Annotated in this window: 48 protein-coding genes (2 of these 48 cut by a window edge); 26 read left to right on the forward strand and 22 right to left on the reverse strand. The window is 65.6% G+C overall.

The annotated features are described in order from the left end of the window. A protein-coding gene (locus ACKI1H_RS29395; protein WP_440467159.1) for an EAL domain-containing protein crosses the window boundary here: on the reverse strand, positions 1-394 show its beginning. Its footprint begins 1154 nt before the window's first position; only the first 394 of its 1548 coding nucleotides appear in the window; it begins with the start codon at positions 392-394; its stop codon lies off the left edge, out of view. A gap of 161 nt (positions 395-555) precedes the next feature. Here ACKI1H_RS29395 and ACKI1H_RS29400 point away from each other — a divergent pair, with 161 nt between their 5' ends. Further along, positions 556-1071 carry an RDD family protein gene (locus ACKI1H_RS29400; RefSeq protein WP_138526372.1) on the forward strand — a complete coding sequence of 172 codons (516 nt, stop codon included), beginning with the start codon at positions 556-558 and terminating at the stop codon, positions 1069-1071. A gap of 69 nt (positions 1072-1140) precedes the next feature. Here ACKI1H_RS29400 and lptG read toward each other — a convergent pair whose 3' ends face one another. Next, complete coding sequence (lptG, locus tag ACKI1H_RS29405; RefSeq protein WP_138526373.1) at positions 1141-2208, reverse strand: LPS export ABC transporter permease LptG; 1068 nt, start codon at positions 2206-2208, stop codon at positions 1141-1143. After that, positions 2201-3325 (reverse strand): LPS export ABC transporter permease LptF, encoded by a 1125-nt coding sequence (gene lptF / locus ACKI1H_RS29410; RefSeq protein ID WP_138526374.1) that lies wholly within the window; start codon positions 3323-3325, stop codon positions 2201-2203. Before lptF ends, lptG begins: the two co-directional genes overlap by 8 nt. A gap of 190 nt (positions 3326-3515) precedes the next feature. On the opposite strand from lptF, the gene ACKI1H_RS29415 reads away from it, so the two are divergent. The 4 genes from ACKI1H_RS29415 to ACKI1H_RS29430 all read left to right on the forward strand — a co-directional run bounded on the left by ACKI1H_RS29415 (position 3516) and on the right by ACKI1H_RS29430 (position 8912). After that, entirely contained in the window at positions 3516-5006 is a 1491-nt protein-coding gene (locus ACKI1H_RS29415; protein WP_440467160.1) for a leucyl aminopeptidase, read from the forward strand. A 34-nt stretch (positions 5007-5040) separates the two neighbouring features. Further along, entirely contained in the window at positions 5041-5469 is a 429-nt protein-coding gene (locus ACKI1H_RS29420) for a DNA polymerase III subunit chi (protein ID WP_024762886.1), read from the forward strand. 21 nt (positions 5470-5490) lie between these two features. Further along, positions 5491-5862 carry a DNA polymerase III subunit chi gene (locus ACKI1H_RS29425; RefSeq protein ID WP_440467161.1) on the forward strand — a complete coding sequence of 124 codons (372 nt, stop codon included), beginning with the start codon at positions 5491-5493 and terminating at the stop codon, positions 5860-5862. A gap of 200 nt (positions 5863-6062) precedes the next feature. Further along, positions 6063-8912 (forward strand): valine--tRNA ligase, encoded by a 2850-nt coding sequence (locus ACKI1H_RS29430; protein ID WP_138526377.1) that lies wholly within the window; start codon positions 6063-6065, stop codon positions 8910-8912. Positions 8913-8974: 62 nt separating this feature from the next. Here the strand turns inward: ACKI1H_RS29430 and ACKI1H_RS29435 are convergent, their stop codons facing one another. Continuing rightward, positions 8975-10879, reverse strand: a complete 1905-nt coding sequence (locus ACKI1H_RS29435; protein WP_440467162.1) for a M14 family metallopeptidase — start codon at positions 10877-10879, stop codon at positions 8975-8977. Between the two features lie 223 nt (positions 10880-11102). Here ACKI1H_RS29435 and ACKI1H_RS29440 point away from each other — a divergent pair, with 223 nt between their 5' ends. The 5 genes from ACKI1H_RS29440 to rlmF all read left to right on the forward strand — a co-directional run bounded on the left by ACKI1H_RS29440 (position 11103) and on the right by rlmF (position 16659). Continuing rightward, the gene (locus ACKI1H_RS29440; RefSeq protein ID WP_440467163.1) at positions 11103-12758 is read left to right on the forward strand and encodes a thiamine pyrophosphate-binding protein; all 1656 of its coding nucleotides are present in this window, start codon (positions 11103-11105) and stop codon (positions 12756-12758) included. Between the two features lie 96 nt (positions 12759-12854). Then, complete coding sequence (locus ACKI1H_RS29445) at positions 12855-14684, forward strand: SLC13 family permease (protein WP_138526381.1); 1830 nt, start codon at positions 12855-12857, stop codon at positions 14682-14684. 34 nt (positions 14685-14718) lie between these two features. Then, positions 14719-15015, forward strand: coding sequence for a winged helix-turn-helix domain-containing protein (locus ACKI1H_RS29450; protein ID WP_024762881.1), 297 nt, complete (start codon positions 14719-14721; stop codon positions 15013-15015). A gap of 10 nt (positions 15016-15025) precedes the next feature. Further along, positions 15026-15604, forward strand: a complete 579-nt coding sequence (locus ACKI1H_RS29455) for a VTT domain-containing protein (protein WP_138526382.1) — start codon at positions 15026-15028, stop codon at positions 15602-15604. A gap of 59 nt (positions 15605-15663) precedes the next feature. Then, positions 15664-16659, forward strand: a complete 996-nt coding sequence (gene rlmF, locus ACKI1H_RS29460) for a 23S rRNA (adenine(1618)-N(6))-methyltransferase RlmF (RefSeq protein ID WP_440467164.1) — start codon at positions 15664-15666, stop codon at positions 16657-16659. An 87-nt stretch (positions 16660-16746) separates the two neighbouring features. Here rlmF and ACKI1H_RS29465 read toward each other — a convergent pair whose 3' ends face one another. Further along, positions 16747-18270, reverse strand: coding sequence for an MFS transporter (locus ACKI1H_RS29465; RefSeq protein ID WP_440467165.1), 1524 nt, complete (start codon positions 18268-18270; stop codon positions 16747-16749). Positions 18271-18428: 158 nt separating this feature from the next. Between ACKI1H_RS29465 and ACKI1H_RS29470 the strand changes: the two genes are divergently transcribed. Next, positions 18429-19319 (forward strand): LysR family transcriptional regulator, encoded by an 891-nt coding sequence (locus tag ACKI1H_RS29470; RefSeq protein WP_440467166.1) that lies wholly within the window; start codon positions 18429-18431, stop codon positions 19317-19319. 6 nt (positions 19320-19325) lie between these two features. Here the strand turns inward: ACKI1H_RS29470 and ACKI1H_RS29475 are convergent, their stop codons facing one another. Continuing rightward, entirely contained in the window at positions 19326-19868 is a 543-nt protein-coding gene (locus ACKI1H_RS29475) for a hydrolase (RefSeq protein ID WP_440467167.1), read from the reverse strand. A gap of 156 nt (positions 19869-20024) precedes the next feature. On the opposite strand from ACKI1H_RS29475, the gene ACKI1H_RS29480 reads away from it, so the two are divergent. After that, positions 20025-21260 carry a dienelactone hydrolase family protein gene (locus ACKI1H_RS29480; RefSeq protein WP_440467168.1) on the forward strand — a complete coding sequence of 412 codons (1236 nt, stop codon included), beginning with the start codon at positions 20025-20027 and terminating at the stop codon, positions 21258-21260. Positions 21261-21289: 29 nt separating this feature from the next. Continuing rightward, entirely contained in the window at positions 21290-22093 is an 804-nt protein-coding gene (locus tag ACKI1H_RS29485; protein ID WP_440467169.1) for a hypothetical protein, read from the forward strand. Positions 22094-22223: 130 nt separating this feature from the next. Here the strand turns inward: ACKI1H_RS29485 and ACKI1H_RS29490 are convergent, their stop codons facing one another. From ACKI1H_RS29490 to ACKI1H_RS29505, 4 genes are all read right to left on the reverse strand, one after another. Then, the gene (locus ACKI1H_RS29490; protein WP_440467170.1) at positions 22224-22946 is read right to left on the reverse strand and encodes a Dps family protein; all 723 of its coding nucleotides are present in this window, start codon (positions 22944-22946) and stop codon (positions 22224-22226) included. Between the two features lie 247 nt (positions 22947-23193). Continuing rightward, positions 23194-26634, reverse strand: coding sequence for an AAA family ATPase (locus ACKI1H_RS29495; protein ID WP_440467171.1), 3441 nt, complete (start codon positions 26632-26634; stop codon positions 23194-23196). Continuing rightward, positions 26631-27851, reverse strand: a complete 1221-nt coding sequence (gene sbcD, locus ACKI1H_RS29500) for an exonuclease subunit SbcD (RefSeq protein WP_440467172.1) — start codon at positions 27849-27851, stop codon at positions 26631-26633. Before sbcD ends, ACKI1H_RS29495 begins: the two co-directional genes overlap by 4 nt. A 62-nt stretch (positions 27852-27913) precedes the next feature. Continuing rightward, positions 27914-28744, reverse strand: coding sequence for a lipopolysaccharide kinase InaA family protein (locus ACKI1H_RS29505; RefSeq protein ID WP_440467173.1), 831 nt, complete (start codon positions 28742-28744; stop codon positions 27914-27916). Positions 28745-28918: 174 nt separating this feature from the next. Here ACKI1H_RS29505 and ACKI1H_RS29510 point away from each other — a divergent pair, with 174 nt between their 5' ends. Both ACKI1H_RS29510 and yejK read left to right on the forward strand, forming a co-directional pair. After that, positions 28919-30280 (forward strand): TAXI family TRAP transporter solute-binding subunit, encoded by a 1362-nt coding sequence (locus tag ACKI1H_RS29510; protein WP_440467174.1) that lies wholly within the window; start codon positions 28919-28921, stop codon positions 30278-30280. Positions 30281-30395: 115 nt separating this feature from the next. Continuing rightward, a complete protein-coding gene (gene yejK, locus ACKI1H_RS29515) occupies positions 30396-31403 on the forward strand; it encodes a nucleoid-associated protein YejK (protein ID WP_045210626.1) in 1008 nt (335 codons plus the stop codon). Between the two features lie 175 nt (positions 31404-31578). Here the strand turns inward: yejK and ACKI1H_RS29520 are convergent, their stop codons facing one another. Next, positions 31579-32487, reverse strand: a complete 909-nt coding sequence (locus ACKI1H_RS29520; protein ID WP_440467175.1) for a hypothetical protein — start codon at positions 32485-32487, stop codon at positions 31579-31581. 170 nt (positions 32488-32657) lie between these two features. Here ACKI1H_RS29520 and ACKI1H_RS29525 point away from each other — a divergent pair, with 170 nt between their 5' ends. After that, a complete protein-coding gene (locus tag ACKI1H_RS29525; RefSeq protein ID WP_246084946.1) occupies positions 32658-33584 on the forward strand; it encodes a DUF4344 domain-containing metallopeptidase in 927 nt (308 codons plus the stop codon). Here the strand turns inward: ACKI1H_RS29525 and ACKI1H_RS29530 are convergent. The 4 genes from ACKI1H_RS29530 to ACKI1H_RS29545 form a co-directional block, all read right to left on the reverse strand. Next, positions 33565-34500 carry a glutathione S-transferase family protein gene (locus ACKI1H_RS29530; RefSeq protein WP_440467176.1) on the reverse strand — a complete coding sequence of 312 codons (936 nt, stop codon included), beginning with the start codon at positions 34498-34500 and terminating at the stop codon, positions 33565-33567. The two genes, ACKI1H_RS29525 and ACKI1H_RS29530, sit on opposite strands and share 20 nt — an antisense overlap. Positions 34501-34563: 63 nt before the next feature. Then, a complete protein-coding gene (locus ACKI1H_RS29535; RefSeq protein ID WP_440467177.1) occupies positions 34564-34869 on the reverse strand; it encodes a GIY-YIG nuclease family protein in 306 nt (101 codons plus the stop codon). Beyond that, complete coding sequence (locus ACKI1H_RS29540) at positions 34866-35567, reverse strand: glutathione S-transferase C-terminal domain-containing protein (protein ID WP_440467178.1); 702 nt, start codon at positions 35565-35567, stop codon at positions 34866-34868. The genes ACKI1H_RS29535 and ACKI1H_RS29540 overlap by 4 nt, the downstream gene beginning before the upstream one ends. A gap of 73 nt (positions 35568-35640) precedes the next feature. Then, positions 35641-36123, reverse strand: coding sequence for a nuclear transport factor 2 family protein (locus ACKI1H_RS29545; protein WP_138526397.1), 483 nt, complete (start codon positions 36121-36123; stop codon positions 35641-35643). Positions 36124-36248: 125 nt separating this feature from the next. Between ACKI1H_RS29545 and ACKI1H_RS29550 the strand changes: the two genes are divergently transcribed. Further along, positions 36249-37205, forward strand: a complete 957-nt coding sequence (locus ACKI1H_RS29550; RefSeq protein ID WP_138526398.1) for a GlxA family transcriptional regulator — start codon at positions 36249-36251, stop codon at positions 37203-37205. 124 nt (positions 37206-37329) lie between these two features. On the opposite strand, the gene pcsA is transcribed toward ACKI1H_RS29550, so the two are convergent. The 5 genes from pcsA to ACKI1H_RS29575 all read right to left on the reverse strand — a co-directional run bounded on the left by pcsA (position 37330) and on the right by ACKI1H_RS29575 (position 42597). Beyond that, the gene (pcsA, locus tag ACKI1H_RS29555; protein WP_138526399.1) at positions 37330-38046 is read right to left on the reverse strand and encodes a phosphatidylcholine synthase; all 717 of its coding nucleotides are present in this window, start codon (positions 38044-38046) and stop codon (positions 37330-37332) included. Positions 38047-38373: 327 nt separating this feature from the next. Beyond that, positions 38374-39150, reverse strand: a complete 777-nt coding sequence (locus tag ACKI1H_RS29560; RefSeq protein WP_024767156.1) for an amino acid ABC transporter ATP-binding protein — start codon at positions 39148-39150, stop codon at positions 38374-38376. 9 nt (positions 39151-39159) lie between these two features. Beyond that, positions 39160-40257: an amino acid ABC transporter permease gene (locus tag ACKI1H_RS29565; RefSeq protein ID WP_138526400.1), complete on the reverse strand. Its 1098-nt coding sequence runs from the start codon at positions 40255-40257 to the stop codon at positions 39160-39162. Between the two features lie 10 nt (positions 40258-40267). Beyond that, positions 40268-41452 (reverse strand): amino acid ABC transporter permease, encoded by a 1185-nt coding sequence (locus tag ACKI1H_RS29570; protein ID WP_440467179.1) that lies wholly within the window; start codon positions 41450-41452, stop codon positions 40268-40270. A gap of 116 nt (positions 41453-41568) precedes the next feature. Beyond that, positions 41569-42597, reverse strand: a complete 1029-nt coding sequence (locus tag ACKI1H_RS29575; RefSeq protein ID WP_138526402.1) for an amino acid ABC transporter substrate-binding protein — start codon at positions 42595-42597, stop codon at positions 41569-41571. A gap of 512 nt (positions 42598-43109) precedes the next feature. Here ACKI1H_RS29575 and ACKI1H_RS29580 point away from each other — a divergent pair. From ACKI1H_RS29580 to ACKI1H_RS29620, 9 genes are all read left to right on the forward strand, one after another. After that, a complete protein-coding gene (locus ACKI1H_RS29580) occupies positions 43110-43763 on the forward strand; it encodes an alpha/beta hydrolase (protein WP_088419537.1) in 654 nt (217 codons plus the stop codon). Positions 43764-43794: 31 nt separating this feature from the next. Then, positions 43795-45687, forward strand: coding sequence for an acyl-CoA synthetase (locus ACKI1H_RS29585; RefSeq protein ID WP_440467180.1), 1893 nt, complete (start codon positions 43795-43797; stop codon positions 45685-45687). Between the two features lie 151 nt (positions 45688-45838). After that, positions 45839-46777 (forward strand): GGDEF domain-containing protein, encoded by a 939-nt coding sequence (locus ACKI1H_RS29590; protein ID WP_138526405.1) that lies wholly within the window; start codon positions 45839-45841, stop codon positions 46775-46777. 77 nt (positions 46778-46854) lie between these two features. Beyond that, the gene (locus ACKI1H_RS29595; RefSeq protein ID WP_440467181.1) at positions 46855-48012 is read left to right on the forward strand and encodes a dipeptidase; all 1158 of its coding nucleotides are present in this window, start codon (positions 46855-46857) and stop codon (positions 48010-48012) included. 96 nt (positions 48013-48108) lie between these two features. Continuing rightward, positions 48109-49677 (forward strand): ATP-dependent RNA helicase RhlB, encoded by a 1569-nt coding sequence (gene rhlB, locus ACKI1H_RS29600; protein ID WP_138526407.1) that lies wholly within the window; start codon positions 48109-48111, stop codon positions 49675-49677. Between the two features lie 300 nt (positions 49678-49977). Continuing rightward, a complete protein-coding gene (locus ACKI1H_RS29605; protein ID WP_440467182.1) occupies positions 49978-51936 on the forward strand; it encodes a methyl-accepting chemotaxis protein in 1959 nt (652 codons plus the stop codon). Between the two features lie 173 nt (positions 51937-52109). Then, a complete protein-coding gene (locus ACKI1H_RS29610) occupies positions 52110-53057 on the forward strand; it encodes an ornithine cyclodeaminase family protein (RefSeq protein WP_440467183.1) in 948 nt (315 codons plus the stop codon). 13 nt (positions 53058-53070) lie between these two features. Beyond that, positions 53071-54201 (forward strand): NAD(P)/FAD-dependent oxidoreductase, encoded by a 1131-nt coding sequence (locus tag ACKI1H_RS29615; protein ID WP_440467184.1) that lies wholly within the window; start codon positions 53071-53073, stop codon positions 54199-54201. A 90-nt stretch (positions 54202-54291) separates the two neighbouring features. Further along, positions 54292-54915, forward strand: coding sequence for a helix-turn-helix transcriptional regulator (locus ACKI1H_RS29620; RefSeq protein ID WP_138526411.1), 624 nt, complete (start codon positions 54292-54294; stop codon positions 54913-54915). A 530-nt stretch (positions 54916-55445) separates the two neighbouring features. Here ACKI1H_RS29620 and ACKI1H_RS29625 read toward each other — a convergent pair. Then, positions 55446-56222 carry an ABC transporter substrate-binding protein gene (locus ACKI1H_RS29625; protein ID WP_138526697.1) on the reverse strand — a complete coding sequence of 259 codons (777 nt, stop codon included), beginning with the start codon at positions 56220-56222 and terminating at the stop codon, positions 55446-55448. Positions 56223-56902: 680 nt separating this feature from the next. Next, a protein-coding gene (gene moaA, locus ACKI1H_RS29630) for a GTP 3',8-cyclase MoaA (RefSeq protein ID WP_440467185.1) crosses the window boundary here: on the reverse strand, positions 56903-57195 show its 3' portion. It continues 694 nt past the right edge of the window; only the last 293 of its 987 coding nucleotides appear in the window; the start codon falls outside the window, past its right edge; the stop codon is at positions 56903-56905.

Raw genomic sequence — 57195 nt, forward strand, 5'->3', positions numbered from 1 at the left:
TCATTCGCAACGCACCGTCCACATAAAGGCTGGGATCGATGCGCTCATCGAACTCACCGAAAAGCGAGGTGCAATAGATGTCGTCGTCGCGGGTCAGGTTGAGCGAGCGGACGAACGGTACAACAGCGACCTGCTCCCTGAGCACCTGGGTGGCGTCGTCGCAAGCCTCATTGTCATGCAGCAACGCGACCCGCGCCGCCCCCGTGGCGTTGCTGAGCATCACGTCGAACAGGCGCACCGCCTCGTTCGAGGCGGTGCGGGCTTCCGCAGACAAGGTGCGCAAGGTCTGCCAGTAGATGATGACGCTGCCCAGCAACAGCGGCAGCAGCGCCATGGAGAGGGAGAAGACCAGGCGAGGCAGCAGCCGGCGCCGGGTGTAGTTGCGAAGCGGCATCCTTGTTCCTTGCTCGACGGCGCCGCGACCTGCGACGCATTGCCACTCCCCCACCGGCAGTGGCGTGGATTGAGCTTAGAACAGCCTCCGCCGCCGGGCGCTGCGCGGTGGAATCCGTATAATCCCCGCCCCACCCATCCTGATCGCCACAGAAGACGCTCATGCCCAAGCCGCAGCAGCTCCAGCCCGTGGGAGACTTCCCGCCCGCCACGCTTCTCCGTCGCTTTGCCGCGATGTTCTACGACTTCCTGCTCTGCGTGGCCTTGTTGATGGTCGTGACGCTGGTCTACCAGCAAGGCTTCCTGCGCCTGATCTATGGCAGCGAGAAGCTCCGGATGCTGGCCGACCAGGGTGCGCTGACCGGCGACCCGCTGTTGTCCAGCCTGCTGTTCATCAGCGTGTTCGCCTTCTTCGCGAAGTTCTGGACCCACAGCGGCCAGACCCTGGGCATGCAGGTCTGGGGCGTTCGCGTGCAGAACGCCAACGGCACGCGCATCAGCCTGATGCAGGCACTGCTGCGCTTCGTCATCGCCATCGCCTCCTGGGGCTGCGCCGGCCTGGGCTTCCTCTGGATGCTCTGGGACAAGGACAAGCGCACCTGGCAGGACCGCTACTCGGAAAGCGTGGTGATCCAGATCCCCAAGGCGGTGCGCAAGGCAACGCAGGGCCGGGGCTGAACCCGGACAATAAAAAAGCCGGCGATTGCCGGCTTTTTTGTGAGCGCGGGTTCTGCCCCGCGATCAGCCTCAGCCTGCCCTTTTCAACAGCAGCGTGCCGAGGAAGGCGCAGATCGCCGCCGGCACCAGCACCGCCAGCAACGGCGGGAAGTTGAACACCTGGCTGGACGGGCCGAGCAGGTCCTGGGCGATGCGGAAGGTAAAGCCCACCAGCACGCCGGTAAACACGCGCTGGCCCAGGGTCACGCTGCGCAGAGGACCGAAGATGAACGAAATTGCCATCAGCACCAGGGCAGCGGTCACCAGCGGCTGCAGGATCTTGGTCCAGAACGCCAGCCAGTAGCGGTTGGAACTCAGGCCCTGATCCTGCAGGTAATGGATGTAGCTCCACAGGCCAGTAATCGACAGCGCTTCCGGCTCCATCACCACGGTGTTGAGCAGTTGCGGGCTGAGCTGGATGTTCCAGGTCTCGCTCGGGTTGCTCACGACTTCACTGCGCTTTTCCGCGGCGTGCAGCACCGAGGTGGTCACGTCCTGAAGCTGCCACTGGTTGTTTTCGAAGACCGCCTGGCGGGCGAAGCTTGCGCTCAGCAGGCGACGGTTGTCGTCGAAGTTGTAGCGGGTCACGCCCAGCAGCACGCCATCCGGACGCACCACGTTGATGTGGATGAACTCGTGCCCCTGGCGGTGCCACAGGCCCGACTTCGAGCTTTGCGAGCCGTTGCCGCTCTGGGCCAGGGCGCGACCGCTCTGGGCAGCGGTTTCGGTGTAGGGAATCACGTACTCGCCCACCAGGATGCCGGCGAACATCAGCACCAGCATCGGCTTCATCACCGCCCAGACGATGCGCTGCAGCGACACGCCAGCGGCGCGCATGATGGTCAGCTCGCTGTTGCTGGCCAGGGTGCCCAGGCCCACCAGGCAGCCGATCAGTGCGGCCATGGGAAGCATGTCGTAGCCACGGCTCGGCGCGGTCAGCAGGACGAACTTGAGCGCCTCTCCAAGGGTGTAGGTCTCGTTGATCTGACCCAACTGGTCGACAAAGGCGAACAGCTCGGCCAGCCCGAGGATCACTCCGAGTACCGCGAGAATGGAAACGAAGACGGTGGTGCCGATGTAACGATCCAGCTTACGCATGCTTCAGCACTCCGCCCGACTTCGCTCGCTTGGCGGCCAGCTTCAGACGCAGCGGCTCCCAGTACAACAACAACAGGCCAATGGCCAGGAATATCCCGTGGATCCACCACAGCCCCAGGGCCATGGGGATCTTGCCCTTGTCGAGCATGCCGCGCCCGGCGATCAGCAGGGCCAGATAGGCCATGTACAGCAGCACGGCCGGCAGCAACTTGAGGAAGCGACCCTGGCGCGGGTTGACGCGCGACAGCGGCACCGCCAGCACGGTCACCACGAAGACCAGCAGCGGGATGGACAGACGCCACTGCAGCTCGGATTGCATGCGCGGGTCATCGCTGCCCAGCAGCTGGGAGGTGGGGATGGCGTCGCGGTCATCGATCTCGCTGCTCACTTCCGGCTTGGGCAGCAAGGCGGCGTAGGTGTCGTACTTGATCTCGCGGTAATCGGCCTGGCCGGGCGTGCCGTCGTAGCGATAGCCGTCCTTGAGAATCAGGTAGCGGCTGCCGTCAGCATGGATTTCCTGCACGCCGGTTGTGCCGACCAGCACCGAAGTGCCGCCGTCCTTGCCATTGCGCGGGCGGTTCTTGTCCGAAATGAACACGCCACCCAGTTCGGTGCGCTCGTTGGCCAGGGTCTCGGTATAGGTTACCCGCGTACCATCACGCATCGACTGGAAGCGCCCTGGCGCCAGGGTGTCGAACTCGGTCATCGCATCCTGCTTGTTCAGCAGCAGCTGCATCTGGGTGATGCCCTGAGGCGCCAGCCACAGGCTCAGCCAGGCCACCAGCAGGGCGATGAACAGCGCCGGCGCCAGAGTGATGGCCAGCAGGCGCTGCTGGCTCATGCCCGTGGCGGTGAGCACGGTCATCTCGCTGTCCAGATAGAGGCGGCCATAGGCCAGCAGAATGCCGAGGAACAGCCCCAGCGGCAGAATCAGCTGCAGGAAGCCCGGCAGGCGCACACCCATGATCATGAACAGCGAACCCGGATCGAGCAGGCCTTGGGCCGCTTGCGCCAGGTACTTGATGAAACGGCCGCTCATGATGATGACCAGCAGCACGGCGCTCACCGCGCTCATGGTGATCAGCACTTCACGGGACAGGTAACGGAAGACAATCAAACCGGACACTCCAGGGTTGTCACGCTCAGGCGGCTACGCTCAAACTAGCCGCCGTGAAGCATTGCCGGGTGCGCGCGGACGCGACCCAGCGCAAATAGCCGGCATTATCCTGCGATTCGCCAGGCCTGTCACTGCGCAGTCCATCTTCATTCGCAGACCCTTCTGCTCTTTGTCCCGGGGACACTCAGCCATGGAATTCCTTGTAAAAAGCGTACGTCCGGAAACTCTCAAGACCGCCACCCTGGTCATCGCCGTGGGCGAAGGCCGCAAGCTTGGCGCCACCGCCAAGGCCGTCGACGAAGCCACCGGCGGAGCCATCGCCAACCTGCTCAAGCGCGGCGACCTGGCAGGCAAGGTGGGCCAGACTCTACTGCTGCAGGATTTACCCAACCTTAAGGCCGAGCGCGTCCTGCTGGTCGGCGCCGGCAAAGAGCGCGAACTCTCCGACCGCGCCTACCGCAAACTGGTTTCCGCCGTCCTGGGTAATTTGAAGAGCTTGGGCGGCGCCGACGCCGTCCTGGCACTGGGCGACCTGGCCGTGAAGGGCCGCAATGCCCATGGCAAGGCCCGCCTGCAGGTGGAAACCCTGGCCGACGGCACCTACGTCTTCGACCGTTTCAAGAGCCAGAAGGCCGAAGCGCCAAAGCTGAAGAAAATCACCCTGCTGGCCGACAAGGCCGATGCCGCCGCCGTCGAGCAAGGCGCCAAGGAAGCCCAGGCCATCGCCAACGGCATGGCCCTGACCCGCGACCTGGGCAACCTGCCGCCAAACCTCTGCCACCCGACCTTCCTCGGCGAGCAGGCCAAGGCGCTGGGCAAGGAATACAAGGGCCTGAAAGTCGAGGTCCTCGACGAGAAGAAACTGCGCGAGCTGGGCATGGGTTCCTTCCTCGCCGTCGCCCAGGGCAGCGACCAGCCGCCGCGCCTGATCGTGCTGCAATACAACGGTGCGAAGAAGAAGGACGAGGCCCCGCACGTCCTGGTCGGCAAGGGCATCACCTTCGACACCGGCGGCATCAGCCTCAAGCCTGGCCTGGGCATGGACGAGATGAAGTTCGACATGTGCGGCGCCGCCTCCGTGTTCGGCACCTTCCGCGCCGTGCTCGAGCTGCAACTGCCGATCAACCTCGTGGGCGTCATGGCCTGTGCCGAGAACATGCCCAGCGGTGGCGCCACCCGTCCGGGCGACATCGTTACCACCATGAGCGGCCAGACCGTCGAGATCCTCAACACCGACGCCGAAGGCCGCCTGGTGCTGTGCGACGCGCTGACCTACGTCGAGCGCTTCAAGCCGCAGTCGGTGGTGGACATTGCCACCCTCACCGGTGCCTGCATCGTCGCCCTGGGCTCCAACACATCGGGCCTGATGGGCAACAACGACACACTGGTCAAGCAACTGCTCAAGGCCGGCGAAGTCGCCGACGACCGCGCCTGGCAACTGCCGCTGTTCGACGAGTACCAGGAGCAGCTCGACAGCCCCTTCGCCGACATCGCCAACATCGGTGGCCCGAAAGCCGGCACCATCACCGCCGGCTGCTTCCTGTCGCGCTTCGCGAAGAAGTTCCACTGGGCGCACCTGGATATCGCCGGCACCGCCTGGATCAGCGGCGGCAAGGACAAGGGCGCCACCGGCCGCCCGGTTCCACTGCTGACCCAATACCTGCTGGACCGCGCCAAGTAATGGCACCGTGCAATCTGCCGAAGGGATCGAACGCATGACCCGGGTCGACTTCTATGTCATCCCCAGCGCCGATCCCGACGCACGCCTGACCATCGCCTGCCGCCTCGCCGAAAAGGCCTGGCGGCAAGGCATGCGCATCTTCGTGCTATGCAGCGACGAGGCCCAGCGCGATGCGCTGGACGCCCGGCTGTGGAACTTCCGGGGGGAAACCTTCATCCCACACAATGCGGTGGAGGAAGACGCCGACTCACCGATCGTGCTCGCTCTCGGCGAGCCGCCGGAAAGCCACCGGGACCTGCTGATCAACCTGACCCTGGCCATCCCCGCCTTCGTCGACCGCTTCAACCGGGTCGCCGAACTGGTGATCGAGGAGCCGGCGATTCGTCAGGCGGCACGGGAGAATTTCCGTCGCTACCGCGAGCAGGGCTATCCTTTGCAGGACCATCGCCTGCCGCGCCCTTGAGAGCGTCTCAACCAAGACACCATGGACAACCACAAGCCTCCACACGACCCCGACCACCTGCTGGAAGACCTGAAGAAGATCCAGGACCTGCTGGACGAGTCGGGGGCCGAGCCGCCCCTGCTGACCGAATCCTTCGAGCCGGACAACATCCCGCTGCTCTCCGACGTCGTCACGCCCGCTCCACAAGCGCCGGAGCTTGCCGCTGTCCAGCCCAGCGCGCCGCAAACCTCACCCGCAGCCAACGAGCTGAACCGCCTGGACCTGGAGCTGCGCGCCGCGGCCCAGCTGATCCTGCAGGACGTCCTCGACGACTTCGCCCCGCAGATCGAGGCTGAACTGCAGCGCCGCCTGGAAGCGCGGATGCAACGCCTGCTGGCCCAGCGCAAACCCTGACCCCCGCACCCTTCCGTTTTCTGCAGGAGCGACCTCGCGAATCATCGCTACTGCGCGCTTGCAGAAGAGCGTTCGCGAGCAAGCTCGCTCCTACAGTTCCCCGTCGGGCACATGGCCATCCGCGCCGGTGGCCTGATCTCCCCGCCTCCCGCTATACTCAGCGGTTTTCCGTCTAGCCTTATCAGGGTCCCGCCGCGCTCATGGACAAGACCTACCAGCCCCACGCCATCGAATCCCACTGGTACCCCCTCTGGGAGAAAGAGAACTACTTCGCCCCGCAAGGTTCCGGCGAGCCGTACACCATCATGATCCCGCCGCCGAACGTCACCGGCAGCCTGCACATGGGGCACGGCTTCAACAACGCCATCATGGATGCGCTGATCCGCTACCGCCGCATGCAGGGCCGCAACACCCTGTGGCAGCCGGGCACCGACCACGCTGGCATCGCCACCCAGATGGTGGTAGAGCGCCAGCTGGCCGCGCAGGGCATCGCCCGCCATGACCTGGGCCGCGAGAAGTTCCTGGAGAAGGTCTGGGAATGGAAGGATCAGTCCGGCGGCACCATCACCCGCCAGATTCGCCGCCTGGGTTCCTCCGTGGACTGGTCGCGCGAGCGCTTCACCATGGACGACGGCCTGTCCAACGCCGTGAAGGAAGCCTTCGTGCGCCTGCACGAGGACGGCCTGATCTACCGCGGCAAGCGCCTGGTCAACTGGGACACCAAGTTCCACACCGCCATTTCCGACCTCGAAGTGGAGAACCACGACGAGAAGGGCCACCTGTGGCACCTGCGCTACCCGCTGGCCGACGGCAACAAGACCGCCGACGGCAAGGACCACCTGGTTGTCGCCACTACCCGCCCGGAAACCGTGCTGGGTGACAGCGCCGTTGCCGTTCACCCGGAAGACGAGCGCTACGCCGCACTGATCGGCACCTTCATCGACCTGCCGCTGGTGGGCCGGCGCATCCCGATCATCGCCGACGACTACGTCGACCGCGAATTCGGCACCGGCTGCGTGAAGATCACCCCGGCCCACGACTTCAACGACTATGAAGTCGGCAAGCGCCACGACCTGCCGCTGATCAACATCTTCGACAAGGACGCCGCCGTCCTCGCCGTCGCCCAGGTGTTCAAGCTCGACGGCAGCGTCAACCCCGACCTCGACGCCAGCCTGCCGGCCGCCTACGCCGGCCTCGACCGCTTCGTCGCACGCAAGCAGATCGTTGCCGACTTCGAAGCTGCCGGCCTGCTCGAGAAGATCGACGACCACGCGCTGAAAGTGCCCAAGGGCGACCGCTCCGGCACTGTCATCGAGCCGTGGCTGACCGACCAGTGGTACGTCTCCACCAAGCCGCTGGCGGAACCTGCCATCGCCGCCGTGGAAGATGGCCGCATCCAGTTCGTGCCCAAGCAGTACGAGAACATGTACTTCAGCTGGATGCGCGACATCCAGGACTGGTGCATCAGCCGTCAGCTGTGGTGGGGCCACCGCATCCCGGCCTGGTACGACGACGCCGGCAACGTCTACGTCGGTCGCAACGAAGCCGAAGTACGCGCCAAGCACAACCTGGGCGACGCCAACCTGCGCCAGGACGAAGACGTCCTCGACACCTGGTTCAGCTCGGGCCTGTGGACCTTCTCCACCCTCGGCTGGCCGGAACAGACCGACTACCTGAAGACCTTCCACCCCACCGACGTGCTGGTGACCGGCTTCGACATCATCTTCTTCTGGGTTGCGCGCATGATCATGCTGACCATGCACCTGATCAAGAATGGCGATGGCAGCGCGCAGATCCCGTTCAAGACCGTCTACGTCCACGGTCTGGTGCGCGATGGCCAGGGCCAGAAGATGTCCAAGTCCAAGGGCAACGTGCTTGACCCGCTGGATATCGTCGACGGCATCACCCTCGACGAACTGCTGGAGAAACGCACCAGCGGCATGATGCAGCCCAAGCTCGCCGAGAAGATTGCCAAGCAGACCAAGGCCGAGTTCCCCGAGGGCATCGCCAGCTACGGCACCGACGCCCTGCGCTTCACCTTCTGCTCGCTGGCCTCCACCGGTCGTGACATCAAGTTCGACATGGGTCGCGTCGAGGGTTACCGCAACTTCTGCAACAAGCTGTGGAACGCCGCCAACTTCGTCATCGAGAACACCGATGGCAAGGACACCGGCGTGAATGGCGAGCCGGTCGAGCTGTCCTCGGTGGACCGCTGGATCATCTCCGCCCTGCAGCGCACCGAGATCGAAGTCGCCCGCCAACTGGACGCCTTCCGCTTCGACCTGGCCACCCAGGCCCTCTACGAGTTCATCTGGGACGAGTACTGCGCCTGGTACCTGGAGCTGGTCAAGCCGGTGCTGTGGGACGAGAACGCGCCGATCGAGCGTCAGCGCGGCACCCGTCGCACCCTGGCGCGCGTGCTGGAAACGGCCCTGCGCCTGGCGCACCCGTTCATGCCGTTCATCACCGAAGAAATCTGGCAGCGCATCAAGGGCGCGGCTGCGAAGTCCGGCGACACCCTGATGCTGCAACCCTGGCCGATCGCCGACGAGGCGAAGATCGACGCCGCCGCCGAAGGCGACATCGAGTGGGTCAAGGCCCTGATGCTGGGCATCCGCCAGATCCGTGGCGAGATGAACATCTCCATGGCCAAGCGCATCGACCTGGTGCTGAACAACGCATCCCCCGAAGACCACCGCCGCCTGGCCGACAACGAGCCGCTGCTGATGAAGCTGGCCAAGCTCGAGACCATCCGCGTGCTGGACGAAGGCGAAGAGCCGCCAATGTCCGCCACCGCCCTGGTCGGCGACCTGCAGGTACTGGTGCCGATGGCCGGCCTGATCGACAAGGCAGCCGAGATGGCGCGCCTGGACAAGGAAATCCAGCGCCTGGAAGGTGAAGTCAAACGCGTGGGCGGCAAACTGTCCAACGAAGGCTTCGTCGCCAAGGCTCCGCCGGAAGTGATCGAGAAGGAACGTGCCAAGCTGGCCGAAGCCGAGCAGGCCGTGACCAACCTGATCCAGCAGCGCGAGAAGATCGCCAGCCTGTAAGGCCTGGAACAGCAAAAGCAACGGCGCCCTCGGGCGCCGTTGTCATTTCTGCGGGCCTGGCCTCAGTACACCGCCCCCACCGGATACACATAGGCATTCACGTCATAGAACGGCGTGCGCTGGTAGAACCACTGCAAGCGTGCCTGGGCGTCCTTGGCGAACGCCTTCTCATCTTTCAGCTTCTTCTCGAACTCGGCTTTGAGCTTCGGGTCCTCGGCGAGCATCTTGCGCGCCATCGGCTCCATCACGTACTCCTCCGGCTCCTCGGCCACCACCAGGGTCGAGTTGAAGAAGCCCCAGGACCAGAACGAGTCCGGGCTTTCCGCCGTCAGCAGGTTGACCGCCAGCACGCCCAGCGGCTGGTCGGTGTCGATCACCACCGAACCCGCCGGGTAGGTCTGCAGGCGCTGGAACGGCTTGCCCACGCCGCTGACCAGCAGATGCCCCTCGTAGCCGGGAATCTCGTTGCTGGCGGCGCGGTCCGGTTCGAAGCCGCCGGCCAGCTTGATGTCGTCCATGCGCTGCAGGGTCACCTCGATGGGCGTGGCCTTGTCCAGGGTCTTCATCTGGATGCCATGGGACTTCAGGCGCGCGATCACCTCGCTCCACTGCACTGGCACCACGTACTGTTTCGGTCGCTTCACCACGAGGTCCGGCACCGAGTTGTCGCTGATTGGCACATCCAGCTGTTTGGGCTTGTTGCTCCAGACGATGGTCTTCTTCCCGGTGATCGGCGACTCCTCGTAGCGATAATCCCCCACGGTGAACGGCGTGTGCTGCTCCTTGCCGGGCTTCCAGGTGAGGATCACCTCCTTCTGCGCGGCCAGGCGTTCACGGTCCTTGGCGATGGCCTGCCTGAGTGACTCGGCGTTGTCGCCGATCACCTGGAACATTGCCTTGAGCATCACGTAGTTGCCCAGCACCTGGGTTTCGTAGGGATGTAGCGCGTGCTGCTCGATGAGGATCGAGGGCACGTTGCGAATGTCCCCGTACTGATTCGAGAAGCGCGCCAGGTCCGTGCGGTAGGGGTAATAGCCCTTGGTCGGGTCCTGGTTGTCGTTGAAGCTGATGCACTCGTGGACCACATGCCCGTCGCCCTCCAGCTCCTTGTACACCGGCGGCCGCATGACCTTGTCCATCCACTCGCTGGAGGCCGGCGACCAGCCATTGCCGTTGTGGCAGTAGGAGCTGTCGTAGGGGTACATGGCGCCATCGGTGGAGTGGGTATCGACGAAGAAGCTCAGGTCGTACTGGTTGAACACCGAGGCGACGTTGCGGATTTCCGCGCTGTCGAGCTTGGTGAAGTCGCGGTTGAGGTTGTAGTTCAGGCCGTTGACCCGCCAGCCGGTGACCTCCGGGCCGTTCTGGTTGATCCGCCCATAGGGACTGCGACGCAGGTCGCCGTCGATGTTCACGGTCGGGATGAAGACGATGTTGATCTTGTCCAGCAACCCCGCCAGAGGCTTGTCGCCCGTAGTCATGTCACGCAGCAGCATGAACATCGCGTCCTTGCCGTTGGCTTCGCCGGGGTGGATTTCCGCCTCGACGAAGATCGTCGGCTTACCTGACTTGTTCAGCCCGGCCGCCGATTTGTCCGCCTCGCGGCTGGCGGTCACCAGCAGCATCGGCTCGCCGGTGGCGCTGTTTTCCGGAAGGTCGCTCAGGGTAATGACACCACCAGAGGCATCGGCCAGCTTCTGCAGCCAGGCGCGGGTCTGGTGGTAATCGGAGGTCTGCTTGAAGCCGCTGGACTCGGCCAGGGTGATCAGCGGGTTGTCGGCCTTGGCGAGGTACTTCGTGCTGGCGAGCTTCTGCTCGAACATCGCCGGGAGGATTCGGGTCTTGGCGGCGGTGCTGTAGCCGCTGTCATCGACATACCCCGGCGCCGAAGGCAGGGCGGCGTACAGGGGCAGGCTGGTAGTGGCAAAGAGGCCGGCGAGCAGCGCTCGGGACGAGAGGGGGTACATGGGAGGGTCTCCTTCAGCAACAGAACGTCCTGCGGGCACGGGGCGCCCGTGCATCAACCATAGTCAACCCTGGGAAAACGCCAGCGCGGTTCGTCGTCGCGGCCGCTCTGGGAGGGCCTGTGCATTCCCTGAGGGAATGACCTTGCGAAGAATGCTCGCTTGGATCACCCGGGCAGTTCGCCGAAGATCAGCGCACCCCTGCCCATCCAGGAAGCCGATTCCCATGTCCGACCTCCCGGCCCGCAATGGCGGCCAGATTCTCGTCGATGCCCTGCTGCTCCACGCGGTAGACACCGTCTACTGCATCCCCGGCGAAAGCTATCTGCCGGTGCTCGACGCCCTTCACGACGCCAGCAGCATCCAGACCATCGTCACCCGCCACGAAGGCGCTGCCTCGAACATGGCCGATGCCTACGGCAAACTCACCGGTCGCCCGGGCATCTGCTTCGTCACCCGCGGGCCGGGCGCGACTCATGCGGCCAACGGCGTGCACACGGCGATGCAGGACTCCACGCCGATGATCCTGTTCATCGGCCAGGTGGAAAGCGCCTTCAAGGGCCGCGAAGCCTTCCAGGAAGTGGACTACCGGCAGATGTTCGGCGGCCTGGCCAAGTGGGCCACCGAGATCGACGACATCAACCGGATCCCCGAGATCGTCGCCCACGCCTTCCGCGTCGCCCAGTCCGGACGTCCCGGCCCAGTGGTGATCGGGCTGCCGGAGGAAGTGCTGTTCGGCTCCGCGCAGGTCGCAGACATGAAGCCGACACCAATCACCCGAGCAGCGCCAAGCGCCGACTCGCTGGCCGAACTGCGTGAGCGCCTGAGCCAGGCCCGTCGCCCGTTGCTGATCGTTGGCGGCACCGGCTGGACACTGGAGGCTTGCGCGCAGGTTCGCGCCTTCGCCCGCGCCAACCATCTGCCGCTGGTGACTTCGTTCCGCCGCCAGGATCTGATCGACAACCGCGACGAGCAGTATGCCGGTCAGCTCGGCTTCGGCGCCTCGCCCAAGCTCACCGCGCGGGTGCAGGAAGCCGACCTGCTGCTGGTGCTCGGCTCGCGCCTGAGCGAAACGCCCAGCGCCGGCTACAGCATTATCCAGAGCCCGCGCCCGCTGCAGGGCATGATCCACGTGTACCCCGACGCCAGCGAACTGGGCCGCGTCTACCAGGCGGACCAGAGCATCCAGGCCGGCATGCCGGAGATCGCCGCCGCCCTCGCCAGTCTCGCGCCCCTCTCCGGGACGCCCTGGGCCGAATGGACCGCCGCTGCCCGCGCCGATTACCTCAGCTACATCACTCCGCCGCAAAACACGGAACCGCCACAGGGCGTGGATCTCACTCAGGTCGTCCACTACCTGAGCGAGACGCTACCGGACGACGCCGTGGTCAGTAACGGCGCCGGCAACTACGCCGTCTGGGTGCACCGCTTCTACCGCTATCGCTCGCCGCGCAGCCAGCTCGCCCCCACCAACGGCGCCATGGGCTACGGCTTCCCCGCTGCCATTGCCGCCAAGCTGCACGACCCACAACGTAGTGTGGTGTGCTTCGCCGGCGACGGCTGCTTCATGATGTATCCGCAGGAACTGGCCACTGCCGTGCAGTACGGCGCGGCACTGACCATCATCGTGGTCAACAACGGTATGCTCGGCACCATCCGCATGCACCAGGAGCGCGAATACCCCGGCCGTATCAGTGGGACCGAGCTGCGCAACCCCGACTTCGTCGCCCTGGCCCAGGCCTTCGGTGCCCATGGCGAGCGGGTCGAGCGCACCGAGGACTTCGCCGCCGCGTTCGAGCGCGCCCAGGCCAGCGGCAAACCGTCCCTGATCGAGCTGCGCACCGACCCGAAGCAGATCACTCCGGTCGCCCGACTGCCGTGACCAGGCGCGCGAGGCTTCGCTAAGCTGCATCGGATCAACGCAACGTGCCCGCCACAACGGGCACAATGGCGCGCCGAACATCAGCTAGGGAAGCGCATGAGTCTGCAACTGATCTGGGTCCTCGCCCTGCTCGCCACCGCTGTCGGGCTGTTCGTCATCAACCGGCCACGGATGGACGTGGTCGCCCTGCTGGTGATGGTCGCCCTGCCACTGTCGGGCGTGCTCAACGTGCAGGAATCGCTGGCCGGCTTTGCCGATCCCAACGTCATCCTGATCGCCGCGCTGTTCGTCATCGGCGAAGGTCTGGTACGTACCGGCGTGGCCTATCGAATCGGCGAGTGGCTGACGCGCCGCGCCGGCTCCAGCGAGACACGCCTGCTGGTACTGCTGATGCTCGCCGTGGCCGGTCTCGGTTCGGTGATGAGCTCCACCGGCGTGGTCGCCATCTTCATCCCCGTGGTGCTGAGCATCGCCGCGCGCCTGCACGTCTCGCCGCGCCGGCTGATGATGCCGCTGAGCTTCGCCGGGCTGATCAGCGGCATGCTCACCCTGGTCGCCACCGCGCCCAACGTAGTGGTGCACAGCGAGCTGGTCCGCGAGGGCTCGAAGGGCTTCGGTTTCTTCAGCTTCACGCCGTTCGGCCTGGTCGTGCTGGTGCTCGGCGTCGGCTACATGCTGGTGGCACGCCGCTGGCTGGGCGATGACGATGGCGACGACAGCCAGAGCGTCAAGCGCCGCACCCTGGGCGACCTGATCCGCGACTACCAACTGGCCGGCCGCGAGCGGCGCCTGCGTATCCGCCCCGATTCGCAACTGGTGGGCATGAGCCTGGCTGACGTGGAACTGCGCGCCCGCGCCGGAACCAACGTAGTCGCCATCGAACGCATGGTGCATTTTCGCCTGAAGATCCTCACCCCCAGCGCCAATATCGTGCTGCACGCCGGCGACGTACTGCTGGTGGATATCTACGGCGAGCGCAGCGACCTGCTGGGCATGTACCACGAGTTCGGCCTGGAACCGCTAAGCCTGCAAGGCGATTATTTCACCGAGCGAGCCCACGAGGTGGGGATGGCCGAGGTCACGTTGCCGCCGGAGTCCGCACTGCTGGGCAAGAGCGTGCGGGACCTGGAATTTCGCAGCCAGTTCGGCCTCAACGTGGTGGGCCTGCGGCGCAACCGCGAAGCCCTGGTCGAGGGCCTGCTGGAGGCCAAACTGAAGGTCGGCGATACCCTGCTGGTAATCGGCGACTGGAAGGAAATCCGCCAGCTCCAGGCGCGCAGCCGCGACTTCCTGGTGCTCAGCCTGCCCGCCGAGGTCGATGAAGCCGCCCCCGCCGCCAGCCAGGCGCCGCACGCGCTGTTCAGCCTGGCGGTGATGGTGATCCTGATGGTCAGCGGGCTGGTGCCCAACGTCATGGCGGCGCTGATCGCCTGCCTGCTGATGGGCGCGTTCCGCTGCATCGACATGGACAGCGCCTACCGCTCCATCCACTGGCAGAGCCTGCTGCTGATCGTCGGCATGTTGCCCTTCGCCCTGGCGCTGCAGAAGACCGGCGGCATCACCCTGGCGGTCAACGGCCTGGTCGGCGTCCTCGGCGGTGCCGGGCCCTATGCCATTCTCGCCAGCCTGTTCGTGCTGACGGCGGTGATCGGCCTGTTCATCTCCAACACTGCCACCGCCGTGCTCATGGCGCCGGTGGCCATCGCCACGGCAAAAGCCCTGGGCGCCTCACCCGAGGCCTTTGCGATGATTGTCGCGCTGGCCGCGTCCGCCGCCTTCATGACGCCGATTTCCTCGCCGGTGAATACCCTGGTGCTCGGCCCCGGACGCTATCGCTTCGCCGATTTCGTCAAGGTTGGCGTACCCTTCACGATTCTGGTGATGATCGTCAGCGTTGTGCTGGTACCCTGGCTGCTGCCGCTGTAGTCGTCCACCGCAGGATCAACAAGGAAACGTCTCGATGGAAGTGAGCAAGACCAAAAGCAGTTTCTACCGCCGCCTGTACGTCGCGTGGCTGATCGACAGCGGCACCGCGACCAGTGTCCCGGCGCTGATGGAGGCCACCGGCATGCCCCGACGCACGGCACAGGACACCCTGGCCGCGCTGGCCGATCTGGACATCGACTGCGCCTTCGAGCAGCACGACGGCGAACGCAACAACGCCGGCCACTACCGCATCCGCGACTGGGGCGCCATCGATCCGCGCTGGATCGCCGCGCACCTGCCGAAGATCAAGGACATCCTGCAGTACCCCTGAGCCCGCCCGCATGCTTGCCGTTCCACCCATTCTCTGGCGCTCTCGCCGACTGATCCTGCTGCTCGCCTTCGCCGGAGTGCTGGCCCTGCTCTACCGCGCCAGCGGCCTGCATGAGGAGTTCAGCCTCGACGCCCTGCGCACCGAACTGACCGACAACCGCCTGGGCGGCCTGCTGCTGTTCGTCGGCCTGTTCGCCCTGGGCAACCTGCTGCACATCCCCGGCCTGCTGTTCCTCGCCGCCGCCGTGCTGGCCATGGGCAAGCTGTGGGGCGGGCTGATCACCTACTGCGCGGCAGTGTTCTCCTGCGGTTTCACCTTCCTGATCGTGCGCGCCGTCGGCGGCAACGGCCTGCGCCTGCTGAACAACCGGCTGACCCGCGCGGTGTTCAGCCACCTCGACCAGCGCCCGGCGAGCAGCGTGTTCCTGCTGCGCCACGCCTTCATCACCTCGCCGACGCTGAACTACAGCCTGGCCCTGTCGGGCATCGGTTTCTGGCCGTACATGCTCGGCACCCTGCTCGGCCTGCCCATTCCGCTGCTGCTCTGCTGCCTGCTGTTCGACCGCCTGGGCAGTGCGCTGATCGGCTGAGGCGCGCCAGGAGCATCTGTGGGAAAATCGCCCACCGCTTCCCTGTCCCGCACGCCCTCATGTCGAAACCACCGAAACGCCCCATCAAGCCCGCCAGCCCCGCCCAGGCTCTGCGCGACCCGGCCGCCAAGCGGCCGAACCTGCTGCACCCGCGCAACCGCCACCAGGGCCACTACGACTTTCCGGCGCTGATCGAGGGCTGCCCGGAGCTGGGCCGATTCGTCATCACCAATCCCTACGGCAAGCCAAGCATCGACTTCGCCAACCCCGAGGCAGTGCGCGTGTTCAACCGCGCGCTGCTCAAGGCGCAATACGGCATCGGCCAGTGGGACATTCCCGCCGGCTTCCTCTGCCCGCCGATCCCCGGTCGTGCGGATTACGTGCACTACCTCGCCGACCTGCTCGCCGAGGAGAACGGTGGCAGCGTGCCGCGCGGGCCGGAGGTACGCGTGCTGGACATCGGCGTCGGCGCCAACTGTATCTACCCGCTGATCGGGCACCGCGACTATGGCTGGCACTTCCTCGGCTCGGACATCGAGCCGGCCGCCCTCGCCTCTGCCCAGGCCATCGTCAGTGGCAATCCCGGCCTGAGCGATGCTATCGAATTGCGCCAGCAGCACGACCCGAAGCACATCTTCCGTGGCCTGCTCGGCGCCGATGAGCGCTTCGACGCGACCCTGTGCAACCCGCCCTTCCATGCCTCACCCGAGGAAGCCAGTAGCGGCAGCCGGCGCAAATGGAAGAACCTCGGCAAGCTCGACCCGTCGCGCCAACTGCCCAAGCTGAACTTCGGCGGGCAGAGCAACGAGCTGTGGTGCGAAGGCGGCGAGATCGCCTTCCTGCGCAAGCTGGCGGCGGAAAGCGCCGAAGTCGGCCAACAGGTGCGCTGGTTCAGCTCGCTGGTGTCCAAGGGCGGCAACCTCGACGACTTCCGTCGCGTGCTGAAGAAGGCAGGCGCAATCTCCATTCGCACCGTGGACATGGCCCAGGGGCAGAAGCAGAGCCGCTTCGTCGCCTGGACCTTCCTCGAGCCAGAGCACCGCCGCAAAGCGTAGGGCGCATAACGCGGCACGCGTTATCCGCCGTCACTCAGCACCGACGATAACCGCAAGCGGTTATTCGCCCTACGACTCGCCCCCGCGTCAGACTTCAGCCAACAGCGCCGGCGAGCGTTCACGCCCCAGCAGCACAAAGACCAGCCCCGCTACGACCAGGGTGATCCCGGCCAGCAGCTCCAACACCCGGCTGAACACGGCCACGTAGTCGCTGCGCAGTTGCTCGGGCGCCAGCTGCGGCAACTGCTCGACGACCGCCGCCAGATTGCCGATGGCCAACTGGTTGGCGCTCATCAGGCGCTCCGCCGTGGCCAGGCCCAAGGGCTCCAACTGCGAAGCGATCAAGGTCGCCAGCAAAGCGCCGACCACGGCGATGGCCACCGCATCGGCGGACACCCGCACGGTGTTGAAGATGCCCGTCGCCATGCCGGCGCGTTCACGCTCGACCACGCTCACCGCCAGGCCATCCATCAACCCCCAGGGCAGGCCGATACCGATGCCGATCATCAACAGCGGCACATCTGGCGCGACACCGCCTGCCAGGTTGCGCGCCAGCCACATCAGCCCGCCCGCCACGATCAGCAGGCCGATTGCCGAGAGGCTGCCAGCACTGAAGTGCTTCGCCAGCAGCGCCGCCAGGAAGGGTACTATCAACAGCGGCGCCGACAGCGCCAGCATGGTCCAGCCAGCTTGCAGCGCGCCCTGCCCTTCGATGCCGATGAAGCGTCCCGGCAGCAGGACGATCAGCACCACGTAGGCGAACGCCGGCGACGCACCCAGCAGTTGTACACCAACGAAACGCCATTGGCTGAACAGCGACAGATCCAGCAAAGGCCGCTCCACACGGCGTTCGACGGCAACGAACACGACCAGCAACACGCCACTCAGCACCAGTGTGACAATCACGGAAAAGCTCGCCCAGCCCTGTTCCGGCGCCAGCAGCAGGCCATAAGTGAACAAGCTGAGCGCGGCAGTGAAGCTCAGCGCACCGGGCCAGTCCAGACCGCGTGCCTGGGGGTCGCGGCTCTCACGGCAGAAGCGTACGACCACCGGCACCGAGGCCAGCGCGCACACCGCCGGCACCAGGAACACCCAGCGCCAGCCCGGCCCATCGGTCAGCCAGCCGGCGAGCAGTGGGCCGAAGGCCAGGCCGACGCCGAAGGTTGTCCCCAGCAAGCTGAACACCCGCGTGCGAATGGCCCCCTCGAACTCCTGCGCCAGCGCCGCCATGGCAGCGGCAAAGGCCGCCGAACCTCCCGCTCCCTGCAATACCCGCAGCAAGTCGATCGCCGCCACCGAGCCGGCCAGGGGAATCGCCAGGGTGGTGGCGCAGAACAGCGCCAAGCCGACCAGCCAGATGCGTTTGCGTCCGTACACGTCCGCCAGGCTGCCGGCCGCCATCATCGCCGCACCGTAAGCCAGCACGTAGCCGTTGACGATCCAGTTCAGCGCCACGGCCGAGCCACCCAGCTCACGGGCAATGGCCGGCAGCACCACGGCCGGGCCGGTGAAGCACAGGGGAATCAGCACCGCCGTCAGGCTGGCCGCCAGTAGCAGTAGCCAGCGCGAGGCGTCGGATCGATTTTCTGAGATATCGTGGGAAGGTTTCATGGTGGGTCCGCAAGGAATCGAGGAAGACCCGCCGAAAGCTAATCAACCCGGCATTACGGAAAAACAGGCTAGGATTCCGAACAAAACGGACATCACTGTCCGCAATCGATCCCCCAACGCGCGGCACAATAGCTGCCCACCTGCACGGATACCCGCCCATGGACAGCCTCAACGGCCTGCGCGTCTTTCTCCAGGTCGCCGACTCCCTGAGCTTCGCCCAGGCCGCTCGCCTGCTCGGCCTCTCCGCTTCGGCAGTGGGCAAGAGCATCGCGCGCCTGGAGGAGCGCCTGGGCGTGCGCCTGTTCCACCGCAGCACGCGCAGCCTGAGTCTCTCCAACGAAGGGCAACTGTTCCTCGATCGTTGCCGGCGCATCCTCGACGAGTTGGAAGCGGCCGAGCAGGAGCTGGCGCTGTCCACCCAGCAGGCCCGAGGCCGGCTGAAGGTGAGCATGCCGCTGGTGGCCGGGCTGCTGCCCCAGGTGCTGCCGGAGTTCCTCCGCTGCTACCCGCGCATCCAGCTGGACATCGACTTCACCGACCGCCTGGTGGACGTCATCGAGGAAGGTTTCGACCTGGTGGTGCGCGGCGGTGAACTGCGCGATTCAGGCCTGAAGGCACGCAAGCTGGGCGACTTCAGCCTGATGCTGGTAGCCGCCCCGGCCTACCTGCGCCAATACGGCACGCCCCGCCGCCCGACCGACCTGAACCAGCACCTGTGCCTGCACTACCGCTACCCCAGCAGCGGGCTGGTGCAGCGCTGGCCGCTGAAGCTGGCAGCCGGGGAAAGCGAACCGCAGCTGGACGGCGGGTTGATCTGCAACACCGCCGACATGCTGATCAACGTTGCCAGCCAGGGCATGGGCATCGCCTGCCTGCCCGACTTCGCGGTGCGCAGCGCGCTGAACGACGGCCGGCTGGTGCAGGTGCTGAGCGAACACACTACGCACCAGGGCAGCTTCCACGCGCTGTGGCCGGCGGGTCGGCGCATGTCGCTGAAGCTGCGGGTGTTCCTCGACTTCCTGGGCGACCGGCTGTTCGTCACTCGTTAAAGTGACTCAGCGGATGAACTGCTTGCTGATCTCGCGAAAGATTTCCGTCCCCGCGCGCTCCATCCACTCGAAGGCGACCATCTCCCGCGAGACGATCACCGCGCCGGCCTGCCGCATCCGCTCCAGCGCCAGCACCTTGTCCCGCGGCCGACGCGAGCCGACGGCCTCGTCCACCACGTAGACCTGGCGATCCTCGGCCAGCAACCCCAGCACTGTCTGCAACACACAGACGTGCGCTTCGGTGCCGCACACCACAAACTGCCGACTATCGCCGCCGGGCATCTGCAACATCCCGGGATCGGCGACTGCGGAGAAGGCGATCTTCTCCAGCACCACGCCCTCCGCCAGTTCGTCACGCAGCGCCGGCAGCGTCGTGCCGAGGCCCTTCGGGTACTGCTCGGTGGCCAGCACGGGCACGCCCAGCCGCCGTGCGATGGCCAGCAGCCAGGCGCTGTGTTCGAGCACTGCCTCGTTGTCGTGAATGGCCGGGAACAGGCGTTCCTGGATGTCGATGATCAGCAGGGTCGAGGCCTGGGCGCGCAGCAACATCGTGAGAGTCCTCCAGAGGTTCGAACCCGAGTTGTGGTCCTCCGAAGCCAGGCTGTCAACCGCCATCGCACCATTGGCCACTTGGCAGGCGCCGCTCCAGCCCGCACCCTATGCGCGCCAGAACACCACAACAACGAGCCTGGGAGAGAAGGGAACATGGGCAAGAGCATCAGCATCGCCGCGCGTGACGGCAGCGGCAGCTTCAGCGGTTATCTCGCGGTACCGGCCAGCGGGCACGGCCCCGGAGTGGTGATCGGCCAGGAGATCTTCGGCGTCAACGCCAACATGCGCAGCATCGCCGACAGCTATGCCGAGGAAGGCTACGTCGCCCTGGTGCCCGATCTCTTCTGGCGTCTGCAGCCGAACCTGGAGCTGGGCTACAGCGAGGCCGACTTCGGCCAGGCCATCGGCCTGTTCCAGCGCTTCGACGTGGACAAGGGTGTGGACGACATCGCTGCCGCCATGGACGCCCTGCGCGCGCTGCCGGCGGTGGAGGATCGCGGTATCGGCTATGTCGGCTTCTGCCTGGGCGGCAAGCTCGCCTACCTCACCGCCGCGCGCACCGACGCCGCCTGCTCGGTGGGCTACTACGGCATGGGCATCGAGCAGATGCTCGACGAGGCAGCGAACATCAAGGGTCGCCTGGTGCTGCACTTCGCCGAGCAGGACGTGTACTGCGACGCCAAAGCCCGCGCGGCCATCGGTGAAGTCCTCGGCAAGCTGCCGAAGGCGGAAATCTACAGCTACCCCGGCGTCGACCATGCCTTCGCCCGTCCCAACGGCATGCACTTCGACAAGCCCGCCGCGCTGATGGCCCACGAGCGCAGCATCGGCGCGCTCAAGCGCGAGATCGGCCCGGACTTCGACCTGTCGCAGCTGTGGGAAGACCACATTTACCACGAGTTCGCCGCCCGTGACGTGCCCGCCACCATGGCGACCATGGTCGCCCAGCCCTACGTCAACCATATTCCCACCATGACCGGCGGCGTCGGCCAGGACGAACTGGCACGCTTCTACCGCAACCACTTCGTCCACGGTAATCCGCCGGACATGAAACTGGTGCCGATCTCCCGCACCGTCGGTGCGCTGCAGGTGGTGGACGAGTTCGTCATGTGTTTCACCCACACCAGCGAAATCGACTGGATGCTCCCCGGCGTGCCGCCCACCGGCAAGTACGTGGAGATTCCCATGCTCGGCGTGATCCGCTTCCGTGGTGACAAGCTGTGCCATGAACACATCTACTGGGACCAGGCCAGCGTACTGGTGCAGATCGGCCTGCTCGACCCCGCCGGGCTGCCGGTGGCCGGTGTGGAGACAGCGAAGAAGCTGCTCGACGAGAGCCTGGAATCGAACACCCTGATGAACAAGTGGAAGGACAGCGAAGGCCGCTGATTCGCCTCGATGAACCCAAGGAGCACCCGATGTACCCCATAGGGAAATGGACCTGCGCCGCGCTGCTGGTACTTGCCACCAGCGCCGGCGCGGCGGAGCGCACCGCGCAACCCTGCGACAATGCCACCCTGCAGACACTGGCCGGGCTGCTCGGCCAGCAGGGCTGGCAGGCGCCGCAGTCCGGAGCGGCAACGCCCGTGGTGGCTGCGGCCTGCAAGCCCTGGCCGGACGATCCAGAGCTGCAGGTAGTAGCCATCGCCTACAGCACGGCGGACGACAAGGCCGAGCCGGGCGAGCGCAACCTGAACCTGCTGGTGGGCCAGCTCGACACCAGCAGCGGCAAGCTGGTGACACGCAGCGACGACAGCATCGGCGAGGACGCCATGGTGGAAATCGACAGCTCCAGCCTGTGGCTAGACACCGCGCGCTATCGCCTGTCTCCGGAGGTGCGCGGCTTCGGCCTGATCATCAGCAGCGTGGCACGCGGCGCGAGCTGTCCGGACGCCTGGTCCTACGACGACTTCAGCCTCTATGCACCTCAAGGCGACAAGCTCAAGGAAGTGTTCCGCACCTACCTGCGGCAATGGACGACACTTGAAGGCGTCGTCTGCGGCGGCGCCGACAAGCTGGTCATCGAGCGCTCGCAACTCACCCTGGCCATGGGCAAGGACAGTCACAACGGTTATGCGGACCTGATCGTCAGCTCGAAGGTGCAGCGCGAGCACGAAGGTGACGATGTCGGTACGCCGAAGACCGTGCGCACCACCGTCAGCTACGACGGTACGCGCTATCCATTCGAGGAGTTTTCCACCTTCTGGCAGAGCGCCCCGTGAACGGTAGGAGCGAGCTTGCTCGCGAACAATCCAGCCGGCGAGCCAGGTGCAATGCGGTTCGCGAGCAAGCTCGCTCCTACAAGAACACCAAGGCCGCCCGAAGGCGGCCTTGGTGTTTCTGGCATACCAATCAATGGCCGGTGTTGTCACCGCGGCGGCTGGTCTCGAAGAGGAACCAGGTGCGCTGCTCGGTTTCGTCGATCCAGTTCTCGATCAGGCTGGCGGTGGCGATGTCGTGGTACTCGTCGCACAGGCCATGGACCTCGCGCATGTAGGAGGTCAGCGATTTGTTGTCCTCCTGCAGTTCGGCCAGCATGTCCAGCGGCTGCACGTACTCCGCGTCGTTGTCGAGAATGCGCTTCTCGCGGGCAATCTGGCCGATGGAGCGCAGCGTGCCGCCACCGATCTTGCGGGTGCGTTCGGCAATCGCGTCGGTCATCGCGAAGATCTCGGTGGCATGGTCGTCCAGCAGCAGGTGGTAGTCGCGGAAGTGCGGACCGCTCACGTGCCAGTGGAAGTTCTTGGTCTTCAGGTACAGCGCGAAGACATCCGCCAGCAGGCGATTGAGCGCCGCCGACAGATCGCGGGTGGCGTTCTTGCTCAGGTCCGACGGCGTGGCCAGCGCGGGGGCGCGGCGTGGAGCGGCCTTGGCTGCGGCAGGCTTGGCGGCAGAAGCCTTTGCGGCGGGTTTTGCAGCGACTGTCTTGGCGGCTGCGGGTTTGCTGGCAGCGGGCTTGGCGGCCGGCTTGGCAGCGGCAGGTTTTGCGGCAGGTTTGCTGGCCGCTTTCGCAGCCGGCTTCGCGGCGGGTTTGGCCGCTGCGGGTTTCTTCGGAGCCGATGCGGATTGCTTCATCACAAATCACCTCTACGAAAGATCACGATACCTGTGGATGCCGACCCAGGCGGGACGGCTGACTTACGCGGTCTTGAGCCTATCTCGCCTGACGTCGATTGCAAGTTGACAGCACTCCGGCACACGCGTTCCACCTGATGTGGATCAATCGTGGAGCGGCTGCCGTACAGCTCGATCCAGTCGACCAGACCGTTCTCAGAGCATTACCGGATCGATCTGTCCATCAGGCTTTCTATGGCTCGAAACGCTAGGGATTGAAACGAAAACGCGCATCGAGTTGGCTGTAACCCATGCCGACACCCTTGTGCACCTTGAGCTGCACCGGGATGCGCTCCTTCAGCGCCTCAACGTGGCTGATCACGCCGATGGTCTTGCCCGTGGCGTTGAGGCTGTCGAGGGCATCCAGCGCGACTTCCAGGGTTTCGCCGTCGAGAGTACCGAAGCCTTCATCGAGGAACAGCGAATCAATGCTGGTCTTGTGGCTGACCAGGTCGGACAACGCGAGCGCCAACGCCAGGCTGACCAGGAAACTCTCGCCGCCGGACAGCGTCTTGCAGTCGCGCGCAGTGTCGCCCTGCCAGGTATCCACCACTTCCAGCTCCAGCTCGCCGTCGCTGCGCCGCGCCAGCTGGTAACGGCCATGCAGGCGCTGCAACTGACGGTTGGCGAGGTGCACCAGGTGGTCGAGGGTCAGGCCCTGGGCGAAGCGTCGGTAACGCGCGCCGTCGGAGGCACCGATCAGGCTGTTGAGGCGCTGCCAGAGATCGTGCTCCTCCTCCTGCCGGGCGATTTCCGCGAACAGGCTCTGCTGGCTGGCGCGACGATTGTCGTCGCCCTGCAACTGGGCGCGAATCTCGCCCTGGCGCTGGCCGAGCTCGCGCAGCTGCGTGGCGAGCGCCTGCAACTGCTGGTCGAGCTCCTCCAGCGGCAGTTTGCCGTGGGGCTCGGCCTGCAGGCGCTCGACGTCCTGCGCGGCGGCGGCACGCAAGGTGACGGCTTCGGTGATCGCCGTTTCCAGGCGCTGGCGCAACTGGGTCAGCTCCGCACGCTGGGCATCGTCCAGCAGCGCAGCGAGGTAGGTCGACTCGTCGGCGAAGGGACTCGCCGCCAGCGCCTGCTGCCAGCTCGCCAGGCGCTCCGCCAGGCGCGCCTGCTCCTGTCCCAGTCGCTCAGCCAAGGATTGCTCGCGGCCTTGCAGCGCATCGGCCTGACGCTGGGCGGCTGCCAATTGCTCCTCGGCCTGCGCCAATGCCTGTTGCGGCGCTGCCTGCACCGCCAGCGCCTGACGCGTATCGAATCCGGCAGCCTGCCAACGCTGCTGCCATTGCTCGGCGATCTGTTGCGCCGCACGGGCAGCCTGTTCGGCATCACGCTCGGCGGCGGCCAGTTCCTGGCTGCGCTGCTGGTCCTGCTGCCATTGCTGCCACTCTGCCGCGCGCTCGGCCAGCCACTGCTCACCATCCTCCGGCACGTCGTAACCCAGCTCGCCCAGTGCGTCGGCCACTACCTGATCCTGCTGTTGCAGGTCTGCCCGCTGGGTGGCGAGCTGCTGCGCACGCTCCTCCTGGCGCTGGCGTTCGTGAGTCTGCTGCTGATCGAACAGCGCTAATTGCTGAGCAGCCTCGGCATGGTCACGTTCGGCGCGCTGGCGTTGCTGTTGCGCCTGCTGGAGCTGGACCCTGTGTTCGTCCAGGGCCTTGAGCTGCTGCTGCAAGGCGGCCTGCGACGTCTCATGGCGCTCGCGCTCGGCGGCGAGCTGCTGGTCGTCCTTGAGCGCGAGACCCTGCGCTTCACACTGTTGCTGCCACGCCTGCTGGTGCTGCGCCAGCGCGACCTGGGCTTCGTTCAGCTGACGCTGGCCCTGCTGCAGCTGCGCATCCAGTTCGGCCAGCTCGCCACGCAAGGCGATGCCCTGGCTTTCCAGTTCGGCCAGTTGCTTTCGCGCCTGCTCCAGCGCCGCCTGGGTAGAGGACACATCCAGCGCCTGGTAGGCCGCCACCGCCGGATGCTCCGGCGAGCCGCACAACGGGCAAGCCTCACCGGGCTGCAACTGCGCGCGCAGATGCTCCAACTGGTGGATGCGCTGCTCCTGCTGCAGGAGTTTTTCCTTGTCGGCGACCTGCTGCTTGGTCGCCTGATAGCGCTCGCGCAGCGCTACGATGGCCGTGTCACGCTCGCCCTTGCGCTGACGCAGCACATCGAGCTCCGGCTGCCAGCGCGTCAGTTGCGCAGCGGCCTGGGTTCGGACCTGGGCCAGTTGTTCCAGGCGGTCGAGCCCACGGATTTGCAGTTGTATCTGTTGCAGGCGCTCACGCAGGCCAGTTTCGGTCGCGCCGCCCAGCAAGGTATCGAGCTGCTGCTGATACCGGATTTCCTGCGCCCCAGCCGAATCGAATTGTTGCTGCATGAAAGCAACATTGCCCTGCAGGGTCTGCCGCTGCGTGGTCGCGTTCTGCAATGACTGGTCAGCCGCCTGTGCCTGCCGCTGCAAGTCGGCGATAGCCTTGGCCAGGCGCGAGCGCTGGGCGAACTGCGCGCGCCAGCCGCCCAACATCTCACCCAGCTTCGCGCGCTGCGGATGCTGCGCAAGGCGCGCCTGCAACTCCTGCTGCTGCTCGCTGACAGCCTTGTGCTCACTCTCGCGCACCTCTTGCGCCTGTTGAGCATACTGGCTCGCCGCCCACAGAGCCTGGGCGACCTCATCACGGCTGGACACCTGCTGCGTGCGGTTATCCTCCAGCGCCACGCGAACCTGTTCGACACTCTCGTGACTGCTGCGCCAGACCTGGTGCAGCGGTTGCAGGCGAACGGCAGGCTCGCTGTGCGCCAGGCGCTGCAGATCGGGCTGTGCGTGCTCCAGCGCCTGGCGCGCGCTGGCCTCCTTCGCGCCTGCCTGCTCGACCTGCTGCTGTGCGCGGGTCAGGTCTTCACGCCAGCGGCGTTGTGCCTGAACGGCCGCAAGTTGTGACTGCAAAGCGGTTTCCTGCAAGGCGGCATCGCGGCCCTGTTGTTCCAGTTCGTCACGCTGTTCGGTGCTGAGCAGTTCGAACCCCTCGGAGCGCGCCTTGAGCTGGTCCAGAACACTGCGCATCTCCCGCGTGCGCTCGAACACGCGCTGGGAAATCAGCCCGTAGATTTCCGTGCCCGTGAGCTCCTCCAGCAGCTCTGCGCGCTGGTTGGCGTTGGCTTCGAGGAAAGCGGCAAAGCCGCCCTGGGCCAGCAGCATGGATTTGGTGAAGCGCTCGAAGTCCAGCCCTGTGAGCGTCTCGGTCTGCTTCAGCTTGTCGTTGATCTTGTCAGTGAGAATCTGCCCCTCGCCGGTGGCGCGGTCGATGCGCACCAATTCCACCTTCGGCGCCTGCAACGCACCTTCGGCCTTGTCGCGGGCGCGGCGCTGGCTCCAGAAGGCGCGGTAAGGCTGGCCCTTAACCTCGAATTCCACTTCGGCGAGGCAGTCGGCGGTGTGCCGGGTCATCAGCTCGTTGCCGCTCTGCGACAGCACGCTCATGCGTGGCGTGCGGTGGTACAGCGCGAGGCAGATGGCATCGAGCAGCGTGGTCTTGCCCGCCCCGGTGGGCCCGGTGATGGCAAACAGGCCGTTGCCGGCGAAGGGTTCGGCGGTGAAGTCGATCTTCCATTCGCCCTTGAGCGAGTTGAGGTTCTTCAGGCGCAGGCTGAGGATTCTCACGGGCGCTCCTCCTGCAGCTCGGCGACGACCTGGCGGTAGAGCCCGGTCAGGCGCTCGCGCAGTGGCGCCTCCAGATCCTCGGCATCCAGGCGTTGGCGGAACACGTCCTCCGGACTGAGTTCGTCGAGGGTTTCCTTGTTCTCGCTGAACAGCGCCGCCTGCGCGGTGCCGCGCTCGCGGCGGGTGCGCAGGACGATCACCGGCAGGTCTTCGCAGAGCTTTTCGACGCGCAGCTGGATGTCGGTCAGGTAGTCATCGGTGTGCACCAGGACTTCCAGCCACACCGGCTGCTCCGCGCTGCCTTCGCGAGCGACGCGGGCCAGTTCGGCGGGCAGTTCGGCGAGGCTGCCGGACACCGACTTCAGCGGCTGGAAGCGCGGCACCGGCAACGCGGTGACGCCACGCAGGCCGCTGTCATCCAGGTCCACCAGCAGCACTTCCTTGCCCTGGGTCGCTTCGTCGAAGCTCAGGGCAATGGGCGAGCCGCAGTAACGGATATGCTCCAGGCCCCCGACCTTCTGCGGCCGGTGGATATGGCCGAGGGCGATGTAGTCCGCCGCCGGGAAGGCACTGGTGGGGAAGGCTTCCAGGGTGCCAACGTAGATTTCCCGCACCGACTCGCTGGCGCTCGCGCCGACGGTGGTGAGGTGGCCGGTGGCGATGATCGGCAGATGCCGGCCGAGCTTTTCGCGCTCCGCCTCGGCGCGCTCGAACAGCTCGCGGTAGTGCGTCTGGATCGCCTGCTGCAGGGCCAGCTGCTTGTCCTGCGCGCTCTGCCCGGCCTGGCTGGTGAGCACGTCGCGCGGGCGGATGAAGGGGATCGCACAGAGGATCGCGCCGGGCTGGCCGTAACGTTGCGGCAGCACCAGCAATTGGCGCTCGAGGTCGGTGCCGACGGCGGCGATCACCTGGGTATCCAGGCAGGCCAGCAGGTCGCGGGACTCTTCCAGCATCGCCACCGAGTCGTGGTTGCCGCCCAGCACCACCAGGCGCGCACCAGTGTCGCGCAGCTCGACGATGAAGCGGTTGTACTGCTCGCGGGCATAGCTGGGCGGCGCGCCGGTATCGAACACGTCGCCGGCGATGATTACCGCGTCCACGGCCTGCTCGCGCACCTGCTCGACCAGCCAGGCGCAGAACGCCTGGTGCTCGGCCTCGCGGCTCTTGCCCATGAAATGCTGGCCCAGGTGCCAGTCGGAGGTGTGGAGAATGCGCATGAAAGGTGGAGTCCGCTACCGCTGCTCGAAGGCAGGGATGATAGCGTCATCCACCCACGCTTTCAGTCGGCGATGAAGCGCCCGTGGCTCACCAGTTGGTGGCGCTCCTTGCGACCCACGTGCTGATGCTTGGCCCGTGGGTAGATGGCGTCGAACACCCGACGGTCCAGTTGCGGATAGCGGGTAAGCGCCACTTCCACCAGCCGATCGTAGCTCGCCTCATCGATGTACTGCCGCGCGCGGTAGTAGTAGAGGAAACCGAACTGGAAGCCGAGTACCGCGGCGAAATGCGGCAGCGGACCGATGTAGCAGTTCTCCAGATCGATGACCTTGGGCGCCTCTCCACCGGTGTGGACCATCACGTTGCCCAGCCACAGGTCGAGATGGGCAATCTGCCTGGCATGCAGTTGCCCAATCAGGTCCAGGGCCTGCGCCAGCAGCCGCTCGACGGACAGGTGCTGTTGCTCCAGGGCGTGCAAGCCATCGACATAGCCGTCGAGGTATTCGGTGAGCAGGAAGAGTTCGTTGACCATGCCGTAGCGCCGCTTGCGGTAGCCGAAACCATGGACGGCCGGCACCGGTGCATTGCGCGCACTGGCCTCGGTGGTGTTGAGCAACTCGGCGACCGTCCAGTCGAAGCCACCTTGCCGTCGCTTGCGGCCCAGCAGCAGGCGAACCTTGGTGCGGAACCCGTCCACCCGGCTGACCTTCACGAAGGACAAAGCGCCGTTGCCCTGGACGCAGCCGACGATACGGCGCCCCTGTTCGCGCTGGCGAATGAGATCGGCAATGCCATCCAGCAGACCGGGGGAGGCCGAATCCCCGGCGTGTAATGTCAGTTCACCGTTCCTGAGGGTGTTTGGAAACCGCTTCCGTTGTGGTTTGAACAGCATGGCGACAACACAGGACAGATATCATTTTGATGGCACTCATTTAACGAAAATTTCACATTTAATACACGCGAAATTTGAAACCCCAGGATCGATTCCCCCGGTGAACCACCGCAGAACCTCCCGGTCGATAACGAACCGCTAAGGTTTCTGGAAAGGGTATTTCGAGGGAACGCCATGCAACGCCTGCTCAATATGCTCAAGGACCTCGCCATCCTGGTGCGTGCCAACCTCTGGCTGGTGCCGGTGCTGGCCGCACTGGTCGCCGCGGTCTTCTACTTCGTCGCCCCGCCACCGCCGATGAGCGCCACCTTGGCCACCGGCGCACCGGGCGGCGGCTACGCGGTGTTCGGTCAGCGGCTGAAGGAGGAGCTGGCCAAGCAGGGCTTCGACCTGCAACTGGTGCGCACCTCGGGTTCACGGGAGAACCTGGGCAAGCTGCTGGACGGCAAGAGCGGCGTGGATGTGGCACTGGTGCAGAGTGGCCAGGAGCAGCAACTGGAGCCCAAGCAGCGCGCTCAGTTGCAAACACTCGGCGCGATGTTTCAGGAGCCGCTGTGGCTGTTCCAGCGCCGCGAGGCGAAGATCGACCGCCTGGCCGACCTGCTCGCCCTGCGCGTTGCCGTCGGCGGTTCCGGCAGCGGCACCGAGGCGGTGACCGAGGCCATCCTCAAGGCCAACGAGATTCCCACCGATCCCCTGCCCGCCGGCTGGCAGGCACGCGGCGGCAACGCAGTGGCCAACGAGCTGCTGGCCGGTGAGCTGGATGCCGCCTTCTTCGTCGGCCCGGCGGAGAACCCGCTGATCCAGCGCCTGGCCGCCAGCCCCGAGCTGAAGCTCACGGGCTTTCGCCGTGCCCACGCCTACGAGGCGCGGATTCCCTTCCTCAAGCGTGTGGAGGTCAGCGAAGGCCTGCTGAACCTGGCGCAGAACGTGCCGGATGAGGACCTGGCCACTCTGGCGCCGGTCGCCACCCTGGCGGTCAACGGCGACTTTCACCCGGCACTCACTCCGCTGATCCTCGAAGCTGCCCGCGCGGTGATGAAGAGCGGCACCCTGCTCGATGCGGCCGGCGCCTTCCCCAGCGCCGAGCCGCGCACCCTGGCGCTACAGGAGGACGCGGAGCGCTACTACAAGAGCGGCCCGCCGCTGCTACAGCGCTTCCTGCCGTTCCGTATCGCCTCCCTGGCGGACCGCTACATCATCCTGCTGATCCCCTTCATCGCCATCCTCATCCCGCTGATGAAATCCATCGGCCCGCTGTACCGCTGGCGTATCCGCGCGCGCATCTACCGCTGGTACCGCTACCTGCGCGAGATCGACCGGCGCCTGGACGAACGCACCGGCAGCGCCGAGCTGAGCACCGAGATCGAGCGCCTGGAGCAGCTGGAGGCCGAGCTGGCCAAGGTCGAGGTGCCGCTGTCGTACTACAACGAGCTGTACGAGCTGCACCTGCACCTGAACTATGTGATCCGCCGCCTGCGCCAGCTGCGCCGCAACCGGCGCGAGCGCGACCAGGGGCTGGCGCCGGCGGACTGATCGGCGTCGCGCATCCCGGCGCCTTGTCGGGTAAACTCTGGCGTTTTCCAATCCGCCCGCCCCGCCGCCGCTTCGATGCGCGCGGCACCGCCGGCACTGAACATCCGGGTCCGCCATGCCGATTCGCCACGCCATCGTCCACCTGATCGACAAGAAGCCCGACGGCAACCCCGCCACGCTGCACGCGCGCGATGCCGAGCTGGGCGACTCCCAAGCCATCGAGAACCTGATGGCCGATCTCAACGAAAGCTACAACGCCAAGCCGAACAAGGCCTGGGGCCTGTTCCAGGGCGAGTCCGGCGCCTACCCGTTCAGCGGCTGGCTGAGCGAGTACCTGGACAGCGGCAAGGACTTCGTCGCCTTCTCCAAGCAGGCGGTGGAGCACCTGAAGACGCTGATGGAAGAGTCCAACCTCTCCACCGGCGGCCACGTGCTGTTCTGCCATTACCAGCAGGGCATGACCGACTACCTGTCCATCGCCCTGCTGCACCACAGCGAAGGTGTGGCGGTGACCGAGTCGCTGGAAGTGACCCCGTCGCGCCACCTGGACCTCGGCCAGCTGCACATGGCCGCGCGGATCAACATTTCCGAGTGGCAGAACAACAAGACGTCCAAGCAGTACATCTCGTTCATCAAGGGCAAGGGCGGCAAGAAGGTCTCCGACTACTTCCGCGACTTCATCGGCTGCACCGAGGGCGTCGACGGCCCGAGCGAGACCCGCACCCTGCTCAAGGCCTTCAGCGACTTCGTGGAAAGCGAAGACCTGCCCGAAGAGCAGGCCCGCGAGAAGACCGACGTGCTGGTGGACTACGCCACCAGCCAGGCCAAGATCGGCGAGCCGATGGCCCTGGACGCACTTTCCGAGCTGATGGACGACCAGGCGCCACGCGCCTTCTACGACTACATCCGCAACAAGGACTACGGCCTGTCGCCAGAGATCCCGGCGGACAAGCGCACCCTCAACCAGTTCCGCCGCTTCACCGGCCGCGCCGAGGGTCTGTCGATCAGCTTCGAGGCGCACCTGCTGGGCAGCAAGGTGGAGTACGACGAGGCCCGCGACATGCTGATCATCCGCGGCCTGCCGACCCAGTTGCAGGACCAGCTCAAGCGTCGCAAGGACTGAGCTCCGCGCTGACAAAAAAGCCCATCTCGCGATGGGCTTTTTTGTGCGTGACGATTGGGCGCTGGGCGGTTCGCGAGCAAGCTCGCTCCTACCGGCAGCCGACAAATACGGAGCGCTTCTCGTAGGACCGAGGGGGACGCCCAGTCCTTGCTCGCGAATCCGCCCGACGGAGGACTCAGCAGGCCCAGTCGATCTTCATGTCGCGGAAATCCAGCTGGGCGTTGCCGCTGCCGAAGTTGTAGCCGCCCAGGTATTCCTCGAAACCGATGTAGTACGCGCTGACGTCCGGCATGCCCTGCACCGGGCGCATGGTGCCGCCGATATGGTTGGGCTGGTGGCCCTGGCTCCAGGCGTGCTCGCGGTAGTTGTCGCGGTGGATGTCGTCGTTCTCCCAGTAGTAGAACGACTGGTAATCGGTGCCACCGTACTCATCGGGCTGGACCCCGGCATTGGGGTCGCTGGCGCGCGGCGTCCAGCGCAGCAGGTAACGCGTATCCAGTCCAGGCTGGGGAATGCCGCCAAACAGGCCGAACAGGTAGTCGCCCTCCTTCAGGGTGGTGTCAAAGGTGCTCGCCGAGCCCGACGCCAGCCACTGCGGCTCGGCCGTCTGCGCCAGCAGCGGATTGCCCACGGTCAGTCGTGGCGGCTGGCAGGCAGAGCCGTTGAATTCCGCTTCGGTCAACAGGATCACCGCGTAGGCGCCGCCGAGAATGTCTTCCATACGGTGCAGGCGCGGATGGCTGGAGCGGCCGGCTTGCCAGAACGGCAGCAGGTTCGGATCGGCCGGCGGCTGCTCACCGGGCGAGACGACCTGCTCGGCGATGCCGTCCACCGAGTTCGGGCCGCCGTCGTTCTGGTCCGGCGACAGCGAGAAGAAACTCAACGCAACGATCTCCGGCCCGTGCACCCGATAGTCCTCGGGCAGGCGCAGGGTGAAGCCGTGCATCAGCGGGTAGCCGGTATCCGGGTCCAGTGGCCATTGTTCGGGCGTAATACCCGGTGGCAGGCCGAAGCACCAGCCCTGGAGCGCCTCCCCGGCGGCGGGCGTGGAGTATTTCAGCAGTTCGATATCGTAGGCGTGCATGCGCGGCGTCCCTTCTCGGCATTGAGTGTCGTGCAATGAGAGATGGACGATAGACGCCCGCGCCAGACGCCTCAAGCGCCCAGCGCACAGTCTTCCGACAAAGCACCCCGCAGCCCGCTCGCTGCGACTGCTAGAGTCAAACCAGGCGCCTCTCGCTCGCGGTGGCCGCCATGTCCGCCTTGCATGCTCTCCCTGTCGCTGCGTCTCCGCTCTCCGGGCAGCCCCGGCTGCACTGCTCATGCTTCGCACTGCTGTTGCTGTTCTGCACTCGCCTCCTACTCGCCGACCCTGCGCCGCAGCCACTGACGCCAAACGTCGCTCGCTTCGTGCTGGCCAACGCCGAATTCAGTGTGATGCACGAGATGGGGCATGTGCTGATCGCCGAGTACGACCTGCCGGTACTCGGGCGCGAGGAGGATGCGGCGGACCAGCTCGGCTTCATCCTGCTGTTCCACCTCTACGCCAGGTTGCCGCGCGACGAGGTGGACGCGCGCCTGCTGGACATCGCCGACTACTGGCGGCTGGAGTGGCAGACGCCCAAGCCGCCACCGGACCAGGTACTGGCGTGGGACAGCCACCCGCTGGACGAGCAGCGCTACTACAACATCGCCTGCCTGCTCTACGGCAGCGACATGGCGCGTCTGGACTGGTTGCCGCCGCTCACCGGCCTGCCCTATGAGCGGGCGGTCTACTGCGACCAGGAATTCCATCAGGCGAGCAAGGCGCTCGAATGGATCAGGCACACCCGGCGTACGTCCTCAATCCAGCACCACGCGGCCTGGCGCCTGACCTGGGAGACACCTTCGATGAACCCCGAGGAAGCCAGGCCGCTGGTCGCCCTGTTGCGCGACGGCGATCACCTGCAACTGATGGTCAACGAGGTCTTCCGCCTGTTCCACCCGCCGCGCCCGCTGAACCTGCGGATGGTCAGCTGCGGCGCACCGGACGCCTGGTACAACAGCAACAGCGGGGAGATGGCGCTCTGCTACGAGCGCTTGCAGCATTTTCGAGAGATGGCCGAGAACCTGCCGCGCCTGCGTACGCCGGTGACGCGGCAGTGCCCCGGCCCGGCCGGACTCAGGCCGGGCGGATGCTGAAGCCGATACGCGGGAAGTGCACGTGGACGGTGCCGGCGCGCGGGTCTTCGCGGCGCAGGATAAGGCTCTCCAGCCCGGCGTGCAGCAGCTCGCCTTCGACCGGGTCACAACCGTAGTCGGTGGCGGCGATCACCACGCGCTGGCCGGCCTTGAAGCCATTGGGATCGACGAAGGTTTCCTCTGGCAGCGCGGCCGGCTGGCTGTCACGTGCCACGGCGATGGCCTCCTCGGCACTCATTTCGCTGGGCGCGCCGTGGCCAAAGCCCAGGACACGGCCAAGCCAGGCACTGACGGCCGGATAGGCATCCACCAGCGGCGAAGTGACCGGCGTGGCCTTGAGGAACCACAGGCAGTGCGCCAGGGAAAAATCGGCGATGGACGCTTCGCCGAACAGGAAGTCGCCTTCCTCTCGGGCCAGCTGCTCCTCGACACGAGCCATGAAGGCCGGCCATTGGTGCTTGGCCTGCTCGGCCGGCAGCTTGCTGGCGGTGCCACCGCTGAACAATTGGCTGCGGTCGGCGACGAAGGCCTGGAGGAACTGCGGCGGCAACTTACCAAAGCGCATGGCGATGGATTCGGGCTGGAACACCAGACTGACGGCATGCTGGAAGATCACCGAGTCGGCCCACAGGGCGAAGCTCGCCGAGGTGAACTCATGGCCTTCGGGGAACAGCGCGGGCACGGCCTTTTCCTGCTCCAGGCGGCGGGCGATCAGCGCGGTGTCGCAGTAGATATCGGCGCCGACCTGCAGCACCGGGGTCTTGCGGTAGCCACCGGTGAGGGCCATCAGGTCCGGCTTGGGCATCAGCGGCGGGATGGTCACCGAGCGCCAGGACAGCTGCTTGAAGCCCAGCATCAGACGCGCCTTTTCGGCGAAGGGCGAAGTCGGGTAGTGGTGCAGGATCAGCTCGGACATGGGTGGCTCCAGCGGCCGGAAGGTGGTCCGGCAGCTTAACCCGTACCTAGGACGAGTCCTACCTCATCCCTCGGATGGGACGACATCCACGGCGCTGATGGTGAAGGGGCAGGCCAGCACCAGGTGCTCCTTGGCCTTCTTGGTCAGCGCCTTGATCGCGCGCTCGCGGCGCAGGGCATCGCCCTTGCCGGGGCAGGCCTCGACGTAGACCAGCGCCTGGGCCGGGCTGGAATGGAAGAAGCGCGCGCCCTTGCCGGTACGATGGGTTTCGAAGCGCCGTTGCGCGTCGTCGCTGATGCCGCAGTACAGCGCGCCGTTCTCGGCGCGCACCAGGTAGACGAACCAGGGTTTGGGCTCGGCAGCGGTCACGACGCCCAGACTCGCGCCTGCATGCGGTCGCAGTAGGCGACCAGGCGCTCGTAGCTGCGCGCCATGTCGTTGAGTGGGGTTTCCAGGGTGCTGAGGATCAGGTTGGCCAGCACACCGTAGGTCGCCGCATCGGCGCTGCACGGCTGGGCGCCGCCGAAGTACGGCAGGTCGCCGAGCATACCGTCCAGGGCTTCGAGATCGTCACGGGCGAAGCCCAGCAGTTCCTCGCGGCTGTGGCGCAACAGGCCGCGGCCCTTGAGGTCGCCGCGAATCTTGCGCTGCAGCATCACACCTACCGTCGGCCGCAGCGGTGCGGGCACGCCACGCAACATCACGTCCTTCACCTGGCGGAAACCCTGCTCATCGAGCCAGCGGAAGTACACCAGCAGCGGCACCAGGTGCTCGTCGCAAAGACGGGTGATCGACACCGCCCAACCACGGCCACGGGCATCGAGGCCGGCGTCGAGGTCGAATTCGTAGTACTGCTGCAGCGTGCGCATGATGATCGCCGTGTCGGCGACGGCCTTGCCGTCCAGCGTAATGAACGGCAGCTTGCCCTTGGGCCCCTTGCGCGGGTCCATCACGTGCTTGATCTGGTACTCCAGCCCGGCGAGGCGCAGGAAGGTCTCCAGCTTCAGGCAGAAGGGGCTGACGTTGGGTACGTTGAAGGCGGGCGGGAACTGGAAAAGTGTGATCATGGCGGCGTCCGGCTCTCAGTCGCCTGTCATTTAAGCCTATCCCGCCGTCACGGGCGAGCCCGAAAGCCCGCGATCAGGCCTTCCCCACCCTTTGTGCGCGGTAAGCCGCGAGCCCCTTGGCGGCTTGGGCGCGGATCGCACCCTGCACCGGCGGCGCCCAGCCCAGCAGGGCGCCCTTGGCGCCGAGGGCCTGGCGCGACCACTTCCACAGGTCGAAGCTGTCCACGTGCTGACAGATCAATCCGTCGCGGAAGTGGAAATGTGCCTGGATGTGATTGATCACTTTCCGACCCGTCTGGGCGAAGGTGTAGGACGCCACCCAGCGTGCCGAACCACGCGTCTCGTCGGCCTCGACGCCCTCATAAGTCAGCGAAAAATCCTGGGCACGGGCGGTGAGCATGCGCCACATGTCGCCCGCCTCGGCGCCGCGCAGGTCGGTGAAGACCGGGTCGCTGAACTGCACATCGGCGCTGTAGCACGCGGCCATGGCGTCGCCATCGCGGCGCTGGAAGGCCTGGTAGAAACGTTCGATCAGCTGGGCGTTGGGGTGGGCCATGGCGGGGCTCGTGTCGGGGAGGATGGTGGCAGTATCGAGGCTGGATCGACTGGACACGATTGGCAATATCGACAACATTATGATCAATAGCGCCATCCTAATCGCCAGACAAGAAGCGAGACGCCATGTTCAGGATAGCCCTGTTCGTCTGCCCGCAAACCCTGTGTTCCAGCCTTGGCCTGGCCATGGACAGTTTCCACCTCGCCAACCGCCTGGCCGGCGAGCGACGCTTCGAGGTGCTGAGGGTCAGCGCCGACGGCGCGCCAGTGGCGTTGCCCTTCGGCCGCGTGGAAGTGGAAGGCGGGCTCGACCTCGCCGCGCGCTGCGACCTGCTGTTGATCCCTGCGACCGGCGCGGATATCGACACCACCTTCTCCGCCAATCAGCCACTGCTCGCCTGGTTACGCCACGCCCCCGCCAGCGTGCAGTTGGGCAGCCTGTGCAGCAGCGCCTTCCTGCTGGCCGAAGCCGGCGTGCTGGACGACCGCCGGGCGACTACGCACTGGGCGCTGGAAGCGACCTTCCGCGAACGCTATCCCCAGGTGCGGCTGGACATCGATGCCCTGTGCACCGACGACCAGGGCCGGCTCTGTTCCGGCGGTGCGCAAGCCGGGCTGGACCTGTGCCTGTACCTGATCGAGCGGCATGCCGGTGCGGCACTGGCGCGACGCGCGGCGGCGACCCTGGTGTTCGAGCACGGGCGCGGCCGCCAGCGACGCTTTACCCCGCTGCTGCCCGACCCGCTGCCCGCTGGCTCGCCACTGGAGCCGCTGCTGGCCTGGCTGGAGGACAACTACGCGCAGCCCTTCGACCTCGCCAGCCTGGCGCAGCGCGTGCACTGCTCTACGCGCACGCTGTTGCGGCGCTTCCGTGAGCAGGTAGGGATGTCGCCTAACGACTACGTGCAGCGCCTGCGCATCGCTTCGGCGCAGGAGGCGCTGGGTGATCCGGGACGTTCGCTGGAGCGCATCGCCAGCGATGTCGGCTATGCCGACCGGGCAAGCTTCGCGCGCTTGTTCAAGCAGGTGTGCGGGGAGACGCCGGGGGCTTTCCGGCAGAGACTGATGGGGCGGCAGGCGTAAGCAACCTCTGCCAGCCCATAGGATGGGTGGAGCTTGCGATACCCATGCTGACCATTGCCGCGCAATCGATGGGTATCGCTTCGCTCCACACCATCCTACGCGGAAGGAAGTTGCGACTCCCCGATCAGTGGAACCACTCCATCGCCGTGCGCCACACGCAAACGCCGACGAAGTAGGCCGAAGCCGCGAACCACAGGCCGAGCAGCCAGGGCTGGTCGACCGGATGCTGGAGGATCAGCAGCGCGCTGCTGAGCATCCAGATGAAGGTCACGGCGATGTTCAGCGGCATGAACTGGCGCACGCGGAAGGGGTGCAGGAACTTCATGCGGGTCAGGGTCAGCGCGGCCAGCACCAGCACGGTGACGAAGCTCACCCAGGGATGCAGGTCGAGCACGAAGAAGTACACCGCCACCACGTTCCAGGCGGCCGGGAAGCCGACGAAGTAGTTGTCCTTGCTCTTCATGTTGACGTTGCAGAAGCAGAACAGCGAGGACACCAGGATCACCCCCACCGCCAGCAACTCTGTGTGCAACGGCAACGGCACATAGCGGTAGATGAAGATCGCGGGGATGAAGACGTACGTGAGGTAGTCGATCACCAGGTCCAGGGTCGAGCCATCGAAGTGCGGCAGTACCGCCTTGACGTCGAACTTGCGCGCCAGCGTGCCATCCAGGCCATCCACCAGCAGGGCTGCCCCCAGCCACAGGAGACAGGCCTGAGGCTTGTTGTCGACCAGCGCGAGCAGCGCGAGCAGCGCGAGGATGACACCGCTGGAGGTCACCGCGTGGGCGCCCCAGGCCTTGGCTTTGCTGAGGTTCAATGGCGATAGGATCAGGTTCACGTCGGCTCTCTTCCTTTGGACGGCGGATGCAGGGGAGCTACCTCAAACGGTAGCCCATCCCTGGCAAACCACTGCACATGGGAACACCGATGGGGCGGCCGAGTTCAGCCGGTTTCCCGATGCACACCTTGTTGCGGTGGAATCGGCAGCATACGCCGTTGCGGCCTGGGCTTGCCATCGCGGGGGACGAGCGTGACGGGGTCAGTCCTGTAATACAGGAAAAGACGCCAAATCCTTGTAGGAGCGAGCTTGCTCGCGAACCGCCCAACACTGTTGCGGCTGGGAAACTCGTTCGCGAGCAAGCTCGCTCCTACGAAGAGCCCTCTGTCAGTGCAGGATCTGGCTGAGGAACAGCTTGGTGCGGTCCGACTGCGGATTGTCGAAGAACTGGTCCGGCGGCGCCTGCTCGACGATCTCACCCTTGTCCATGAAGATCACCCGGTTCGCCACGGTGCGGGCAAAGCCCATCTCGTGGGTCACGCAGAGCATGGTCATGCCGCTCTGCGCCAGGCCGATCATGGTGTCGAGCACTTCCTTGACCATTTCCGGGTCGAGCGCCGAGGTGGGTTCGTCGAACAGCATGATCTTCGGTTTCATGCACAGCGCACGGGCAATCGCCACGCGCTGCTGCTGGCCGCCGGAGAGCTGACCGGGGAACTTGTTGGCCTGCTCCGGGATACGTACGCGCTCCAGGTAATGCATGGCAACTTCCTCGGCCTGGCGCTTGGGCATCTTGCGCACCCACATGGGCGCCAGGATGCAGTTCTGCAGCACGGTCAGGTGCGGGAACAGGTTGAAGTGCTGGAACACCATGCCGACTTCGCTGCGGATCGCCTCGATCTGCTTGAGGTCGTTGGTCAGCTCGGTGCCGTCGACCACGATGCTGCCCTGCTGGTGCTCCTCCAGGCGATTGATGCAGCGGATGGTAGTGGACTTGCCCGAGCCGGACGGCCCGCAGAGCACGATGCGCTCGCCCTGCTTGACCTCCAGGTTGATGTCCTTGAGCACGTGGAACTGGCCGTACCACTTGTTCACACCCTTCATGGTGATCATCACGTGATCGCCGATGGCCGGCTGTGCGGTCTTGTTGGTGGCTTCAGACATGATGAACTCCTAACGCTTGTGGCCGGTGTCCAGCTTGTGCTCCAGGTGCATGGAGTAGCGGGACATGCCGAAACAGAAAATCCAGTAGACGACCGCGGCGAACACGTAGCCCTCGGTGGCCATGCCCAGCCAGGCCGGGTCCGCAGTGGCGCGCTTGATGCTGTTCAGGAAGTCGAACAGGCCGATGATGATCACCAGGCTGGTGTCCTTGAACAGCGCGATGAAGGTGTTGACGATGCCGGGGATCACCAGCTTGAGCGCCTGCGGCAGGATCACCAGCCCCATGGTCCGCCAGTAGCCCAGGCCCATGGCCGCCGCGGCTTCGTACTGCCCCTTCGGGATAGCCTGCATGCCCCCGCGCACCACCTCGGCGATGTAGGCGGCCTCGAACAGCACCACCATCACCATCGCGCGCAGCAGCTTGTCCAGGTTCATGCCCTCGGGCAGGAACAGCGGCAGCATCACCGAGGACATGAACAGCACGGTGATCAGCGGTACGCCACGCCAGAACTCGATGGTGGTGACGCAGATGACCTTGATTGCCGGCATCTTCGAACGCCGCCCGAGCGCCAGCAGGATGCCCAGCGGCATCGCCCCGCAGATGCCGACCGCAGCGATCACCACGGTGAGCATCAGGCCGCCCCAGGCGCTGGTCGGCACGGTCTCCAGGCCGAGGAAGCCGCCGTGCAGCAGCCAGTAGGCCACGATTGGCAGCGCCACCAGGAAGCCCAGGCCGTACTTCACCTTGTACGCGAAGCGCTTGAGGAACAGCGGCGCCGCACCGAACACCACGAACAGCACGGTGAGGTCCACGCGCCAGCGCAGCTCCTCGGGGTAGAAGCCGTACATGAACTGGCCGAAGCGCGAACCGATGAACACCCAGCAGGCCCCCTCCCGCGAGCAATCGGCACGAGTGGAGCCGGTCCAGTCGGCCTTGATGATCGCCCACTCCAGCAGCGGCGGCAGGATCAGCCAGACCAGGTAGAGGCCGACCAGCGTCAGCAGGGTGTTGAACCAGCTGGAGAACAGGTTCGCGCGCAACCAGGCGAGCACGCCCACACTCATTGCGGGTGGCGGCAGGTCGGGCTTGAAGGTATGAGTTGTCATGAAGTGCCCCCTACCGCTCGACCAGCGCGATGTGCTTGTTGTACCAGTTCATCAGCAGCGAAATGCTGATGCTGATGGCCAGGTACACGCTCATGGTGATGGCCATGGTCTCGATGGCCTGGCCGGTCTGGTTGAGCACCGTGCCGGCGAACAGCGAGACCATGTCCGGATAGCCGATGGCGGCGGCCAGCGAGGAGTTCTTCGCCAGGTTCAGGTACTGGCTGGTGAGCGGCGGGATGATCACCCGCAGCGCTTGGGGGATGATCACCAGGCGCAGGGTCTGCCCCGGACGCAGGCCCAGGGAGCCGGCAGCCTCGGTCTGACCATGGCTGACCGCCTGGATGCCGGCGCGCACCGTCTCGCCGATGAAGGCAGCGGTGTAGACCGACAGCGCGAGGACAATGGACACCAACTCCGGGATCACTACCCAGCCACCGCGGAAGTTGAAGCCCTGCAGCACCGGCACGTCCCAGTGGAACGGCGCCCCGGCCACCAGCGACACCATGCCCGGCAGCACGACCAGCAACGCCAGGCCGCTGAGGAATACCGGAAAGGCCTTGCCGGTGGCATGGCGACGGGCCTTGGCCCACTTCCAGATAACCGTCCAACCGACGAGCGCCAGGATCACCGCGACGATGAACGGGCCGAGGCCGTCGGCGGCGATCGGCGCGGGCATTTGCAGGCCGCGGTTGTTGACGAAGAACAGGTCGCCGAAGCTGATGCTCTGCCGCGGGTTCGGCAGCGGACCGAGGACGGCGAAGTACCAGAAGAAGATCTGCAGCAGCGGCGGGATGTTGCGGAAGGTCTCGATGTACAGGGTCGCCAGCTTGCGGATCAGCCAGTTGGGTGACAACCGCGCCACGCCAAGGATGAAGCCCAGGATGGTGGCAAAGACGATGCCGATCACCGTGACCAGCAACGTGTTCAGCAGGCCGACCATGAACACCCGACCGTAGGTGTCGCTTTCGCTGTAGTCGATCAGGTGCTGGGAGATACCGAAGCCGGCGCTGTGGTCGAGGAAACCGAAACCGGACTGGATGCCGCGATGGGCGAGGTTGGTCTGGGTGTTGTCGAAGAGGAACCAGCCGACCGCCACGACGAAGACGACGGCGAGGATCTGGAATGCCCAGCCGCGCACGACGGGATCGTTGAGCGATACCCCCCGCGGACGCTGGGCCTTGACGGAATTCTGCATGTAAGCCCTCTCGGAAGCGCCCCGGGCGATCACGGGCCAAGCCCGTGACCACCTGGAGGCTTCACGTCGTTCGAAACAGTCCGGCGCCCACACTCCGGGCGCCGGAACGGGTCAGGTCAGCGCACCGGCGGTGCGTACTGCAGACCACCCTTGTTCCACTGGGCGTTGAGGCCGCGCTTGATCTTCAGGTCGCTGGCGTCGCCGACGTTGCGGTCGAAGATCTCGCCGTAGTTACCCACTTGCTTGACGATCTGCACCGCCCAGTCCTTGGGCAGCTTGAGGTCCTTGCCGTAGTCACCCTCGGCGCCGAGCAGACGCGCGACGTCCGGGTTCTTGGTGCTCTTGGCCTGCTCCTCGACGTTCTTCGAGTTGATGCCCAGTTCTTCGGCGTTGAGCATGGCGAACAGCGTCCAGCGGGCGATGTCGAACCACTCCTCGTCACCTTGGCGCACGGCCGGGCCGAGGGGCTCCTTGGAGATCACTTCGGGCAGCACCACGTACTCGTCCGGCGCGGCCAGCTTGATACGCTGGGCGTAGAGCTGCGACTGGTCGGAGGTCAGCACGTCGCAACGACCGGACTCCAGCGACTTGGCACTCTCGTCGGAGGTGTCGTAGGTGATGGGGGTGTACTTGAGGTTGTTGGAGCGGAAGTAGTCGGACAGGTTGAGCTCGGTGGTGGTGCCGGCCTGGATGCACACAGTGGCGCCATCGAGCTCCTTGGCGCTGGAGACGCCGAGCTTCTTGTTCACCAGGAAGCCCTGGCCATCGTAGTAGGTCACGCCGACGAAGTTCAGGCCCATGGCGCTGTCGCGGGAGCTGGTCCAGGTCGTGTTGCGCGAGAGAATGTCGATCTCGCCGGATTGCAGCGCGGTGAAGCGCTCCTTGGCGGTCAGCGGGCTGTACTTGACCTTGCTCGCGTCGCCGAACACAGCCGCCGCCACAGCGCGGCAGACATCCACGTCGATGCCCTTGTACTGGCCCTTGGCGTCGGCATACGAGAAGCCGGGAAGACCGTCACTGATACCGCACTGCACGTAGCCTTTCTTCTTCACAGCATCCAGGGTGGCGCCAGCATGCGCGAGGCCGCTGATGCCGAACACGGCGGCGGTGGTCAGCACTGCCAGGGTGGATTTCACCATCTTCATCGATCTTCTCCGTTGCTTTTTTAGTGTTTTGGAGTCCCGGTTCCACCGCCGTACCCTCGTGAGGCACCAGCAAGACAACAAACGGGATGGAGACCTGAAAGTGAGTCTAGACGGCCTGCGAAAAACCTTTCAGAAGCCGCGAACACACCTTCGAGCGCACAGGTCTTGCGCGCTGGAACGGGTCATCAAGGGATCATTGCGTGAAGGCGAAGGCCCGCCACACTGGCTGTTGACCGCAGCCGGCGCGGCGGGCCCTGAAGCAGCCCAAGGCTTTCGCGGCGCCACTTCCGGTACAGCTTTCCGGATGGGGTCGGTAGAGTGTTACCGGAAGTGGGGTCGCACAGCCTGACAGTAGCGATAGCAAGGGGCGTACCAGCCCAGGAACCTTCCTACGATTTTGTGCAGTCAAGTCCCACAAGTTATGGCCATGCGACATCTTCTTGCATCGCCCCTCCACCCTTTCTCCCACGCAGCGCCCCTTCCTAGAGCGCCTGCCCCATCCTGGAGCTTCCATGACCCAGCCCCTGATCCTCGAACCCAGCCAGAGCGTCGACTCCTGCGTCATTTGGTTGCACGGCCTGGGTGCCGACCGTTACGACTTCGAACCGGTAGCACAGATGCTGCAGCGCAGCTTCACGTCGACGCGCTTCATCCTGCCCCAGGCGCCGACCCGCCCAGTGACGGTGTTCAACGGCATGCCTGCGCCCAGTTGGTACGACATCCTCGCCATGGCACCGGCCCGCGCCATCGACGAAGCCCAGCTGGAAGCCTCGGCCGACAGCGTGATCGCGCTGATCCAGGGGCAGATCGACCAGGGCATCGCGGCCAAACGCATCATCCTCGCCGGCTTCTCCCAGGGCGGCGCGGTGGTGCTGCATACCGGTTACCTGCGTTGGGACGGCGAACTGGGCGGCGTCATGGCGCTCTCCACCTATGGCCCGACATTCAGCGAAGGCATAAGCCTGCCGGCTACAAAAAGACAACTGTCCGCGCTCTGCCTGCATGGCACTTTCGATGACGTGGTGCTGCCCGCCATGGGCCGCGCCGCGTACGACTTCCTGCAGGCCAACGAGGTGCCCGCCCAATGGCGCACCTACCCGATGAGCCATGAAGTGAGCAACGAAGAGCTTGGCGATATTGGCGCCTGGCTGCGGGAGCGCCTGTGATCCCCTGACCCTGCGGAGAACAAGAAGAAGCATGAACGCCCCGATCAGTTGCCTGCGTGACGTCGAAGCACTGGAACAGATCCCGCTGCAAGACCGCGACCTGCCGCCCAACACCTATGAACTGCTGCGCCGCTCGGCGCAGCAGTTCGGCCCCTCTACCGCCCTGAGTTTCCTGATGCAGGGCTCGGCGGCCGAGGAACCGGTCCAGGTGAGCTACGCGGAGCTGTTCGCCCGCGTCACCCAGGCTGCCAACGCCTTCCACCGCCTGGGCGTCAGGCCGGGCACTTCGGTGTCGTTCCTGCTTCCCAACCTGCCGCAGACCCACTATGTGATCTGGGGCGGCGAAGCCGCGGGGATCGTCAATGCGATCAACCCGCTGCTCGACCCCGAGCACATCGCCGAACTAGTACGCGCCGCCGACTCTCGCGTTCTCGTCACGTTGGCGCCCTTCCCCGGCACAGATCTGTGGGACAAGATCGCCGGGCTGCGCGAGTACCTGCCGGAACTGAACGCCATCGTCACCGTCGACATCGCCAACCTGCTGCCCGAACCTCAGCGTTCGGCAATCCAGGCCGCCCGCGGCGCTCTGCCCGAGGGCGTGCTGGACTTCGACGAACTGCTCGCCCAGTGCCCGGACGACCACCTGGAGAGCGGCCGGATCATCGGCCCGGACGAAGTCGCTTCCTACTTCCACACCGGCGGCACCACCGGCACGCCCAAGCTTGCACCGCACAGCCATTTCAACGAAGTGGCGATGGCCGAGATCATGGGTCTGAACGCCGACTACGACGGCCACGACGTACTGCTCTGCGGCCTGCCGCTGTTCCACGTCAACGGCGTGATGGTCACCGGCCTCGCCCCCTTCATGCGCGGCGGCGAAGTGCTGCTGGCCGGCCCCCAGGGCTACCGCAACCCAACACTGATCCAGGACTTCTGGAAGCTGGTGGAGCGCTACAAGGTCACCAGCTTCAGCGGCGTGCCGACCATCTACGCCGCTCTCCTGCAGGTTCCCAGCGAAGGCCGCGACCTCGCCAGCCTGCGCTTCGCCCTGTGCGGTGCGGCGCCGATGCCGGTGGAGCTGATCCGCCAGTTCGAAGCCAAGACCGGCCTGAAGATCATCGAAGGCTACGGCATGACCGAAGGCACCTGCGGCACCAGCTGCAACCCACGCGGCGGCGAGCGCCGACCGGGCTCCATCGGCCTGCGCCTGCCCTACTGCGAGCTGAAGTCGGTGATCCTCGATGGCGACGGCCAGTACCTGCGCGACGCTGCCGTGGACGAAATCGGCAACATCTGCCTGCGCGGCCCCACCGTGTTCAAGGGCTACCTGCAGGCCAGCAAGAACAAGGACATCTGGGTCGACGGCGACTGGTTCAACACTGGCGACCTGGGCCGCATCGACGTCGACGGCTACATCTGGCTCACCGGCCGCAGCAAGGACCTGATCATCCGCGGTGGGCACAACATCGACCCGCAGATGATCGAGGAAGCCCTGCACCGCCACCCCGCCGTGGCCATGGCCGCCGCCGTGGGCAAGCCGTGCCTGAAGGCCGGCGAGTTGCCGGTGGTGTACATCCAGCTCAAGCCGGGCATGCAGGCGAGCGAAGCAGAACTGCTGGAGCACGCCGCCCGCCATGTGCCTGAGCGTGCCGCAGTGCCCAAGGACGTCTGGCTGCTGGACGCCATCCCGGTCACCGCGGTGGGCAAGACCTTCAAGCCGGCACTGCGTCTGGATGCCATTCGTCGCGTGTTCGAGGACGAAACCCGCCACCTGTCTCCTCCCCCGCGCATCGAGGTGATCGCCGATGACCGCGTGGGTCAGAAAGCGCGTCTTTTCGTCGGCGGCCTCGACCTAGACTCACGCGCTGCACTGACCGACCGCCTGGGGGGCTATGCAGTGCACGTGGAGCTGCTGGAAAGCTGATGAAACACCCGGCCGACCGCCGGTCGGCCGGGTCTGGCTGCGAATTGCCAGTAGTCAAATCTGACTAATACTGATGGCTCAATGTGCGAAGAGGACTACAGGGAGAGTCAGTCGTGCACATCATCAGTCGCCACCCGACTTCCGCTGCGCCATGAAAGCCGCGCAGTGGAACGAAGACATACGCCAACTCCAGCATCTGCGCCTGTTCCAGAACGTGGCCGCGGGTCACCTGGAGCAATTGCTGAAGGACTTCCGCGCCTGTGAACTGGAGCGCGGGGAAATCCTGCTGTCGCCCTTCAACCGCAATCACTTCCTTTATATGGTCCTCTCCGGGCACCTGACGGTGTACCTGGGCTCCTTGGACAACCAGCCGGTCAGCACCCTGCATCCGGGTGACTGCGCCGGCGAAATCAGCTTCATCGACAGCGACCATCCCTCGGCCTACGTCGTCGCCAGCGAACCGACCACCGTACTGCGCCTGCATCGCGAAGCGCTGATCGGCCTGTTCGAGCACTCCCCGCAGGTCATGCAGAATCTCCTCTCGGTCCTCTGCGAACGGGTCCGCGAGGGCAACCGGATCATTCTCGACACCGAGCAGAACGCCAACCTCGACACCCTCACCGGACTGTTCAACCGGCGCTGGCTGGAGCACATCTACGACCGCGAGAGCACGCGCTGCGCCTTCAACGAACAGCCCATGTGCATGCTCATGCTGGATGTCGACCACTTCAAGAACTACAACGACGAGCACGGTCACCTGGCCGGCGACTACGCGCTCTGCCTGGTCGCCCACACCCTGCGCAGCCAGTTGCGGCCCAAGGACAGCATGGCGCGCTACGGCGGCGAAGAGTTCGTCATCCTCCTGCCGGAAATCGCCATCGAGGAAGCCCGACGCATCGGCGACCGCCTGCGCCAGAGCCTGGAGCAGGTTGCCTCCTTCTACTCGCCGGTGGGCGTGCTGCCCGGCGTCACCGTGTCCCTGGGCCTGGCCGAGATGGACATCCAGGAAAACCTGCCAAGCCTGATCCTGCGCGCCGACGGTGCCCTCTACCAGGCCAAGCAGAAGGGCCGCAACTGCCTCTGCGGATGAGCCTCGCTGTCCTTCATCCGCCCTTCTGTTAGATTGCGCCCCAGCAAGAAAACCAATAACAAAGCTGGGAAGCTGACATGCGCAAACTGCTGATCATCCTGCTCGTCCTGCTGGCCGTTGGCCTGGGGATCTTCTTCAACCTGCCGGGCTACATGGATCGCAAGATGAACACCGTGGCCAGCCCGCCACCCTACCCTGCCTCGCCCGAGGCCCAGGCGCTGCACCAGACCCTGTTCGTCGCCGACCTGCACGATGACGCCCTGCTCTGGGACCGCGACCTGCTCGATCGCCACAACCACGGCCACACCGACCTGCCGCGCCTGCTCGAAGGCCATGTCGGCCTGCAGGTGTTCTCCACCGTCACCAAGACGCCGCGTGGCCTGAACTACGAAAGCAACAGCGCCGACAGCGACAACATCACCCCGCTGGTCATCGCCCAGCGCTGGCCGGCCCGCACCTGGAACAGCCTGCTCGAACGCGCGCTCTACCAGGGCGAACTGCTGGACAAGGCCGCCGCCGGCAGCCAGGGCAAGCTCACCCTGGTGCGTAGCCGCGACGATCTCACCCGCTACCTCGCCGCCTGGCAGAAAGACCCGAAGCGGCTCGCCGCCGTGCTGGCCACCGAGGGCCTGCACCCACTCGAAGGCAAGCTGGAGAACATCGACCGCATGTCCGACGCGGGCTTTCGCATCATGGGCCTGACCCACTTCTTCGACAACGAAGTCGGCGGCTCTGCCCACGGCCTGAAGAAAGGTGGGCTGACCGAGTTCGGCCGCCAGGTCATCCCGCGTCTGGAAGACAAGAAGATGCTGATCGACCTGGCCCACGCCTCGCGTCCGCTGATCGACGATGTGCTGGCGATCGCCAGACGCCCGGTGATCGTTTCCCACACCGGCGTCGCCGGTACCTGCCCCGGCCCGCGCAACCTCACTGATGCGCACCTGCGCGGCATCGCCAACACCGGCGGTGTGATCGGTATCGGCTACTGGGACGGCGCGGTCTGCGAGACGTCGGTGGATGCCATCGTCAAGGCGATGCGCTACGCCGCCGACAAGGTGGGCGTCGAGCACGTGGCACTGGGTTCGGACTTCGACGGCGCGGTGAATGCGCCCTTCGACACCACCGGTCTCGCGCAATTGACCCAGGGCCTGGCCAAGGCCGGTTTCAACGAGCAGGACATCGCCGCCATCATGGGCGGCAACGTGCGCAGGCTGCTGCTGGAGAGCCTTCCGTAGGCCAAGTCAATAGGCAGGATGCCCGTGGCACTTCGCCCTGCGGGCATCTTGCATTACACTGGCGGCCGTTCATTCCTTAACCAGTACGAGACCACCGTGCTCAAAGCACTCAAGAAAATCTTCAGCAAGGGTGATGGCGAGCAGCCCGTCACCACGCCGGCAGCCCCCGCTCCCGCTGCCTCCGAGCCCGCCCAGAGCGGCGAAAAGCGTCCGCGCAAACCCCGTAACCCGCGCCCGCCCCGCGAAGCGGCCGAGACCGCCGATGCCGCCGCGAAGCCGGCCCGTGGTCCCAAGAGCGACAAACCCCGCGCCGAGCGTTCCGAGAAAGGCGAACGCGGCGAAAAACGCGAGCACGCTCCGAAACACGAGCATGCCAAGGCCGAGGGCGCCGACAAGCCCCGCGAGCCGAAACCGCGCCGCGAGCGCAAGCCGCGCCCGCCGGTGGTGGACAACTGGAAGCTGGAAGACTTCGTGGTCGAGCCGGCCGAAGGCAAGACGCGCTTCCATGATTTCAACCTCGACCCGCGTCTGATGCACGCCATCCATGACCTGGGCTTCCCCTACTGCACGCCGATCCAGGCGCAGGTACTGGGCTTCACCCTGCGTGGTCAGGACGCCATCGGCCGTGCCCAGACCGGCACCGGCAAGACCGCCGCGTTCCTCATCTCGATCATCACCCAGCTGCTGCAGACCCCGCCGCCGAAAGAGCGCTACATGGGCGAGCCGCGCGCGCTGATCATCGCGCCGACCCGCGAGCTGGTGGTGCAGATCGCCAACGACGCCATTGGCCTGGCCAAGTACACCGGCCTGAATGTCATGAGCTTCGTCGGCGGCATGGACTTCGACAAGCAGCTGCGCACCCTGGAATCGCGCTTCTGCGACATCCTGGTCGCCACCCCCGGCCGCCTGCTGGACTTCAACCAGCGCGGCGAGGTGCACCTGGACATGGTCGAGGTGATGGTGCTGGACGAAGCCGACCGCATGCTCGACATGGGCTTCATTCCCCAGGTCCGCCAGATCATCCGCCAGACCCCGTACAAGGGCGAACGCCAGACCCTGCTGTTCTCCGCCACCTTCACCGACGACGTGATGAACCTGGCCAAGCAGTGGACCGTCGACCCGGCCATTGTCGAGATCGAGCCGGAAAACGTCGCCAGCGATACCGTCGAGCAGCACGTCTACGCCGTCGCCGGCAGCGACAAGTACAAGCTGCTGTACAACCTGATCGCGCAGAACGACTGGACCCGCGTGATGGTCTTTGCCAATCGCAAGGACGAGGTGCGCCGCATCGAGGAACGCCTGACCAAGGACGGCATCAGCGCCGCCCAGATGTCCGGCGACGTACCGCAGCACAAGCGCATCAAGGTCCTGGAAGGCTTCCGTGAAGGCAAGATCCGCGTCCTGGTCGCCACCGACGTCGCCGGCCGTGGCATCCACGTCGACGGCATCAGCCACGTGATCAACTTCACCCTGCCCGAAGACCCGGACGACTATGTGCACCGCATCGGCCGTACCGGCCGCGCCGGCACCACCGGTACCTCCATCAGCTTTGCCGGCGAGGACGATGCCTTCGCCCTGCCGCCGATCGAGGAGCTGCTGGGCCGCAAGATCAACTGCGAAATGCCACCCACCGAGCTGCTCAAGCCGGTTCCGCGCAAGCACTGATCGCTTGCTGCACCACAAAAAGGCGAAGCCACCCGGCTTCGCCTTTTTTGTTTCCAGCGTTTTTCAATCGGGCGTTACCTCCGGTGACGCATCCCCTTCCTAGAGCCTCTCGTTTCTCCCGCCGGACCCGCTGGGACGACCGTACGCCATCCCCCCGCAAACAATGGCCACGCGCCATTACCCGCGAAACAGGCCACGTTCCAGCCTTTTTTGCTCAGTTTTATTTACAGACGTAAAAAAATTCGCACGCTTCTTGCAAAGCACGCGAGAACAATTCCAAGAACTCGTCGGAATCCTCCCATGCCCTTGCGCGCCAAACTTGCTCTGAGTTTCCTCTCGGTCGGCCTGATCCCCGTGCTGGTGATGGCCATCGTGGTCTATCTCCAGGCCAGCCGTGCCCTCGAAGAACAAAGCCTGAACGCCCTGGAGGCGGTCGCCAGCATCAAGCAGCGGCAGCTGATGGACGCCTGGAAGGCCCGCAACGACCAGCTCAGCAGCCTGGCCACCAACCTGGGCAGCAACTACGCAGGGCTGGACAGCGACTCCCTGGTGACCACCGCCAACTACGACCGCCCGGTATTCGAGAACTTCATCAAGACCTTCGGCTACCGCGAACTGCGCCTGGTGGCCGGCGACGGCAAGGTGGTGTTCAGCCTTGGTCGTGGCGTCGACTACCAACAGAACATCGGTGATCCGCAGTGGCGCGACACGCCGTTCGGCCAGTTCATCCGCAAGGCACTGGACAGCGGCAAGGCCAGCATCAGCGACCTGGAGCAAGCGCCCAACGACCAGCAGCCCGTGCAATGGCTGGCCGCGCCGATCAAGGACAACGGCAAGCTGCAACTGTTGCTGGTCCTGGAGCTGCCGCTGGCGGCGATCAACGAAGTGATGCAGAACCGCCAGGGCCTGGGCGACGACGGCGAGACCTACCTCGTAGGCGGCGACGGCAGCCTGCGCTCGGACTCGGTGCGCTTCGCTGACCACCACGTGCGCCGCGACAAGGAAAGCCCCACCGCGCTGCCCGGCCAGGCCATCGGGAAAGCCCTGGCCGGTGAACAGGGACGCCTCGCCGAAATCGGACTGAGCAACGAGCCCGCACTGAAATCCTTCGTGCCGCTCAACCTCGATGGCGTGCACTGGGCGCTGGTGGCAGAAATGGACCAGGCCCAGGCCTTCGCCCCGGTGCGCAAGCTGATGTGGCAGATCCTTGTGCTTGGCCTGCTGACCTTGATGGGCGTGGCCGCCGGCACCTGGCTGGTCAGCCGCAGTGTGATGCGCCCTCTGGGCGGCGAGCCGGCCAGCATGGCTGCGCTGGCCCAACGCCTGGCCAGTGGCGAACTCAAGTTGGGCGACGACGCCAGAGCCAGCAGCGGCCTGATGCAGGCCCTGCGCGAAATGACCGTGGCCTGGCGCCAGGTCGTCGAGCGCCTGCGGCAGGCCAGTGAGGCTGTGGGCGATGCCAGCGGCGATATCCTCGACGCCGCCGGACGCACCAGTAACCACCTCGACCAGCAGCAGGAAGCGCTGGAAATGGTGGTCAGCGCCGTCGACCAGATGGCCGCCACCGTGCAGGAAATCGCCGGTAGCGCCAGCCGCAGCGCCGACGGCAGCGCCGCCGCGCGCCAGGCCTTCGTCGCCATGCAGGGCACCCTGCAGCACATGATCGGCCGTCAGGACCAGTTGCTGGTCGGCCTGCGCCAGGCCGACGGTGTGGTTCAGACTCTGGCCGGCGAGAGCCAGCAGATCGGTTCGGTGCTCGACGTGATCCGCTCCATCGCCGAGCAGACCAACCTGCTCGCCCTCAACGCCGCCATCGAAGCCGCTCGCGCCGGTGAAGCGGGTCGTGGTTTCGCCGTGGTCGCCGATGAGGTGCGCAGCCTCGCCCAGCGCACCCGCAGCGCCACCGACGAGATCGTCGCCATCGTCGGCAGCCTGGGAGATTCCTCCGTTCAGGCCCAGTCGAGCATGAGCGGCGCCAGCGAACAGGCCCACACCCTGGAGCAGGACACCCAGGCCGTGATCGAGGCCCTCGGCGCGCTGGACGAGTCCCTGCAGGGCGTGCACGCCATGGCCTTCCAGATCGCCGCCGCCGCCGAACAGCAGGCCGCCACGACCCAGGAAGTGAACCAGCACATGCACCGCCTGAGCGACATGACCGTGGAGAATCGCAAGACCGCTGCGCACACCCGTGATTGCGGCGAGCACCTGCGCCGCGTGGCCGGCGGCCAGCAGGAGCTGGTGGCGCAGTTCAAGCTGTAAGTCGCCTTCTTGTAGCAGCGAGCTTGCTCGCGAACCGCACAACACCCGGACCACCGGCGAATGCGTTCGCGAGCAAGCTAGCTCCTATAGGTCGCTCATCCGACCACCCGCCCTTGCCGATCAAGACAACAGAGTCCAGAATGGAAAAATAAATCCACTATCGGAGTCTCGTTATGTCCGCCGCCACGCCTTTCACCCTCAACCAGGCCGACGCCGAACTCCTGCTCGATCAGGTCGACGTGCTCCAGGCGATGCGCGACATGTTCGTCGAACTGGCCGCCGGCAGCGCCGTGCAGCCCGCACAGCAACTGGTGGAATTCCCCAACGGCGGCGGCGACTTCATCAACTACCTGGGCGTGCTGGCTTCGCAGCAGGTCTACGGCGTGAAGACCTCCCCGTACATCGTGCGCCAGCCCAAGTCGCTGGTCACCGCGTGGAGCCTGCTGATGTCCATGGAAAGCGGCCAGCCGCTGCTGCTGTGCGACGCCGGTAGCCTGACCACCGCGCGCACCGCGGCTACCACCGCCCTGGCGGTGCAGGAACTGGCCCGTCCGGACGCCAAACGCCTGGCCATCGTCGGCAGCGGCCCGGTCGCTCGTGCGCACCTGCGCTACGTCGCCGGCCTGCGTGACTGGCAGAGCATCCGCGTGTACTCGCCGAACCTGAATGCCGGTGTATTGGCCCAGTTCGGCGCTATCGACTCGCGGGCAGAACCGGCCACCAGCATCGAGGCCGCCGTGGCCGACGCCGATGTCGTACTGCTGTGCACCTCTTCCGGCACCCCGGTGCTCGATCCGACGATCCTCAGCAAGCCAGCGCTGATCACTTCCATCAGCACCAACGTCGCCCGTGCCCACGAAGTGCCGCCGCAGTCGCTCGCGCAAATGCACGTGTACTGCGACTACCGCGCCACCACTCCGGCCACCGCTGGCGAGATGCGCCTGGCCCGCGACGAGCACGGCTGGGACGACGCCATCCGTGGTGATCTGCCGGAATTGGTCAGCGGCCAGGCTGCCAAGCCGGACTACCAGCGCCACGCCTTCTTCCGCTCCATCGGCCTGGGCCTGGAAGACGTCGCCCTGGCCAATGCGCTCTACCATCTGCAACGCAAGAACGCCTGAGCCGGAGACTCCCATGATCGAAGTCGACTTCCTCATCATCGGCGGCGGCATCGCCGGCGCCTCCACCGGCTACTTCCTCTCCCGCCACGGCAAGGTCGCCGTGCTGGAGCGCGAATCCCACGCCGGCTACCACTCCACCGGCCGCTCGGCAGCGCTCTATACCGTCGCCTACGGAACGCCGCAGGTACGCGCCCTGACCGCCGCCAGCCGCACCTTCTTCGACAACCCGCCCGAGGGCTTCGTCGAACACCCGATTCTCACGCCGCGCGGCGAGATGACCGTGGACTTCGAGGGAAACCCGGAAGAGCTCCAGCGCCAGTACGACAGCGCCCTCGCCAGCGTGCCTGAAATGCGCCTGCTCGATGCGGACGAAGCCTGCGCCATCGTCCCGGTGCTGCGCCGCGAGAAAGTCCATGGCGCGATGCTCGACCCCAGCGCCGCCGACATCGATACCGACGGCCTGCTGCAAGGCTACCTGCGCGGCATCCGCCGCAACGGCGGCAGCGTGCAACTGGACAGCGAAGCGCTGGAAATCAGCCGCGTCGACGGCGCCTGGGAAGTCCGCTGCGCGCAACAGACCTACCGCGCACCGGTGCTGGTCAACGCCGCCGGCAGCTGGTCAGACAAGGTTGCCGAACTGGCCGGCGCCGCCCCCCTGGGTCTCACGCCCAAGCGTCGCGCGGCCTTCCTGTTCAGCCCGCCCGAGGGTGTGGACAGCCACGCCTGGCCGGTACTGGTCAGCCTGGACGAATCCTTCTACTTCAAGCCCGACGCCGGCATGCTGCTCGGGTCGCCGGCCAACGCCGACCCGGTGGAACCCCACGACGTTCAGCCCGAAGAACTGGATATCGCCATGGGCATCTACCAGATCGAGGAACACACCACCCTGAGCATCCGTCGCCCGAGCCACACCTGGGCCGGCCTGCGCTCGTTCTTCGCCGACGGCGACCTGGTGTCCGGCTATGACCCCGCCACGCCCGGCCTGTACTGGGTCGCCGGCCAGGGCGGCTACGGCATCCAGACTTCCGCCGCCATGGGTGAAGCCAGCGCCGCACTGATCCGCCATGAAGCGCTGCCCGAACACCTGACCTGCCACGGCCTGACCGCCGAGATGCTTTCCCCGTCGCGCCTGCTGGCCCGGTAAGCTGCACGCCGTGACAGCCTGCGGGCGCTTGCGGCACACTCGCCGGCGCCCGCTCCCTCGCCCGCCTCATCGCCTCCGAGAGCCTTGCCCATGACCGCCGCTGATCCGCTGGACAACTACAAGGCCATCGCCGACGCCATCGCCGCGCTGTTCTTCCCCCACGCCGAAGTGGTCATCCACGACCTGCGCAACCAGCGCGTGGCGTACCTGGCGAACAACATCTCCAAGCGCGAGATCGGCGACGACTCGGCGCTGGAAGACATGCTCGAAGGCGGCCATGACGAACGCAACATCGGCCCCTACGAAAAGCTCAACTGGGACGGGCAGAAGATCCGCTCCATCAGCACCGTGCTGCGCGACGCCAAGGGCGAGCCGCTGGCGGTGCTGTGCATCAACCTCAACATCACCCTGTTCGAGACCGCCAAGGCGGCGCTCGACCTGTTCCTCTCCCCCAGCAAGGTCATCCCGCAGCCGGACGCGCTGTTCCGCGACGACTGGCAGGAGCGCATCAACACCTTCCTGCATGGCTGGCTGCAGCAACGCCAGCTCAGCCTCTCCACGCTCAGCCGCGACCACAAGCGCGAACTGGTTCTCGCCCTTCACGCCGAGGGCGCGTTCAAGGGCAAGAGCGCGGCGAACTACGTGGCCAATGTCCTGAACATGGGCCGGGCGACGGTGTACAAGCACCTGAAGGAGTTGAAGGAGGAGGTTTGAGCCGACTTCTTCCGCGGATATCGCTCCGGTTCGCGAGCAAGCTCGCTCCTGCAGGAAAACGCACGGCTTTGGCTTTGAAGACTTCCAGAACAATTCCCGAACACTCCGGACGGCCCCGTTCAGGAGGCCTCGTTGAAGCGGAGTTTCAGAGGTTGAGCGACATGGATGTCGCGAGAGCTGCGATGGGCCAGGGATGGCCCTTCGCTGGGGGACGCCTAGTTCGTGCCTCTGAAACTTCGATTCAACGAGGGTATTTTTCGCCTAAGCGAAAAACCGGATGTCCGGGGCAAGACCTTTGCCTACTTTGGGTGGGGCGGCCATCCGTCGTTTGCCAAAGTAGGTCGCCCGAGGGGGCGAAACAAGAAGCTCCCGCGCACGCCGAAGCGGCGCAATCACACCCATCCCAACGAAAAGACCGTGCACGGGACAGCATGGGTATCGCTTCGCTCCACCCATCCTACGAAGAGCAATTCGGCTCCATGAAAAAGGCCGCCCGAAGGCGGCCTTTTTGCTGCGACTCGACGCAGCGATCAGTCCCCGTAGATATCGCTCTTGAAGTACTTGCCTTCGATTTCCTTGTACTTGCCATTGGCGCGCAGCGCGTCGATCGCGGCGTTGAGCTGGCCGACCAGTTCGGTGTTGCCCTTGCGTACCGCGATACCGGCGCCCTCGCCGAAGTACTTCGGGTCCTTGAATTCCGGCCCGATAAAGGCGAAGCCCTTGCCGCGCGGGGTTTCCAGGAAGCCGATCTCCAGCGGGATCGAGTCGGCGAAGGTCCCGTCCAGGCGGCCTGCCAGCAGGTCCAGGTAGATTTCGTCCTGGCTGGTGTAGCGCACCACGTTGGCGCCGGCCTTGCCCAGGACCTCGGTGGCGAAACGGTCGGCGGTGGAGCCGCGCTGCACGCCGATGTTCTTGCCCTTGAGCTGGCTGAACTGCTCGTCCAGCTGCGAGCCTTCCTTCATCACCAGGCGGCCCGGGGTGAAGTAGTACTTGTGGGTGAAGTCCACCGAGTGCTTGCGCTCTTCGGTGATGGTGATGGAGGACAGCGCGGCGTCGATCTTGCGCACTTTCAGCGAAGGGATCAGGCCGTCGTACTCCTGCTCGACCCACTGGCACTTGCGCTTCATCTCTTCGCACAAGGCGTTGCCGATGTCGTAGTCGAAGCCGGCGATGCCGCCTTCCGGGGTCTTGTACGCGAAGGGCGGGTAGGCCGCCTCGATGCCGATGCGCAATGGCTTGTCGTCGGCGTGGGAGAAGGTGGCGAAGGCAGCCAGCATCAGGCCGCCCAGCAGGGCTTTGCGATTCATCGATGAACTCCGTTGTGTGGTCGCCGGGGCGAGCGCCGGCCGGTACGTCCTGGCAGTGAGTACGGCATGTCTTGGTTCGTCCAGGGGCGCGACACGGAGGTCGCAGCGGCATTGCCTTGCCCTGACCCAGGCGAATGACTTGTTGTTCTGGCCCGTCCACGCGCGGGCGCGCGTAAACTTAAAATCCAATCTGGACTAAAAAGTACACAACGTCAATCGTCCTGCGACCGCGCGGCGCACTCCCCTTTGCGCGCCCTGCGCTACTCCTTCGGAGGAATGTCGCGCAGCGGGCTCCCGCCTTAGTCTGGAAGCGTTCCGAAGCGATCCGAGGAGGATTTGAGACAATTCTTTCGCATGATTTACCGTAGCTTCCACGGTTATACCTTTTGGCAGATGCCCGAAGCCCCCGCGATACGCTCATGTCGCTGGGGCTTTTTTGTGCCTGTTTTCCAGGGAGCGATGTGCTCGTCGCAGGACCGAGTGGGACGTTCAGTCCTTGCTCGCGAACAGTCCCAGACCGTGAAGCCAAGGCGGTTCGCGAGCAAGGCTCGCTCCTACAGAAGGGCATACGATTGGCGCGCACCGAAGTGGCGGATAACGCTGCGCGTTATTCGCCCTAGGGATGTATTGAGAGACGCAAGGCACGCGGCGGACATCCTGCCCGCCAAGGGAGGTCGGTTTCAGCCGCCGCTGAGGTTCATGAAGCGCAGCACCTGCACGTCACCCACGGTGAATTCGTGACGCGCCGGCTTGCGCTGCAGGGCGCCGCGCAGGGCTTCGAGGATGGGCTCGTCGTGCAGCGGATGGCGGCGCAGCAGGCCGCGCAGGTCCAGGGAGTTCTCGTGGCCCAGGCACAGCAGCAAGCGACCCTCAGCGGTCAGGCGCAGGCGATTGCAGGTGGAGCAGAAGTTGTGCGAATGCGGCGAGATGAAGCCGATGCGCGTGCCCGGATGCTGCGCCAGGCGCACATAGC

This window comes from Pseudomonas sp. YH-1, assembly GCF_051990045.1.
In the GTDB taxonomy this organism is placed as follows: Bacteria; Pseudomonadota; Gammaproteobacteria; order Pseudomonadales; family Pseudomonadaceae; genus Pseudomonas; species Pseudomonas nicosulfuronedens.

Bases quoted from the DNA above. Each gene is read 5' to 3' on its own strand.
- ACKI1H_RS29510 (WP_440467174.1), top strand. From the start codon at position 28,919: ATGCAACGCCTGCTCAATATGCTCAAGGACCTCGCCATCCTGGTGCGT.
- ACKI1H_RS29610 (WP_440467183.1), top strand. From the start codon at position 52,110: ATGTCCGCCGCCACGCCTTTCACCCTCAACCAGGCCGACGCCGAACTC.
- ACKI1H_RS29400 (WP_138526372.1), top strand. From the start codon at position 556: ATGCCCAAGCCGCAGCAGCTCCAGCCCGTGGGAGACTTCCCGCCCGCC.
- ACKI1H_RS29560 (WP_024767156.1), bottom strand. From the start codon at position 39,150: ATGTCTGAAGCCACCAACAAGACCGCACAGCCGGCCATCGGCGATCAC.
- ACKI1H_RS29615 (WP_440467184.1), top strand. From the start codon at position 53,071: ATGATCGAAGTCGACTTCCTCATCATCGGCGGCGGCATCGCCGGCGCC.
- ACKI1H_RS29505 (WP_440467173.1), bottom strand. From the start codon at position 28,744: ATGCTGTTCAAACCACAACGGAAGCGGTTTCCAAACACCCTCAGGAAC.
- ACKI1H_RS29575 (WP_138526402.1), bottom strand. From the start codon at position 42,597: ATGAAGATGGTGAAATCCACCCTGGCAGTGCTGACCACCGCCGCCGTG.
- ACKI1H_RS29595 (WP_440467181.1), top strand. From the start codon at position 46,855: ATGCGCAAACTGCTGATCATCCTGCTCGTCCTGCTGGCCGTTGGCCTG.
- ACKI1H_RS29480 (WP_440467168.1), top strand. From the start codon at position 20,025: ATGGGCAAGAGCATCAGCATCGCCGCGCGTGACGGCAGCGGCAGCTTC.
- ACKI1H_RS29520 (WP_440467175.1), bottom strand. From the start codon at position 32,487: ATGCACGCCTACGATATCGAACTGCTGAAATACTCCACGCCCGCCGCC.
- ACKI1H_RS29540 (WP_440467178.1), bottom strand. From the start codon at position 35,567: ATGATCACACTTTTCCAGTTCCCGCCCGCCTTCAACGTACCCAACGTC.
- ACKI1H_RS29620 (WP_138526411.1), top strand. From the start codon at position 54,292: ATGACCGCCGCTGATCCGCTGGACAACTACAAGGCCATCGCCGACGCC.
- ACKI1H_RS29465 (WP_440467165.1), bottom strand. From the start codon at position 18,270: ATGAAACCTTCCCACGATATCTCAGAAAATCGATCCGACGCCTCGCGC.
- ACKI1H_RS29590 (WP_138526405.1), top strand. From the start codon at position 45,839: ATGAAAGCCGCGCAGTGGAACGAAGACATACGCCAACTCCAGCATCTG.
- ACKI1H_RS29430 (WP_138526377.1), top strand. From the start codon at position 6,063: ATGGACAAGACCTACCAGCCCCACGCCATCGAATCCCACTGGTACCCC.
- ACKI1H_RS29570 (WP_440467179.1), bottom strand. From the start codon at position 41,452: ATGCAGAATTCCGTCAAGGCCCAGCGTCCGCGGGGGGTATCGCTCAAC.
- ACKI1H_RS29565 (WP_138526400.1), bottom strand. From the start codon at position 40,257: ATGACAACTCATACCTTCAAGCCCGACCTGCCGCCACCCGCAATGAGT.
- ACKI1H_RS29470 (WP_440467166.1), top strand. From the start codon at position 18,429: ATGGACAGCCTCAACGGCCTGCGCGTCTTTCTCCAGGTCGCCGACTCC.
- ACKI1H_RS29440 (WP_440467163.1), top strand. From the start codon at position 11,103: ATGTCCGACCTCCCGGCCCGCAATGGCGGCCAGATTCTCGTCGATGCC.
- ACKI1H_RS29455 (WP_138526382.1), top strand. From the start codon at position 15,026: ATGCTTGCCGTTCCACCCATTCTCTGGCGCTCTCGCCGACTGATCCTG.
- ACKI1H_RS29415 (WP_440467160.1), top strand. From the start codon at position 3,516: ATGGAATTCCTTGTAAAAAGCGTACGTCCGGAAACTCTCAAGACCGCC.
- ACKI1H_RS29490 (WP_440467170.1), bottom strand. From the start codon at position 22,946: ATGAAGCAATCCGCATCGGCTCCGAAGAAACCCGCAGCGGCCAAACCC.
- ACKI1H_RS29550 (WP_138526398.1), top strand. From the start codon at position 36,249: ATGTTCAGGATAGCCCTGTTCGTCTGCCCGCAAACCCTGTGTTCCAGC.
- ACKI1H_RS29445 (WP_138526381.1), top strand. From the start codon at position 12,855: ATGAGTCTGCAACTGATCTGGGTCCTCGCCCTGCTCGCCACCGCTGTC.
- ACKI1H_RS29580 (WP_088419537.1), top strand. From the start codon at position 43,110: ATGACCCAGCCCCTGATCCTCGAACCCAGCCAGAGCGTCGACTCCTGC.
- ACKI1H_RS29425 (WP_440467161.1), top strand. From the start codon at position 5,491: ATGGACAACCACAAGCCTCCACACGACCCCGACCACCTGCTGGAAGAC.
- ACKI1H_RS29545 (WP_138526397.1), bottom strand. From the start codon at position 36,123: ATGGCCCACCCCAACGCCCAGCTGATCGAACGTTTCTACCAGGCCTTC.
- ACKI1H_RS29485 (WP_440467169.1), top strand. From the start codon at position 21,290: ATGTACCCCATAGGGAAATGGACCTGCGCCGCGCTGCTGGTACTTGCC.
- ACKI1H_RS29585 (WP_440467180.1), top strand. From the start codon at position 43,795: ATGAACGCCCCGATCAGTTGCCTGCGTGACGTCGAAGCACTGGAACAG.
- lptG (WP_138526373.1), bottom strand. From the start codon at position 2,208: ATGCGTAAGCTGGATCGTTACATCGGCACCACCGTCTTCGTTTCCATT.
- ACKI1H_RS29475 (WP_440467167.1), bottom strand. From the start codon at position 19,868: ATGTTGCTGCGCGCCCAGGCCTCGACCCTGCTGATCATCGACATCCAG.
- ACKI1H_RS29420 (WP_024762886.1), top strand. From the start codon at position 5,041: ATGACCCGGGTCGACTTCTATGTCATCCCCAGCGCCGATCCCGACGCA.
- ACKI1H_RS29625 (WP_138526697.1), bottom strand. From the start codon at position 56,222: ATGAATCGCAAAGCCCTGCTGGGCGGCCTGATGCTGGCTGCCTTCGCC.
- ACKI1H_RS29450 (WP_024762881.1), top strand. From the start codon at position 14,719: ATGGAAGTGAGCAAGACCAAAAGCAGTTTCTACCGCCGCCTGTACGTC.
- sbcD (WP_440467172.1), bottom strand. From the start codon at position 27,851: ATGCGCATTCTCCACACCTCCGACTGGCACCTGGGCCAGCATTTCATG.
- ACKI1H_RS29525 (WP_246084946.1), top strand. From the start codon at position 32,658: ATGTCCGCCTTGCATGCTCTCCCTGTCGCTGCGTCTCCGCTCTCCGGG.
- ACKI1H_RS29435 (WP_440467162.1), bottom strand. From the start codon at position 10,879: ATGTACCCCCTCTCGTCCCGAGCGCTGCTCGCCGGCCTCTTTGCCACT.
- ACKI1H_RS29605 (WP_440467182.1), top strand. From the start codon at position 49,978: ATGCCCTTGCGCGCCAAACTTGCTCTGAGTTTCCTCTCGGTCGGCCTG.
- ACKI1H_RS29530 (WP_440467176.1), bottom strand. From the start codon at position 34,500: ATGTCCGAGCTGATCCTGCACCACTACCCGACTTCGCCCTTCGCCGAA.
- rlmF (WP_440467164.1), top strand. From the start codon at position 15,664: ATGTCGAAACCACCGAAACGCCCCATCAAGCCCGCCAGCCCCGCCCAG.
- yejK (WP_045210626.1), top strand. From the start codon at position 30,396: ATGCCGATTCGCCACGCCATCGTCCACCTGATCGACAAGAAGCCCGAC.